Genomic DNA, 57,223 nt, shown 5'->3' on the forward strand with positions numbered 1-57,223 from the left:
CGGTGCAAGGCCAGGGCTTTGAGCAACTGCAACACCAAGGCTCGATGGCGTCGACCTGACGCTTGAGCCGCGCCAAGATCGATTTCGAGCTGTTTGAGCGCCAGCGCTGGGCTACCAAAATGAATTTCCCACCTGAGCCGTGCCAGGCGCAGGTAATGACTATCGTGGGCGAGCAGTCGCAGGCGGCACTCCCTTGCCCAGATGGCCGGATCATCCGCCCTGGCCAGCTCATTCCGAGAAGCATCGCCTCTGCCCTGGATCAGCAGGATCTTGGCCCGCTCCAGTTGCGCTGCCGCCACGGCTCGGGGGAGCCTGCGGCGGTGGCCCAGGTACTCGAGCTCGGTGAGCGCCTGCAGCGCGGTGTCGAGGTCGTGCTCGATGATAGCCGAGCGTGCCTTGAGCAAGTAGATGAGAATCAGGTGATCGGGAATGCCCACCTCTCGGGTCAGCGGCAGGTAGACGTTGATCAGGTGGCGGGTACCGAGTAGGTCGTTGGCCTCGTACACCGTAGCGGTGTACAGCACGCCGGCCCAGGCATTGCCGTGGGCGTGGCGGGTGCAGGTGGTGTGGGTCGCATCTACTGCCAGGCGAAAACGTGCCGAGGCATGTCGCAGGCGACCATGCAGCAGGTCGATCAAGCCTTCGGTGGTTTCTGAGTACATCCGATTGAAGTGACTCTCGCCCCCGTGCAACCGCCGTGCTGCATCCAGTATGCGTTGCGCATCACAGGCGTCGCCGATGATCAATGTCTGGTGGGCGATGGCGTTCAGCAGCGTGGCGCTGGCGAAGTTGTAACCAGGATCCATGGTGTCCAGCGCGAGTCGTCCGGCAGCTATCGCTTCCTCGCAGTGATCCTGCATGCCCAGCAAGGTCGGGTAGAGCGCTGCGCCATGGTTGCGTACGCCGGGCTCGGGGCTGTTGCGCCAGTCGAGGAGTTGCAAGCGCCGAAGGGCAGCATGGGCGCCTTCGGTGAGCGCCGTGGCCCAGATCGAGAGCATGTACAGCAGCGGATGGGCGAGCAGTAGCGCTTCGGGAAACGTCGTGAACCAGCGCCTGAGCAGACGCATCCGGCCTTGCTCAAGCAGCGCCTCGCTGTGCCGTTCAAGCAACTGGATCGCCTGGTGGTGGTGGCGCCCGAGCACGGCATGGTCGATGGCCAGTACTGGTTGGGCGTGAGCTGCGAACCATCGTGACGCTGCCAGGTGCAGGCTCGCGCACTGCTCGGGCTGTTCGCGGAGCAGTCGATCACGCAGGAACTCGGCGAAAAGACCATGGAAGCGCCAGTGCCCTGGCCTGGACTCGAGGGGCATGACCAACCCTTGCGTGTGAAGTTCTTCGATCATCGCCTGGGTATCGACGTCGTCATCCAATACTCTGCACAGGGAGGCGTCGAACGACTTGACCACCGAGACGCGCAACAGGAAGCGGCGGGCCTGTTCGGGCTGCTCGGCCAGCAGCACCTCGCTGAGGTACTGGGCGATCGTACCGGTAGAACCGGAAAACCGGGCGATGAAATCGACACCGGAAGCGGTTCTTTTCAGGGCAATGGAGGCCAGCCACAGCACCGCCGCCCAGCCTTCGGTCTTGTGATGCAGAGATTCGAGCGCTGGCAGTGGCAGGGTCCCTGTCGAAAGCTGGGCATCGAACAGCGCCTTGCTCTCTTCGAAGCCGAACCTGAGCTCATCGGTGCCGATTTCGGTCAATCGTCCGCTGACCCGCAGGCGGGATAGACCGATATTGGGATTCAACCGTGTTGCCGCTATGAGGTAGGCCTGACGGGGCAAGCGCTGGGCGATCTCGTGGAGCAGCTCGAGAACCGCGGCTTCATGGATGTGTTCCAGATTATCGACGAACAGTGCGAAACGGCCATTGCATTTGGCCATGCTGGCTACCGCATCGCTGCCGGGTTGCGCGATACCCAGATGCCTGACGAGTCTCTCCAGCCGGGTCAGGAAGTTTGGCAAGTCGTTGTCCGTGGGCCTTGCGCTCAACCAGGCAGTGGCGATGCCGGTACTCGAAAAATGCTCGAAGGCTTGTGCCATGGCCGTGGATTTGCCAAAGCCTGCTGGAGCGCTGAGCAGCGTCAAGGTGCCGCTCGACTGGGCAATGAGCGATACCAAATGGCTGCGGTGCACCAGTACCGGGGAGAGGGCCGGCCCGGCAAAGCTCGATTGCGGATCTGCGAATACGTCCGGCATGGTGCACAGCCTCCTGCGTTCGTCGGCAACCCGGATCGGGCGTTTCAGCGTGGGGCGAAGCCTTGGGTCAGTAGATCGACCATTTGTCCTGCGACTTCTTCCCGCGATTGCTTGCCTTCTGGCGAGAACCATCGCGCTGGCCAGTTGAGCGCACCGGCCAGGGTGAATGCCAGGAGCTTGGGGTCACAGGGGGCGATCGATTCGTCCTCTATCGCTTCTTCGATCAACCGGCGCATGGCCTGGTCGATCTGGCCCTTCAAAGCCCTGAACTTCGTTCGGCCTTCTTCCGAGAGTGCCTCGTCACCTGTGCGAATCACGCAACGCCCGAAATCGTCCATGTTGATTTCTGCGTATCGCCGCAGGTAGCTGCGCAGGCGATCGATGCCGCGGCCAGGCTCCTGCCGCGCGGACTCCGCAGCGTCGATCAGCTGTTCCAGACCGTGCACGACACAGTGCAGCAAGACCTGCTCCTTGTTGCCCAGGTAGTGGTAGATGGTCGGCTTGGAGATGCCCAGGCTCGTTGCCACGTCCTCCAGCAGCGTCGCGTGGAAGCCGCGTTCGTTGAAGATGCGTACGGCTGCGCGCAGCACGGCCTGGCGCTTGGCCTCGCGGTCGTTGTGCTTCTGCTGCGCCGTTTGGAAAGGGGAGTTGTCGGTCACGTTGATCGTTCCAGTCGGTATTCGGGGGCTGAAAAGGGACTCGACCCGCCAGCGGGATGTGGCACCGCCCACGCAGAACATGAGGGTTCATTCCACTGCTGTTTTCGTCAGGCAGCACCTTGACAGCGACACAGTTGGAATTCTAGCCTACTCGTGAGTAGGTGGTCTACCGATTGGTTTTTTGCCTGCCGCAATCAGAGACCGATCCGACAAAAACAAGCAGGGGATGTGCTCGATGAAGATCCAAGGCGTAGCTGCAGTGGTAACAGGAGGGGCGTCAGGCCTCGGTGGCGCGGTGGTGGCAAGATTGGCCGCAGCGGGGGCCCGGGTTGCGATCGTCGATCTCAACCAGGAACTTGGCGAAGCGCACGCTCGCGTCACCGGTAGCGTATTCATCAAGGCCGACGTCACTCAGGAGGACGCGATCGAACACGCCTTGGAAACGGCCGAAGGCGTACATGGCAAGGCACGCATCCTTGTCAACTGCGCGGGTATCGGGCCGCCGGCCAAGGCTATTGGTCGAGATGGCAGGGCGTTGCCACTCGCCGACTTCGCCAGGATCGTCAATATCAACCTCAACGGCAGTTTCAACGTATTGTCCAAGTTCGCCGCCCGCTTGCACGCCACGCAGGCCAGCGAGGAAGAGCGTGGGGTGATCATCAATACCGCCAGCGTTGCGGCATTCGATGGGCAGATCGGCCAGCCGGCCTATGCCGCCTCCAAGGCCGGTATCGTCGGCATGACCTTGCCCCTTGCCCGTGAGTTCGCCCGCTACGGGATCCGGGTGATGACCATCGCACCGGGGATCTTCCTGACTCCGCTGCTGGCCGCGTTGCCCGAGGAGGCGCAGCAATCACTCGGTCAGCAGGTTCCCTTTCCCAGCCGTCTGGGCCAACCGGATGAGTTCGCCCAGTTGGTGCAATCGATCGTCGAGAACCCGATGCTCAATGGCGAAGTCATCCGCCTGGATGGCGCGATCAGGATGGCTGCCCGATGAATGTCGACGACCTGCAACTGGCCGCCGGCATTGCCGAGCGCGTCGAGCGATTCGTACGGGAGGTGGTTGTTCCCTACGAACAGGATCCGCGCCGGGATCATCATGACTGTCCCGCCGACGAGCTTGTCTGGGAACTGCGGGGCAAGGCCCGCCAGGCGGGTGTGCTGACACCTCATATCCTGGCCGATGGCAGCCACCTGAGCCAGCGTGGGACAGCCGTGGTGCTGGCGCGCACCGGTTTGTCGCCTCTGGGGCCGTTGGCTTGCAACACCTGCGCGCCAGACGAGGGCAACATGTACCTGCTGGGCAAAGTGGGCAGCGATTACCTCAAGCAACGATTCCTCGAACCGTTAGTGGCAGGTACGGCACGCTCGGCCTTCTTCATGACCGAACCGGCAGAAGACGGCGGCGCTGGGTCGGACCCGTCGATGATGCGCACCACCTGTCGCCGCGAAGGCGAAGATTGGCTGATCAATGGCCGCAAGGCCTTTATCACCGGTGCCCAAGGAGCCCAGGTGGGGATCGTGATGGCCAAGGCCGAGGAGGGCGCCTGCATGTTCCTAGTGGAGCTCCCTGATCCTGCCATCCGTATCGAACGGGTGCCGCGCACCCTCGACAGCTCGATGCCGGGTGGCCACGCCGTCGTCACGCTGGACAATTTGCGGGTACCCGCCAGGCAGATGCTCGGCGAGGCTGGGGAAGGTTTTCGCTATGCCCAGGTTCGGCTTGCACCGGCCCGACTGTCCCACTGCATGCGCTGGTATGGCGCCTGTCTGCGGGCCAACGAGATCGCCACCGATTACGCCAATCGGCGGATGGCGTTCGGCAAGCTGCTGATCGATCACGAGGGAACGGGATTCAGCCTGGCTGAGAACCTGATCGACCTCAAGCAGGCCGAGCTGATGATCGATTGGTGCGCGGGTGTGCTCGACAGCGGTGCGGCGGGCGGCAGCGAAAGCTCGATGACCAAGGTGGCGGTCAGCGAAGCCCTGATGCGCGTGGCCGATCGCTGCGTCCAGGTAATGGGCGGCAGTGGCGTGGCCGGTGACACCATCGTCGAGCAAGTCTTCCGTGAGATCCGTGCGTTTCGGATCTATGACGGGCCGACGGAGGTGCACAAATGGTCACTGGCGAAAATGATCAAGCGTGACTGGGTGAGGGCCACGCAATGAATGCCGTCGAGCAGCAGGCGAATGCCGGAGCGGGTGCCGTCCGGGCGCAGATGGAAGTCGACCAGGAGGCCCTGGAACGCTGGATGCGCACCAATGTGGAAGGCTTCCGTGGCCCTCTGAGCCTCCTCCAGTTCAACGGTGGGCAATCGATACCCACCTACCAGGTCACGACGCCAGGCGGTCAGTATGTGCTGCGGCGCAAGCCTTCCGGAGTGTTGCTCAAGGGCGCCCACTCGGTCGAGCGCGAGGCCCAGGTGCAGCAAGCCCTGGCACGGGCGGGCTATTGCGTGCCACGGATATTCGGCCTGTGTACCGACACCTCGGTGATCGGCGCGCCGTTCTACCTGATGGAGCGCGTGGAAGGGCGGATTTTCTGGGATGCCACCTTCCCAGGTGTCAGTGCTGCAGAGCGGCCGCTGTACTTCCAGGCCATGAACAGCACGCTAGCCCGATTGCACGGCATTGCACCAGCATCGGTGGGCCTCGAGCAATACGGCAAGATCGGCAACTATTTTTCGCGCCAGATCAGCCGCTGGACGCGCCAGTATCTGGAGGATGAGGCGGCCGGGCGAAACGCTGACATGGATCTGCTGGTGAAATGGCTTCCCGAGCATATTCCCAGTGGCGACGAAACCCGGATCGTCCACGGCGACTTCCGCTGCGACAACATGATTTTCCATCCCGAGCAGCCCCGGGTGATTGCAGTGCTGGATTGGGAACTGTCCACCCTGGGCCACCCCCTCGCCGATTTCGCCAACCACGCGATGATGTACCGGATGCCGCCGGACATCGTCGCCGGGTTGGCCGGCGCGGATCTGCAGCAGTTGAACATCCCCAGCGAGTCGCAATACGTCGAAGCCTATTGCCAGAGCACCGGGCGCACCTCGATACCCGAATGGGAGTTCTACATCGCGTTCAACCTGTTCCGCATGGCGGCTATCTTCCACGGCATCAAGGGCCGTGTCCTGCGCGGTACGGCAGCGTCTGCCCATGCCCATGAGCGAGCGAGGAGTTTCCCGGTGCTGGCAAAGCTGGCGCGCACGGCCTTGGAGGCATGTCGATGAACGATTCGGTATTGCTTGTGATTCACGAAGGTATCGCGACTCTGACGCTGAACCGACCACAGCAAGGCAATGCAATCGACCTGCCGATGGCTCAGGCGCTGCTCAAGGCAGTCATTGCCTGTGACCAGGACAGCAACGTGCGCAGTGTGGTGCTGACGGGGAGCGGAAAGCTGTTCTGCGCCGGTGGCGACCTGGATGCGTTCGTTGCTGCCGGGGATGCGATTGGTGGTTACCTGAGTGAGTTGGCTGGCACCCTGCACTTGGCGGTGTCGAGGCTGATGCGCATGGGCAAGCCGCTGGTGGTGTTGGTCAACGGTCCGGCGGCAGGCGCGGGCATGAGCCTGTCACTGCTTGGGGACATCGTCGTCGCAGCAGAGCGTGCGTCGTTCACCCCGGCCTATGGATCGATCGGCCTAAGCCCCGATGGCGGCCTGAGCTGGCTGCTGCCGCGCCTGGTGGGCTTGCGCCGCGCCCAGGAAATCATTCTGCTCAACCAGCCACTGAGCGCACAGCAGGCGCTTGCCGATGGCCTGGTCACCCGGGTAGTCGATGGCGCGCGGGTGCAAATGGAGGGGCTGGAACTGGCCCACGGGCTTGCAGCCATGAACGTAGCCGCCCTTGGCCAGGTGCGCCGGCTGTTGCTCGAAACCCACGCGGCCAGCCTCGAAGCCCAACTCGAGCAAGAGGCCCGAAGCATCTCGACATTGGCCTCTGGCTCCTTTGTGCGGGAGAAGGTCGCAGCATTCGTTGAACAACGCATCCACAAGAACAACAAGGAGTCGAGTCATGGCTGATGCCTATATCGTCGCTGCGGTGCGTACCGCCGGCGGTCGTCGAAACGGGAAGCTTGCAGGTTGGCACCCGGCGGATCTGGGTGCCGAGGTGCTCAATGCCCTGGTGGACCGTGCGGGAATAGACCCCGCTGCCGTGGATGATGTGATCCTCGGCTGCGTCACCCAGGCGGGTGAACAGGCGTTCGCCTTTGCACGAAATGTGGTGCTGGCATCGGAGCTGCCCCAGAGCGTCCCGGCAGTGACCATCGATCGCCAATGCGGGAGCTCACAGCAGGCGGTGCAGTTCGCGGCCCAAGCAGTGATGTCGGGCATCCAGGATGTGGTGGTGGCGGCGGGGGTCGAAAGCATGAGCCGCGTGCCAATGTTCTCCAACCTGTCACTGCACGAGAAGGAAGGGATTGGCATCGGCCCATTCAGTGAACGGATCCAGCGACGTTTTGGGGTCAAGACCTTCAGTCAGTTCGCCGGCGCGCAAATGCTAGCGCAAAAGTATGGCTACGATCGGATGATGCTGGATCGGTTCGCCCTGGGTAGCCATCAGCGGGCCGCTCATGCCGCCCGCACTGGCGCCTTCGATCAGGAAATCATCGGCCTGGACGTGGGCGGCGAGCAGCACCGGGTAGACGAGGGCATTCGCTTCGATGCCTCGCTCGAAGCCATCGCTGCGGTCAATCCCTTGGTGCCAGATGGCGTGGTCACTGCAGCCAACGCCAGCCAGGTCTGCGACGGTGCCTCTGGCGTGCTCATCGTCAGCGAACGGGCGTTGAAAGCCCATGGGCTGACGCCGATTGCCCGGATCGTCGATATGACGGTGACGGCGGGCGACCCGGTAATCATGCTCGAAGAGCCGATCCATGCCACGCGCAAGGCGCTGAAGAAGGCCGGCATGAACATTGCGGATATCGACCTGTACGAGGTCAACGAAGCATTCGCACCTGTGCCACTGGCCTGGCTCGATGCACTCGAAGCCGATCCGCAGCGCTTGAACGTGAATGGCGGCGCCATCGCCCTGGGCCATCCGCTGGGTGCCTCGGGGACCAAGCTGATGACCACCCTGATACACGCGCTCAAGTCCCGGGGCAAACGCTATGGTCTGCAAACCATGTGCGAAGGCGGTGGCATTGCCAACGTCACCATCCTGGAGGTGTGCTGATGACTTTTCGCAACCGCGTGACGCAGCTGTTGGGAATCCGGCATCCCATCGTCCAGGGTGGGATGATGTGGGTAGGGCGGGCCGAACTGGCGGCTGCGGTTTCCAACGCCGGTGGCCTGGGAACCTTGACCGCGCTGACCCAGCCGACCCCGGACGATTTGCGGCGCGAGATCGAGCGCTGCCGGCGTATGACCGACAAGCCTTTCGCGGTGAACCTGACCATCCTGCCGTCGGTCAATCCGCCGCCCTACGCCGAGTACCGCCAGGCAATCATCGAATCGGGCGTACGTATCGTGGAAACTGCAGGCAACAAGCCCCAGGAGCACGTCGAGGCGTTCAAGGCCCACGGGCTTACCGTGATCCACAAGTGCACTGCCGTCCGCCATGCCCTGTCCGCGCAGCGCATGGGCGTGGATATCATCTCCATCGATGGTTTCGAGTGCGCCGGGCATCCTGGGGAGGATGACATCCCTGGGCTGGTGCTGATTCCCGCCACCGCCGACCAGGTCGACATTCCCATCATCGCCAGTGGGGGTATCGGTGATGGGCGAGGCCTGGCGGCGGCGATGGCCCTGGGGGCGGAAGGAGTGAACATGGGTACACGCTTTTGCGCCACTCGCGAGGCTCCCATCCACGATGCCATCAAGGCGTTCCTCGTAGAGAACGACGAGCGTGCCACCAACCTGATTTTCCGCCGATTCCACAACACTGGTCGCGTTGCGCGAAACAGCGTATCCGATACGGTGGTGAAGTTATCCAACGAGGTAGGTGCGACTTTCGAGGATATTCGTAGCTATGTGTCGGGTGCACGTGGCCGTGAGGCCCTGGAAACCGGAAACCTCGATGCCGGGCTCATCTGGGCAGGGCAGATCCAAGGCCTCATCCGGGATGTACCGACCTGCAAGGAACTGTTGGACCGCATGGTCGACGATGCTCGGCAAATCATTCGTGGGCGGCTGGCCGGCATGCTCGAACATCGCCAGGAGATCGCATGATGAATTATCAATACATCGACGTCCGCCACGAGGGGCGTCTGACCGTGATCACGTTGCAACGCCCCGAGGCGCATAACGCACTTAACTACGCAGCTCATGAAGAACTGCAACGTGCCTTCGACGATTTCGCCAGAGATGCCGAGCAGTGGGTAGCCATCGTCACTGGCAGTGGCAGCAAGGCGTTCTGCGCTGGGCACGATCTGAAGCAGCAAGCCGACAACGGCAGCCTGGGGACTCCGCCTGGGGGCTTTGGCGGTCTCACCTCGCGTTTCGACCTTAACAAACCCGTGATTGCCGCCGTCAACGGCGTGGCCATGGGCGGCGGGTTCGAGTTGGCCTTGGCCTGCGACATCATCGTTGCCTCGGAAGCCGCCGCGTTCGCCCTTCCGGAAGCCAGGGTCGGCCTGGCCGCATTGGCCGGCGGTATGCAACGCTTGCCCAGATTGATTGGCTTGAAGCGCAGCATGGGCATGCTGCTCACGGGCCGCCGGGTCTCGGCCAGCGAGGGGCTGCAGCTGGGCTTCGTCAACGAAGTCACGCAAGGAGATGTCATGCAGGCCGCGCGTCGCTGGGCAGACGATATCCTGGCGTGCAGCCCGTTGTCCGTGCGCGCCACCAAGGCAGCGGTCATGCGCGGCCTCGATGTGCCGTTGCCGCAAGCCTTGCATGAACAATGGGATGACCCTCAGGTGCAGGCGATGCTCAACTCGCAGGATGCCATCGAAGGGCCCAAGGCATTCGCGCAGAAGCGTTCTCCCCGATGGGTTGGGTATTGATCCATCAAAGTGTGCTAGCCAACAGAACAAGAAGAGGACAAGCCATGCACCCGTTCATCCATGCCAGTGAGCAACCTGATGCCGCAGCCTGCATCCTGGCGTCCACCCAGCAAGTGCTGACCTACGGCGAGCTGGACGCCCGCGCCAACCAAGGCGCTCATCTGCTGCGCAGCCTGGGCTTGCGACGCGGCGATACCGTTGCGGTGGTACTGGGCAACGATTTCGAGATGTTCGTTGCCGCCTGGGCCACGCAGCGTATCGGTCTCTACATGACCGCGGTTTCGACCAAGACCTCGGTTGATGATCTTGCCTATGTATTGGAAAATTCTGAAGCCAAGGTGTTGATCGCGGGGGCGGCATACTCGGAGCTAGCCGCCCTGGCGGCCAGCAAAGCCGGCTCCGATCGTTTGACCGTGTTCGGCCATGCCGCAGGCCAGGTGCCCTTCCAAGAAGCCAGCGAGGCGTTCCCAGTCCGCCTGGTGGACGACCCTAGCGCTGGCGCGGACATGCTCTACTCATCTGGGATGACCGGGCGACCCAAGGGTGTGAAGCCGCAGTTGCCCGAGGGGGCCATCGAGACCATTACGCCGCTGATGCAATTGGGCGAGCATTTGTACGGCATGGGCAAGACCAGCCGGTACCTCTCGACATCGCCGCTTTACCACGCGGCGCCGCTGCGCTGGGCGATGGTCATACAGCGCTTCGGTGGCACCGTGGTGATCATGGAGCGCTTCGATGCGCAGCAGTCGCTGGCGCTGATCGAACAGTATCGCATCACTCACGCGACGTTCGTGCCGACCCATTTCGTGCGCATGCTCAAGCTCGATGCGCAAACCCGCCAGCACTATGACCACACCTCACTGCAAGCTGTGATCCATGCCGCAGCTCCCTGCCCGGTCCCGGTCAAGCATGCGATGATCGATTGGTGGGGGCCGATCATCCATGAGTACTATTCCGGTACCGAAACCTGTGGAATCACCGCCCTGGACTCCGTCGAGTGGCTGGCCAGACCCGGTTCGGTCGGCCGCGCGGTTCTGGGTGTGGTGAAGATCGTCGGCGCAGACGGCCAGGAAGTACCAGCCGGCACGCAAGGGGACGTGTACTTTGCCGATGGTCCGAGGTTCGAGTATCACAACGACCCGGACAAGACCCGCCAGGCCTACAACGACAGAGGCTGGGCGACGCTCAGTGATATCGGCTGGGTCGACGAGCAAGGGTACTTGTTCCTGACCGATCGCAAGAGTTTCATGATCATCTCGGGCGGGGTGAATATCTATCCACAAGAGATCGAAAACCTCCTGATCACCCACCCGGAAATAGACGATGTGGCGGTGATCGGCGCACCGGACGATGAAATGGGCGAGCGGGTCGTCGCCATCGTGCAGTTGAAGGCGGGTATCGTGGCGAGTGACCCGTTGCGCGAGCGCCTCAGGCTGTTCGTGCGTGAAGCGTTGGGAGGCGTCAAATGCCCCCAGCAGTTCGACTTCCGAAGCGAGCTACCCCGCGAGCCCACGGGGAAACTGATGAAGCGATTGCTCAAGGCGGAGTACGAGGCCGCGCATCGATCAGCCACTACCACCTGCGCGGGATGAGGTGCTGACATGGACGTCGATATCTACGAGGACAAGCCCTGGTTATCGCGCTATGCAACTGGGCTGCCGAAAACCATCAGCCCTGAGCACGATAGCCTGCTGACTGCGTTGCAAGGCGCCGTGGCGAAAAGCCCTGAGCTGCCACTGATTCACTATTTCGACGGCACCATGACCCTGCGCCAGCTGGATGAGGCGTCGAGTCGTCTGGCGATGACGTTGATCGCGAACGGTTTCATGGCAGGCGACACGTTGGGCCTGTATCTGCAGAACGACCCTGCCTTCGTGATTGGCCAGCTGGCCTGCTGGAAAGCGGGTGGCGTGGCGGTGGCCATCAATCCCATGAACAAAGCGAGGGAGCTGGCTTTCATCCTGCAGGACTGCGGAGCTCGGGCATTGCTTTGCCTCGATGCCCTGTACAGCGAAGTGGCTGAGCAGGTGCTGGCGCAGGGAGCGGTACAGGTGTCATTGGTGGTGACCACTTCCATGCTCGATGGCCAGTCTACCCACGATGCCAGGGTCCTGGATGATCGGCAGCGACGCCCCGTCGCTGCTGGCGTGCTGGACTTGCAGGCGATCACCGACGCCCGCAGTAGCCTCGAGGGCTTCTTGCCCGCTCGGCCTGCTGCTCATGACGTGGCCATGCTTACCTACACTTCTGGGACCACCGGAAAGCCCAAGGGGGCGATGAACACCCATGGCAACTTGGTGTTCAACGCCCAGGCCTATCGTGACTGGGTTGGCCTGACCCCTGACGACAAGATCCTGGGCATCGCTCCGTTGTTTCATGTCACTGGCTCGGTGGTGCATGTGGCGCTGGCTTTGCTGACCTGTTGCCCTTTGATACTCACGCATCGCTTTCACCCAGGCGTGATCCTGGATGTGATCCGTCAACAGCGTCCCACGTTCACCATCGGCGCTATCACTGCGTTCCAGGCCCTGATGAATGCACCGGGTGCGAGCAGGGCCGACTTCGCGTGCTTTCGAGCCATCTTTACCGGTGGCGCACCCGTGTCGCCGGCCACGCTCAGTGCCTTCGAGGATTTTTCCGGTGTGTATCTGCACAACGCCTTCGGTATGACGGAAACCTGCTCGGCGACCCACCTGGTACCGTTCGGGCAAAGGGCACCGGTGGATCCGCGGTCTGGCGCCATCTCGATCGGCGTGCCCGTCTTCAACACCAGTGTGCGGATTGTCGACGACGAAGGGGCAGTCGTGCCTGTGGGGGAAGAGGGTGAGATCGTCGATTGCGGACCCCAGGTGATGAAAGGCTACTGGGGGCAGCCTGAAATAACTTCACAGGCGCTGGTCGCGGGATGGCTGCGAACCGGCGACGTCGGTTTCATGGACGCGCAGGGTTGGTTCTACCTGGTCGATCGCAAGAAAGACATGATCAATGTCAGCGGCTACAAGGTCTGGCCTCGTGAAGTGGAGGATGTGCTCTACGAGCACCCTGCGGTGTTCGAAGCCATCGTGGTGGGCATCAGCGATAGCTACCGAGGCGAAACCGTCAAAGCGATCGTATCGTTGCAGCAAGGGATGGGGGCCACGGAAGCTGCACTGATCGAACACTGCAAGGCGCGCCTGGCTGCCTACAAATACCCTCGACAGGTCGAGATCGTGGATAGCCTGCCAAAATCTGCCAGTGGAAAACTGCTCAGGCGTGCCTTCAGGTGACCGGAGCCATCCAACCTGGTGTCTGCTTCGGGGCGGTTCGCCACCCCGATGGTCCCCCCGTGCAAGGGGCTACTGGCCCTTGGCCAATTGCTGTGCTCGCTGGCCATTGCCCGCTGGCAACTGATCGAATTCGTGCAGCCCGTTCCTGGCATACGGGTCGCCGATCCAGCGAGGCATGGCCACGAACTGCTCGCCTACCAGGCTCTTGCTCGGCTCGAAGCCGTCATAGCTCAGCCCGGCCAGGTCGGAAAGGGTGTGGATCAGGTGCGAGCTGCTGTACGGCCGCTCGCTGGCTGCCTGCAAGTCGCGCGGGTGAGCCTGTTGCCAGCTTGGCGAAGTCCAGACCAGGAACGGGATGGTGTACATCGGTCGGGTCGGGGCGCCTTCGTTGCGGCCCAGGCGGTCGTGCTTGCCGCTGCTGTAGACCTCCTCGCCATGGTCGGACAGGTACACCAGGAAACCGTTGGGCGTAGTAGCGGCGTAGTGCTTGATCAGGTTGGACACCACCAGGTCGTTGTGCAACACGGCGTTGTCGTAGGCGTTGTAGGTGTCCACCTGGTCGTCGGACAGGCTCGGCGGCACGCCCTGGCGATCCTTGAACTGGGCCATCTGCTCGGGGTAACGGTAGCGGTAGTCCATGTGCGTGCCCAGCAGGTGGACGATGATCAGCTTCTTCGGCGCAGGGTCGGCCAGCACCTTGTCGAACGGCGCCAGCACCACGTCGTCGTACTGGCGCGCGTTCTGGTTGCGCTGGTTGTTCAGGTAGTACTGCTCGTCGGTCTGCTGCGAGAAGGTGGTGAGCATGGTGTTGCGCTTGGTCATGGTCTGCTGGTTGGTGATCCAGAAGGTCTTGTAGCCGGCCTGCTTCATCAGGTTGATCAGCGATGGCGAATCGAGGAAGCGATCGGGATGCTGTTGGTCGCCGAAGGTGAGGATCTGCTGCATCACCTCGATGGTGTAGGGCCGCGGCGAGACCACGTCCTGGAACACCGTGAGGTTGTGGTCGTTGGCGGCCAGGGCATCCAGGTTGGGCGTGGTCGGGCGACCGTAGCCATAAAAGTGCATGTGCTCGCGGGTGGTCGACTCACCGAGTACCAGCACCAGGGTGCGTGGATCCGAGCCGCTGCTGTCCTTGAGGTTGCTCAGCGGCGGCAGGGCGGCATTCTGGTCGAGCAGTTTCTGCATGTTGCCCAGTTGCTGGCGGTATTGCGCATAGCCGACCGCCAGTTGCCAGGGCACCGCCGGCTCCATGCGTTGTTGCACCTTGTCCAGGGCATCGGCGAAGTTGCGCTCCTGGCCGACCATCTGCTTGTAGAACGGATACACCAGATTGGCCGCCACCAGCAGCACCGCCAGCGCCACGCGCGGCAGGGCCGGCATGCGCAAGGGTCGTATACGGCGCCACAGCAGTACCGCGACCACGCTGTAGAGCAGCAGGGCCAGGCACAGGCTCAGGCTGAAGTACTGGCTGAAGTACTCCCCGGCTTCGGCGCTGTTCGATTCGAACATGACGAAGATGACGCTCTGCGAGAACTCTTGGTGATAGATGCCGAAGTAGCTCAGGCCGACCAGCGAGGCCGCCTACAGCACCAGGCCGGCCCAGTCCACCTTGCGGCGGGAAGGGGAGGAAGTCGACACGTTTAACCCATATCCAGAGGGCCGCCAGGGTGCGCATGGGCGCGTGCGGCCGAGGTGGGCAAACTAGCAATCGAATTGTGATGAAACTGTCAAAAATGCGTGCAGGGATCGTCTGCCCCGGGCTCTTCAGAGCCGCCCGGCCTGGCGCTCCAGCACCAATGCCCGCAGGGTTAGGCGGGTTTGCCCGAGCAGCACCTCGCGCACCGTTTCCATGCGCTGGCGGTCGATGTTGTCCCAGCCCAGCACCCCCAGCACCTGGCGGCGCAGCACACGAAACACCATGCCCTGGCTGTTGATGGCGAAGGTGCGGATCAGCGTGCGTTGATCGTCTGCAGGCAGCCCGGTGAGCCGCCCGACGATGGCCGTGGTGACGCTGCCGATGCGCCGGTGCAGGCGTTCGTCCATCAACTCGGCGGTGCCGGGTGGGCCCAGGCCGGCCTGCTCGCGTGCCATGAACAAGCGCCAGTCGCGGGCCGAAGGGCTGTCGTGGATGAACCCGATGAAGCAGCCGATCAGCGCGAGGTAGATGTCGATCAACTGCTCGTCGGTGCTGACTGGTTGCGCCAGCACCTGTTCGGCTTGCTCGATGGGCGGGGTCAACTGCTCCCAGACGCGGTCGATGATGTGCTCGACGCAGGCCAGGTACACGCCTTCCTTGTTGTCGAAGTAATACTGCAACGCCGGCGCGTTGACCCCCGCGTCGGTGGCGATCTCTCGGGTCGAGGCACCGTCGAAGCCGCGTTCGCCGAACAGGCGCAAGGCACTGTCGATGATACGCGCACGGGTCTCTTCGCCGCGTTGGTAGCCGCCTTCGGCAGTGGGTTTGTGTCGGGCCATGCGAGCACCTGCTGAACAGAATGTCGGAAAATATACCACTTGACATAAAACTCGGGGAGATACATTTTTTTACAACTGGAATAATTTGGAATCCCGCCGGCATGTCCTCCGAACACCCCCTCGGTCAACACGATCGCCTTCAGCCCGTCCCGGCGCCGCAAACGCCCACCGAAAAATCCCGTAGCCCCAAGCGGGTACTGGCCGGGCTCGGCATTCTCGCCGGGGTGGCCGCGCTGGTGTGGGGTGGCCATTGGTATCTGGTCGGCCAATACATCGAAACCACCGACGATGCCTACCTGCAAGCCGACAGCATGACCGTCGCGCCCAAGGTCGGTGGCTACATCGCCGAGGTGCTGGTGGCCGACAACCAGCAGGTCGAGGCCGGGCAGGCGCTGGCGCGCCTGGACTATGGCAACTACCAGGCGGCGGCCGACCAGTCGAGCGCCACCGTGCAGGCCCGCCGGGCCGATGTCGCCCGCGCCGAGGCCGAGTTGGCCCAGCAGGACGCCAGCATCGCCCAGGCCCAGGCCGAGCTCGCTGGCGCCGAAGCCGATCTGCGCCATGCCCGCAGCCAGGTGCAGCGCTATGCGCCGCTGGCCCGCTCCGGGGCCGAGACCGAAGAGCGCCTCGACACCCTGACCAACGAGCAGTCCCGCGCCACTGCCACCCTGACTGCCAAGCAGGCGGCCCTGCGTTCCGCCCAGGTGCGCATCGGTACGCTCAAGGCCAGCCTGCAGCAGGCCCAGGCGCAACTGGCCGTTTCCCAGGCCAGTGCCCGGCAGTCGGACATCGACCTGCAAGACACGGTGTTGACCAGCCCGATCGCCGGCCGCGTCGCCGACCGCAGCGTGCGGGTCGGCCAGTTCGCCCAGCCCGGCACGCGGCTGATGACCATCGTCCCGGTGCATTCGCTGTACCTCACCGCCAACTTCAAGGAAACCCAGATCGGCGCCATGCGCCCCGGGCAGACGGTCAGCGTGCACATCGATGCACTGCCAGGGCAGACCTTGACCGGGCATGTGGACAGCATCTCGCCCGGCACCGGTGCGCAGTTCGCCCTGCTGCCGCCGTCCAACGCCACCGGCAACTTCACCAAGATCGTCCAGCGGGTGCCAGTGCGCATCGTCCTGGACATTCCCGAGGCCGTGCGCCCGGCGCTGGTGCCCGGGCTGTCGGTGACCGTCGACGTCGATACCCGCACCGGCCCGGACGCCCAGCATGGCTGAGGCGACGCTCACCGCAGGCGACACCCCGGGACGTACCGCCAACGCCTCGCTGACGGATTGGATCGCCGTGGCGGCCGGTTCGCTCGGCGCCTTGCTGGCGACCCTGGACATTTCCATCACCAACTCGGCGCTGCCGCAGATCCAGGGCCAGATCGGCGCCACCGGCACCGAAGGGACCTGGATCAGTACCGGCTACCTGATGTCGGAGATCGTCATGATCCCGCTCGCCGCCTGGTTGACGCGGGTGTTCGGCCTGCGCCGCTTCCTGATGAGCATGGCGCTGCTGTTCACCCTGTTCTCCATGTACTGCGGCATGTCCGACAGCCTCGCCGGCATGATCGCCGGGCGCATCGGCCAGGGCTTTGCCGGTGGTGCCATGATTCCGACCGCGCAGACCATCATCCGCACCCGCCTGCCGCAGCATCAGTTGCCCATCGGCATGAGCGTGTTCGGCCTGACCGTGTTGCTGGGGCCGCTGATGGGCCCGGTGGTAGGCGGCTGGCTGACCGAGAACGCGAGCTGGCGCTGGTGCTTCTTCCTCAACCTGCCGGTGAGCATCGCTCTGGTGACCCTGCTGTGGACGGGGCTGAAGTCCGACAAACTCGATCTGGAGCGCTTCTTCAAGGCCGACTGGCTGGGCATCGTCGGCCTCACCGTGGGCCTGAGTTCGTTGACCGTGGTGCTGGAGGAGGGCCAGCGCGAGCGCTGGTTCGAATCGCACATGATCATCTGGCTGACCGTGTTGATCGTGATCGGCTTCGTGCTCATCACCCTCGGCCAGTTGACCGCCAGGCAGCCGATCATGCGCCTGAGCCTGATGCGCAACGCCAACTACGCCAGCGTGATCCTGATCGTCTCGGTGGTGGGGGCTGGCCTGTATGGCATTTCCTACCTGCTGCCGCAGTTTCTCGGCAACGTCTCGGGCTATAACGCCCAGCAGGCCGGCTCGATCATGCTGCTCTCGGGGGTGCCGGCTTTCCTGTTGATGCCAGTGTTGCCCAAGTTGCTGGCCCGCTATGAAGCGCGTTGGCTGGTGAGCATCGGCCTGGCGCTGTTCTGCGCCAGTTGCCTGCTCGATGTGGCGCTGACCGCCGACAGTGTCGGCCATGACTTCTGGGCTTCGCAGATTCTCCGTGGCTTCGCCCAGATGCTGGCGATGATGCCGCTCAACCAGGCGTCGATGTCCGCGGTGAAAACCGAAGAAGCCGGCGACGCCGCCGGGCTCTACAACATGGCGCGCAACCTGGGCGGCTCGATCGGCCTGGCGTTGATCGGCGTGCTGGTCGACCGCCGCGAGCACTACCACGACGCCATACTGCGCGAATCGGTCAATGCCAACAGCACCTTGGTGCAGGACCAGATGGCCACCCGTACCGCCGGCTTCCTGGCCCAGAGCGGCGATATCGCCCACGCCCAGATGCAGTCGCTCGAACAACTGGCCCAGACCATCGCCCGCGAGGCGCTGGTGATGACCTATGGCGAGGCCTTCCTGTTGCTGGGCCTGGCCCTGCTGGCGTGCATCCCCCTGGCATTGCTGCTCAAGACCCGTAAATTGCAAGGTGCTGCTCGATGATTCAGAAGACATTGCTAGCCACGTTGATCGTGGCTGCGATCACCGGCTGCACGGTCGGCCCCGATTACCAGGGTGCGCCCGAGGTGGCCGACAAGACCCTGGCCGCCGGGCGCCTGCCCCATGATGCCCGTGCCGAGCCTGCGGCCCCGCCGGTGGCCCAGTGGTGGCACGGCCTGGGCGATACCCAACTCGACGCCCTGGTGAGCCAGGCGCTTGCCCATAGCCCGACGCTGGCCGAGGCCGAGGCGCGGCTGCGCCAATCCCGTGCGGGCCTTGCCAGCGAGCAGGCCGCCGGGCGTCCGAAAATGTCGGCCAACGCGACGATGCTGCGCATGCGTTCGCCAGACGTATCGCAGTTCACCGGCGGTGAAGGCGGTGGTGGCGGGCGCGGCCCATTGAGCCTGTACCTGGCCGACTTCGATGCCAGTTGGGAGGTCGACCTGTTCGGCGGTACCCGCCGCGCCATCGAGGCCGCCGATGCCAGTGCTGGCGCCAGCGCCGCGCAACTGGCCGATGCCCAGGTGCAGTTGGCGGCCGAAGTGGTGCAGGCCTACGTCGACCTGCGTGACCGCCAGCAGCGCCTGGCGTTGGTGGATGCCTCCAGCGAACTGGAACAGCAGGTGCTGGAGCTGACCCGTCAGCGCCGCAGCCGTGGCGTGGCCAGCGAGTTGCAACTGGAGCAGGTGATCACCCAGGCCGATACCACCCGTTCGCAGCGCTTGCCATTGCAAGCGCAGATCGTCGAGTCGCTCGACCAGTTGGCCATGCTCTGCGGCCTTGAGCCAGGCGAGCTGGATACCCGTCTGAAATCACCCGAGTCGCTGCCGAATGTGCCGGCCCAGGTGCCCCTGGCAGACCCGTCGGCGTTGCTCAAGGCCCGCCCGGACATCCGCGCCGCCGAACGCCAACTGGCCTCGGCCAATGCCCAGATCGGCGAGAAGACCGCCGACTGGTTCCCCAAGCTCAGCCTGTATGGCGACCTGGGGTTCAGCGCCGGCGACCCCGGCCACCTGGCACGCAAGGACAACGCCACCTGGCTGGCCGTACCGCGCCTGACCTGGAACGCGCTGGATTTCGGTCGGGTCAAGGCATCGGTCGAAGGCGCCGAGGCCGGCCGCGACATTGCCCTGGCGCAGTATCGCGGCACCGTGCTCGACGCCTTGCGCGATGCCGACAGCGCCTTGGCCCGTTATGGCCACCAGCGCGAGAACGTGGTGCTGTTGCGCGGCATCCAGGCCAGCGCCGAACGCGCGGCAGAGCTGACCCGCCAGCGCTACCGGGCAGGGACGGCCAGTACCCTGGATTGGTTGGATGCGGAGCGTACGCGGTTCGATGCGCAGCAGAACCGGGTGTCGGGGGATGCGCAGCTGTTGAAGGATTTTGCGGCGTTGCACAAGTCGCTGGGGTTGGGGTGGGAGGGGTAGAGTCGAGCTTTCATATTTTGAAACTTAATAAAAGGTCACTCGAGCGAAATAAACAAAATTCTTCGAAGGGAAGGTAGTTCAAACGATCCTACAGACTGTTAAGAAAAGTCATAAGTGATCTTCAGGTTACAACCAGGAGCTAAGCTCGAGCCCGCAAAATTTCCTAGGACGCATCTTACATCGTTAGCTGGCAGATAAACGACTCGGGATGGCTTGGATATCTGCACGGTTTAACTTCGATTGACTTCATCTTGGCTCAGGCCTACACCTGTCAAAGCGCCCCGCTGACAGGGGCGAACATTGACTGGATAGGATTGCCATCCTTGATGGGGCACTATCGAAAGGGGGTGGATGTTTATGAAGGGTATAAGAACTTATAATTACGAAATACTAAATTTTGAAATTGATCCAGTTGCGCTCGCCACTGCAGATTTATCGATGGTTGCCAGGAATCAATTGAGCGTTGCGCTGCGGCGGATAAAGAAATGCAGTGTGCAGTATCTTGGGCAGGATGAGATTCAGAATATATTGGTCGCCGAAGGTCTCGAGCCTGAGAGAGCTTATCGAGTTCGCTTATTGCTTTTCAGACCGTAGGTGTCAGCGGGCCGCCTGCGCAACGCAGCACCAGAAATCGGGGGGCGCAGGGGTGGGTTGGGCGGCCCTCTTCGCGGGTAAACCCGCTCCTACAGATATCGCGCTGCTCAGAAGTCGGCGTGGTACCTGTAGGAGCGGGTTTATCGATGCGTCGAACCGCCGCGAACAGGCCGGCTCAGGCAGACCTCAACTCCCCGGATAAGCCTGCGCCTCCTCGAAGAAATAGTCCTTCCACGATCCCGCCTGGTTCTTCAGTACCCCCAGCTCATGCAGTTTCTCGGCATAGATATAGGTGCGCTGCGGCGAAACCGTGAAGTCGTTCTCCGGGTCGTCGATGATCTTCTTGACGAACGCCAGCGGCAGCTTGGAGTTCTCCACCCGGATATACGTCTCGGCCGCCTTGGTGCTGTCGGCCTTGACGATCTGCTCGGCCTCGCGCAATGCCTCGTAGAAGGCCTTGTAGGTCTTGGGGTTCTGGTCGTGGAACTTCTGCGTGGCGTACAGCACGTTGAAGGTGCTCTGCCCACCGAGAATGTCATAGCTGCTGATCAGCTTGTGCACCTTGGGGTTTTCCAGCGCCTGGTACTGGAAGGGCGGACTGGAGAAATGCGCGGTGATCTCCGAGCCGCCGCTGATCAGCGCTGCGGTGGCATCCGGGTGCGGCAGGCTGACGGAAATCTTGTCGAAGTGCTGGAAGTCGGCGTTGCCGTAGAGCTTGGCGGTTTCGATCTGCAAGGTGCGCGACTGGAAGCCGACGCCCGCTGCTGGCACGGCGATCCGGTCACGTTCGGTCAGGTCTTGCAGGGTCTTCACTTCGGCGCGATTGCTCAGCAGGTAGTTGGGCAATGAGCCCAGCGAGGCCACGGCCTTGACGTTCTGCTTGCCCAGGCTGCGGTCCCACACGGTGAGCATCGGTGGCACACCTGCCGAGACCACGTCGATCGCGCCGGCCAGCAACGCTTCGTTCATCGCCGTGGCGCCGGAGATGGTGCGCCATTCCACCTCGATGTCATCCAGGCCCTCGGCCTTGGCGTGCTTCTCGATCAGGTGCTGGTCCTTGACCACATGCAGCAGCAGGTAGCCGATGCCGAATTGCTGGGCGATGCTGATCTTACCCTCGGCCAGGGCCGCGGAGGAGGTCGCCAGGCCGCAGAGCAGGGCGATGGCAGTGGCGAGGCGACGGGGTTTTGCTGGGATGCCTGGTTGGGCGTTGGGACGTGGCATGAGAGGATTCCTGCGGATTCGAAGATCAGGCGCGTTGTACCGGGAAGCCGGGGTGAGCCGGATGGGTGAATGCGGCGCGCTGATTGGTCAGCAGGTACGCGAGGCGAACACTAACAATCTTAAAAATCTAATTTAAATATCGTTTTGGAATACTGATATGGCCATTTGCCCCATCGCCGCAAAGCGGGCGATGGGGCTAGCCTGAGCATCAGCCTTTCTTCAGCACCAATGTCAGGATGTCGTAGCTGGCCACGATCTCACCCAACTGGTTGGTCACCTCCACATCCCAGGCCACCACGCCCTGGGGTTGGCCGAGCGGGCTGGTCTTGCCCTGGTCGATCTTGCGCTTGCAGGTCAGGCGTGCCTGGATGGTGTCGCCGATGCCCACCGGGTTGATGAAGCGCAGGGTATCCAGCCCGTAGTTGGCCAGCACCGGCCCAGCACCCGGCGACACGAACAGCCCGGCGGCCGCCGACAATACGAAGTAGCCATGGGCGATACGCTTGCCGAACTGCGACTCCTTGGCTGCGATCTCGTCGAAGTGCATGTAGAAGTGGTCGCCCGACAGGCAGCCGAAGTTGACCAGGTCGGCCTCGGTCACGGTACGGCGGTGGGTCAGCAGCGACTCACCGATGCGCAGTTCCTCGAAGTAGCGGCGGAATGGATGCACCTCGGTCTCGATCACCTCGGCGCCACGCACGTACTCGCCGGTCACGGCGCTGAGCATGCTCGGCGAACCCTGTACCGCCGCACGTTGCAGGTAATGCTTGACCGCGCGCAGGCCGCCCAGCTCTTCACCACCACCGGCACGCCCAGGGCCGCCGTGCTTGAGTTGTGGCAGCGGCGAGCCGTGGCCGGTGGACTCCTTCGCTGCTTCGCTGTCGAGCACCAGCAGGCGGCCGTGCCAGGCGGCAGCCGCGGGGATCGCCTTGGCAGCCACGGCGCGGTCGGCGGTCACCAGGGTCGCCACCAGGCTGCCCTTGCCGCGTGCTGCCAGGGCCAGGGCTTCATCCAGATCGTCGTAGGCCATCAGTGTGCTGACCGGGCCGAACGCCTCGATATCGTGGGCGCCACCCTCGGCATGCGGGTCGCGGGCCTGGAGCAGGGTCGGGGCGAAGAACGCGCCTTCGGCCACGCCCTCGCCACGTGGGGTGAAGCCATCGCTGGCTCCGAACAGCTGGTCGCAGCTTTGCAGCAGGCTGCGTACCCGCTCGCCGACGTCGCGCTGCTGGTCATGGGAGGCCAAGGCGCCCATGCGCACGCCCTCGACCGACGGGTCGCCGACCACCACCTTGCTCAGGCGCTCGCGCAGGCGGGTGGCCACGGCGTCGATATGCTTGGCCGGGACGATGGCGCGGCGAATGACAGTACATTTCTGCCCGGCCTTGGTGGTCATTTCACGCACCACCTCCTTGATGTACAGGTCGAACTCTTCGCTGTCCGGGGTCACGTCCGGGCCGAGGATGGCGCAGTTGAGCGAGTCGGCTTCGGCGGTGAACGGCACCGAATGCTGGATCAGGTTGGGGGTGACGCGCAGTTTCGCGGCGGTGTCGGCGGAGCCGGTGAAGGTCACCACGTCTTGGCCTTGCAGGCGGTCGAGCAGGTCGCCGGTGCTGCCGATCACCAGTTGCAGGCTGCCGGCCGGCAGCAGCCCGGACTCGTGCATCAGGCGTACCACCGCTTCGGTCAGGTAGCTGGTGGATGTGGCCGGTTTGACGATGCACGGCATGCCGGCGAGGAAGGTCGGGGCGAACTTTTCCAGCATGCCCCAGATCGGGAAGTTGAAGGCATTGATGTGCACCGCGACACCCGCGCGTGGCACCAGGATGTGGCTACCGGCGAAATGGCCCTGCTTGCCCAGGGGGATGGCCGGGCCTTCGTGGACCAGGTTGCCCGAGGGCAGTTCGCGGCTGCCGATGCCGGCATAGGCGAACAGCGTGGCGTTGCCGCCCTCGATGTCGATCCAGCTGTCGGCGCGGGTGGCGCCACTGTGATGGGACAGGGCGTAGAGTTGTTCCTTGCGCTCGGCCAGGTACAGCGCCAGGGCCTTGAGGCGGGCGGCACGTTGCTGGAAGTCCAGGGCCATGAGCTCGGTCAGGCCGCGGGCGCGGGCGAAGTCCACGGCTTCGGCGAAGTCCGGGCGCTCTTCGTGGCTGTAGGCCAGGACATGGCCGTCCAGGGCGCTGCGCAGGGCCTGGGCGCCATGTTGGCCGAGCCAGCGGCCGGCGATGAAGCTCTGCAGGGTTGGGGCGGAAGGCATGGGTATTCTCCTCTTGTAGGCGCCGTTACCACAGCGCCAGGGTGTAGCCGATGATCAGGCGGTTCTCGTCCACGGCGTGGGTCAGGCCATCGCCGGAACGGAAGGTGACGTTGCGCCAGCGCAGGCGGCTGTTCTGCCAAGGCCCGCTCTGCGCTGCCCTCAAGCTTGGCGCCGTGCCTGTAGGAGCGGGTTTACCCGCGAAGCAGGCGACTCGGTATCAGAGCTGATCGAAGTCGAGCACCACCTTGTCGCTCACCGGATAGGTCTGGCACGACAGCACGTAACCGGCGGCCACTTCGTAGTCTTCCAGGGCATGGTTGCTGTCCATCTCCACCTCGCCTTCGATCACCCGGCACTTGCAGGTCGAGCACACGCCGGCCTTGCACGAATAGGGCAGCTCGGCGCCGATGGCGTTGCCGGCATCGAGCACGTTCTGGCTGTTGCGCGGCAGGTCGAAGCTGAGCGCGCGGCCATCGCTGATCACGGTGATGTGGCTCAGCGCCGAGTCCACCTGGCGCGCCGCTTCGCGGGCCTCGCGGCGGGCGCTGTTGTCGGCGGCGGCGAACAGCTCGAAGTGGATGCGCTCCTTGGCCATGCCGTTGGCCTGCAGGCTGTCGCGCACGGTTTCGGTCATGGCCTGCGGGCCGCAGATGAACGCGGCATCGAGGCCGGGCACGTCGAGCCAGCGGGAGAACAGCTGGCCGCACTTGTCGGCATCGATACGGCCGTTGTACAGGTCGACGTCCTGCTGCTCGCGGCTGAACACGAAGATCAGGTTGAGGCGGTCGAGGTAGCGGTTCTTCAGGTCTTCGAGCTTGTCGCGAAACAGCGCGCCGGAGCTGGAACGGTTGCCGTACAGCAGGGTGAAGCGGCTGTTCGGCTCGCTGGCCAGGGTGGTGGCGATGATAGAAAGGATCGGGGTGATGCCGCTACCGGCCGCCACGCCCAGGTAGTTGCCCTGGCGCGTCGGGTCGAGCGGCACGAAGAAGCTGCCCGAAGGTGGCATGACTTCCAGTCGCTGGCCGGCCTTGAGCACTTCGTTAGCGAAGGCCGAGAACCGCCCGCCCGGTACGCGTTTGACCGCCACGCGCAGCTCGCCGTCCTGCACTGCGCTGCAGATGGAGTAGGAGCGGCGCACTTCCTCGTCGTCCAGTTGAGTGCGCATCACCAGGTACTGGCCCTGGGTGAAGCGGAAGGTGTCGTGCAGGTGGGTGGGCACCTCGAAGGCGATCGACACGGCGTCGCGGGTCTCGGTGCGCACTTGCTTGATGGTCAGGCTGTGAAACTGGCTCATGGTGGTCTCCACGGCTCAAATGCATTTGAAATAGTCGAACGGCTCCAGGCACTCGCGACAGCGGTACAGCGCCTTGCAGGCCGTGGAGCCGAACTGGCTGAGCAGTTCGGTGTGCGCGCTGCCGCATTGTGGGCAGCACACCTCGGCGGCTTCGCCGAGCAGGCTGCGCTTGCTGGCGCTGCCTTGTGGCGGGGCGATGCCATAGGCGCGCAGGCGTTCACGGCCCTGGGCGCTGATCCAGTCGGTGCTCCAGGCCGGGGTCAGCCGGCGCTCCAGGTCAGGGGCGGCGAAGCCGGCCTGTTCCAGCGCCTGGCGAATGTCACCCTCGATCACCTCGGTGGCCGGGCAGCCGGAGTAGGTCGGCGTGACCACTAGATGCAGGTGGCCGGCGCGCCAGTCCAGGCCACGCACGATCCCCAGGTCGACCACGCTGACCACCGGCACTTCCGGGTCCATGACCTGGCCCAGCACCTCCCAGGCCCGGGCCAGGTCGTCGCCGCGAGCCGCACGGGCGCCGCGGTCACCGGCGATCAGTTCACCAGGTTGCATCGGGGTAGGCCCTTGGCAGGAACTGCATCTCGGCCAGCAACAGGCCCAGGTGCTCGGTGTGCAGGCCTTGGCGGCCGCTCAGGTAGAAGTGGCTGGCGGCCTTGGGCAGCGGCAGTTCGACCGACTCGAAGGTCGCCATCACCTGTTGCAGCCAGGCCGCACCGACGCTGGCGGGGTCGGCGGCGATGCCAGCTGCTGCCAGGTTGGTCTCCTTATCGCTGCCGGCGGTGAGCTCGACGGTGAAGCGCCACAGCGCTGGAATGGCCGCGAGCATGCGTCGGCGGCTCTCGTCGGTGCCGCCACCCAGGCGTTGTACCCACTCGCTGGAGCGACGCAGGTGGTAGGTGACTTCCTTCAAGGCCTTGGCGGCGATGCCGGCGATGCGCTCGTCGCTGGAGCCGGCCAGGCCCTGGAGCACGGCGAAATGCCAGGCGTCGTAGAAGAACTGCTTGGTCATGGTCACGGCGAAATCGCCATTCGGTTGCTCGACCAGCAGCAGGTTGCGAAACGCCCGCTCGTCACGGCGGAAGGCCAGGGCGTCGGCGTCGCGGCCGTCATCGAGCAGCTCGGCCGCATATTCCAGCCAGTTGCGTGCCTGGCCGACCAGATCGAGGCCGACGTTCATCAAGGCCAGTTCTTCTTCCAGCGCCGGCGCGTGGCCGCACCACTCGCACAGGCGCTGGCCCTGGATCAGGGCGCTGTCGCCGAGCAGCAGCAGGTAGGGGATGAGATCGTGCTTGTGCATGGCCAACCTCACATGTGCCCGACTTCGTCGGGCAGTTCATAGAAGCTGGCGTGGCGGTAGACCTTGTCGTCCGAGGGTGCGAACAGCGGGTCTTTCTCGTCGGGCGAGGAGGCGGTGATCAGTGCCGAGGGCACCACCCACAGGCTCACGCCTTCGCTGCGGCGGGTGTACAGCTCGCGGGCGTTCTCGATGGCCATCGCGGCGTCGGCGGCGTGCACGCTGCCGACGTGCTTGTGGTTGAGGCCGTGCTTGCTGCGCACGAACACTTCGTAGAGGGTCCAGGTTGACATATTCGATCTCCGCATCAGTCGCCGTTCAGGCGGCGTTCTTGTTCTGTTGCTTGCGTGCATAGGCCACGGCCGCCTCGCGTACCCAGGCACCATCCTCGATGGCCTGGCGCCGGGTGGCGACGCGCTCCTGGTTGCACGGGCCGTTGCCCTTGATGACTTCGTAGAACTCGTCCCACTGGATCTCGCCGAAGTCGTAGTGGCCGCGTTCGGCGTTCCACTTCAGCTCAGGGTCGGGCGCGGTGCAGCCCAGCAGCTCCAGCTGCGGCACGGTCTGGTCGATGAAGCGCTGGCGCAGTTCGTCGTTGGTCTGGCGCTTGATCTTCCAGGCCATCGACTGGGCGCTGTTGGGGGAATGTTCGTCGCTGGGGCCGAACATCATCAGCGACGGCCACCACAGGCGGTTGATGGCGTCCTGAACCATGTCGCGCTGCGCCTGGGTGCCGTGGCGCATCATGGTCAGGAGGAGTTCGTAGCCCTGGCGCTGGTGGAAGCTCTCTTCCTTGCAGATGCGGATCATGGCGCGGGCGTAGGGGCCGTACGAGGTGCGCTGGAGTACCACCTGGTTGACGATGGCAGCGCCATCGACCAGCCAGCCCACCGCGCCCATGTCGGCCCAGCTCAGGGTCGGGTAGTTGAAGATGCTCGAATACTTGGCTTTGCCGCTGTGCAGCTTGGCGACTTCTTCGTCGCGGTCGGCGCCGAGGGTTTCCATGGCGCTGTACAGGTACAGGCCATGGCCGGCTTCGTCCTGGATCTTGGCCATCAGTTGCAGCTTGCGCTTGAGGCTCGGGGCGCGGGTGACCCAGTTGCCTTCGGGCAGCATGCCGACGATTTCCGAGTGGGCGTGCTGGGAGATCTGCCGGATCAGGGTCTGGCGGTAGGCCTCGGGCATCCAGTTCTTGGCTTCGATCTTGATTTCGGCGTCGATCTTTTCCTGGAAGTTGCGCTCTTCGGGCGACATCTCTTCCAGCGACTTGACGCGCTTGACTCCGGTTTCCACTAGCTGTGCGTACATGGCTCGACTCCTGCGAAAGCATGAGTCATTTGTAAGCGATACAAAATTAAACGTCAAACTGTTTCATGTGTATCAGATATAATTTGTGTATCGCTTTGCTGGCCTCTTCGCGGGTAAACCCGCTCCTACAGGGGGCAAGGAAACGTGTAGGAGCGGGTTTACCCGCGAAGAGGCCGGCAGAAAAAATGCAAAAAAAAGCCCCGGACCATGCCGGGGCTGAAGGTGTGCAGCTGTATCAGCCAGCCAAGCGCTTGTCGAACACGTGGCAAGCCTTGCCCTCGGAGCGCTTCAGCGTGCCGCAGGGCTGCAGGCGCACCTGGGTGCTGATGCCGATGTAGGTCTTGATCTGCTTGGTCAGTTCCCCCATCAGCAGCTTGCGCTGCGCCTCATCCAGTCCCTGGCATTCGGCGCGCAACTCCACGTGCACCTCGACGCTGTCCAAGTTTCCATTGCGATACAGATGAATCTCATAAAGCTCTGAAAGCTGTTTTATTTTCAGTACCTGCTCCTCGATCTGCGTCGGGAACACGTTCACCCCACGAATGATCAGCATGTCGTCGCTGCGCCCGGTGATCTTGCCGATCCGCCGCATCGGCCGTGCGCTGCCCGGCAGCAGGCGAGTCAGGTCGCGGGTGCGGTAGCGCACCATCGGCAGCGCCTCCTTGCTCAGTGAGGTGAACACCAGCTCGCCCAGTTGCCCGTCGGGCAGCACCGCGCCGGTCACCGGGTCGATGATCTCGGGGTAGAAGTGGTCTTCCCAGATGGTCGGGCCATCTTTGGTCTCGATGCACTCCATGGCCACGCCAGGCCCCATGATTTCCGACAGGCCATAGATGTCCAGGGCATCGATGCCTAGGCGTTGTTCGATGGAGCGGCGCAGCTCGTCGGTCCATGGCTCGGCACCGAAGATGCCCAGGCGCAGCTTGAGGTCTTGCGGGGCGATGCCTTGACGTTCGATTTCGTCGGCCAGGTTGAGCATGTAGGACGGCGTGACCATGATGATGTCGGGCTGGAAGTCGCGAATCAGCTGGACCTGCTTCTCGGTCTGGCCGCCTGACATCGGGATCACCGTGCAGCCGAGGCGCTCGGCGCCATAGTGGGCGCCCAGGCCGCCGGTGAACAGGCCATAACCATACGACACATGCACCTTGTCGCCCTTGCGGCCACCGGCGGCGCGGATAGAGCGGGCGACCACGTTGGCCCAGGTGTCGATGTCGTTCTGGGTGTAGCCGACCACCGTCGGCTTGCCGGTGGTGCCGCTGGAGGCGTGCAGGCGCACCACCTCCTGCTGGGGCACGGCGAACATGCCGTAGGGGTAGTTGTCGCGCAGGTCGTTCTTGCCGGTGAAGGGGAACTTCGCCAGGTCTTCCAGGCACTTCAAGTCGTCGGGGTGAGCGCCGCTGGCGTCGAAGCGCTGGCGGTACAGCGGCACATTGTCGTAGGCGTGTTTCAGGCTCCAGCGCAGGCGCTCGAGCTGGTGCTGGCGCAGGGCATCGACACTGGCGGTTTCCATCGGGTCCAGCAGGGCACGATCGGCATCAAGGTACATGTTCATGGCTTCACTCGGATTGTTCTTGTACGTCGGCCGCCAGGGCGCAGCGGCTTACCGTGAGTGTCATGGACGCAGCATAACCGGCGGCGTCGCGTTCAGTAACAGGCCATTGGTCAGAGGCGCTCGATGACCATGGCGATGCCTTGGCCGACGCCGATGCACATGGTGCACAGGGCATAGCGGCCGGCGTTTTCTTCCAGCTCATGCAGCGCGGTGGTGACCAGGCGCGCGCCGCTCATGCCCAGCGGGTGGCCCAGGGCGATGGCGCCGCCGTTGGGGTTGACCCGTGGGTCGTCGTCGGCCAGACCCAGCTCGCGCAGTACGGCCAGGCCCTGGGCGGCGAACGCCTCATTGAGCTCGATGACGTCCATGTCGGCCAGCGACAGGTTGGTCAGCTCCAGCACCTTGCGCGTCGCCGGCACCGGGCCGATGCCCATGATGCGCGGCTCGACCCCGGCCACCGCCATGCCGACGATGCGCCCGCGGGCCTTGAGGCCGTGGCGGCGGGCGGCTTCGCTGCTGGCCAGGAGCACGGCGCAGGCACCGTCATTGACGCCCGATGCGTTTCCGGCGGTCACGCTGCCGCCACTGCGGAACGGCGTGCCGAGTCTGGCCAGTTGCTCGAGGGTGGTGTCGCCACGTGGGTGTTCGTCGTGCTCCACGCGCAGGGCCGGGCCTTTGCGCTGGGGGATTTCCACCGCGACGATCTCTTGCGCCAGGCGCCCACGGGCCTGGGCTGCTGCTGCCTTGTGCTGGCTGCGCAGGGCGAAGGCGTCCTGGTCAGCGCGCGAGATGCCGAACTGCTCGGCAACGTTCTCGGCAGTTTCCGGCATCGAATCGATGCCATATTCGTTCTGCATCAGGGTGTTGACGAAACGCCAGCCAATGGTCGTGTCGAACAGCTCGGCGCTGCGGCCAAAGGCCTGTTCCGACTTGCCCATGACGAACGGCGCGCGCGACATCGATTCGACGCCGCCGGCCAGCATCAGCCCGGCCTCGCCGCAGCGCAAGGCACGAGCCGCGCTGCCGATGGCATCCAGGCCCGAACCGCACAGGCGGTTGAGGGTGGTGCCGGGCACGCTGGTCGGCAACCCGGCCAGCAGGCTGGCCATGCGCGCGACGTTGCGGTTGTCTTCGCCGGCCTGGTTGGCGCAGCCGAGGATCACATCGTCGATGGCCTGCCAGTCCAGGTTCGGGTGGCGCTCGACCAGCGCCTTGATCGGCACGGCCGCCAGGTCGTCGGGGCGCACCCGGCTCAAGGCGCCGGCGTAGCGGCCGATCGGGGTGCGCACGGCATCGATGATCAGGGCGTCGAAGGGTTTGTAGTCAGTCATCTTGGGTCTCCTGCGCCAGCACCGTGCCGCGCACTTGATAGGATTTGCCGCGGAACAGGGCGATCAGCTCGCCGCGCTGGTTTTCGATGCGCACGTCATAAACGCCGGTGCGGCCTTTGCGGCTTTGTTCGAGGGCCGTGGCGCGCAACAGATCGTCGTGCAGCGCCGGAGCGATGTAGTCGATGCAGCAACCCTGGGCCACGGTGGCCTTGTCCTGGCTGTTGCAGGCGAAGGCGAAGGCCGAGTCGGCCAGGGCGAACAGGAAGCCGCCGTGGCAGGTGCCGTGGCCCTGGAGCATGTCGGCGCGCACGCGCATGCCGAGGCTGGCCTGGCCGGGGCTGACTTCGAGCAGTTCGATGCCCAGGGCCTGGGTGGCGGTGTCGCGGGCGTACAGGGTCTCGGCGCAGGCTTTGGCCAAGGCTTCCGGTGAGCGGTAGGGGGCGGTCATACAGGCGAACTCCCAGTGAGCAGGGTGGCGCCCTCGGCCTGGCTGCGGCGCAGCAGCAGCGACGGGCGGTAGCGGCTTTCGCCATAGCTGCGTTGCAGGTGGTCGAGCACCTTCAGGGTGTAGCCAACGCCGATCTGTTCGGCCCAGGCCAGCGGGCCGCGTGGGTAGTTGACCCCGGCGCACATGGCCAGGTCGATGTCGGCGCCGCTGCCGACCCCTTGCAGCACTGCGTCGGCGGCTTCGTTGGCGAGCATGGCCACGGTGCGCAGTACCACCAGGCCAGGCAGGTCGGCGATACCGGTGACCTTCAGGCCGGCGCGCTGCAGCAGCGCCACTGCCTGGTCGCGGGCTTCGGCACTGGTGTCGGCCGACCAGCTGATGGCGATGCGCGAGGCGGCCTGGTAGTCCAAGGCCAGGTCGAGCAGCACCAGGTTGCGCAGGCCGTCGTCACGGGCGCGCTCGCTGGCCAGGCGGCCATCGGAGAGGGCCAGCGTGGCGTCGCCGACGCGGATCAGGCCAGTGCCTGCGCGCTCGGTAATGCCCACGCCGCTGTCACGTAGGCGCTGCAGCAGAGGTTGCATCACCCCCAACTGGCCTTCGACCACGCAGGTTTCAGCGTGAGCCTGGCTATGCAGCTCGGCGGCAGCTGGGCGTTCGGCATCATCGGCGTAGCGATAGAAGCCCTGGCCACTCTTGCGCCCCAGCCGCCCGGCGTCGACCAGTTCCTTTTGCACCAGCGAAGGCTGGAAGCGGAAATCGCCGTAGAAGGCTTCGAACACCGAACAGGTGACGGCGTAATTGACGTCATGGCCGATCAGGTCGGTGAGTTCGAAGGCGCCCATGCGAAAACCGCCGGCATCGCGCAGCAGGGCGTCGAGGGTCGCGCAGTCGGCGGCGCCTTCCTGCAGCAGCCGCAGGCTTTCGGCGTAGAAGGGCCGGGCCACGCGGTTGACGATGAAGCCCGGCGTCGAGCGGGCGTGAACCGGTTTCTTGCCCCAGGCCTTGGCCGTTTCGTAGAGCAGGGCGGCAATCGCCGGGTCGCTGGCCAGGCCCGAGACGATCTCGACCAGCGCCATCAACGGCGCAGGGTTGAAGAAGTGCATGCCCACGACCTGCTGTGGTCGTTGCAGGCCGGCGGCCAGACTGGTGATCGACAACGATGAGGTGTTGCTGGCGAGGATGCAGTCCGACCCGCACAGGCCTTCGAGTTGGCGCAGCAGGTCTTGCTTGACCTGCAGGTTCTCGACGATGGCCTCGATCACCAGCCGGGCGTCGGCCAGGCCCTCAATCGCCTCCACCGGTTGCAGGCGGGCGCTGATGGCCTCGCGTGCGGCGCCTTGCAGCTTGCCTTTCTCCACCAGGCGGCCGAGCTGGCGGTCGATGCCGGTTATCGCTTGCGCGGCGGCGCCGGGGCGGTTGTCGTAGAGCTTCACCGGGTGGCCGGCCTGCGCCGCCACCTGGGCGATACCGGCGCCCATGGCGCCAGCCCCGATCACCGCGACCAGGGCATTGCTGTCGAGTGCGCTCATGCTCAGCGCCCCTTGAACGCAGGTGTGCGTTTGTTCATGAAAGCGCTGACGCCTTCGCGGTAGTCCTCGCTGCGCCCGGCCAGGCGTTGCAGGTCGCGTTCCAGCTCCAGCTGCTGGTCGAAACCGTTGTCGAAGCTGGCGTTGAGGCTGCGCTTGATCAGGGCCAGGCCGTAGGTGGGCTGGCTGGCCAGGTGGCGGGCCAGCGCCAGGGCCTGGTCACGCAACTCGGCGTCGTCGACCACCTGATGGATCAACCCCCAGCGCTCGGCTTGCTCGGCGCTCAGGCGTTCTCCGAGCATGGCCAGGGCCTTGGCTCGGGCCATGCCGACCAGGCGCGGCAGCAGCCAGGTGCCGCCGGAGTCCGGGACCAGGCCGATCTTGCAGAACGCCTGGATGAAGTTGGCCGAGCGGGCGGCCAGCACCAGGTCGCAGGCCAGCGGAATGTTCGCCCCGGCGCCAGCGGCAACGCCGTTGACGGCGCAGATGACTGGCAGTGGCAGGTCGCGCAGGGTGCGCACCAGCGGGTTGTAGAACTGCTCGATGGACACGCCCAGGTCCGGCATCTCGGCGCCCGGGGCCACGTTACGGTCGGACAGGTCCTGACCGGCGCAAAAGCCGCGACCTTCGCCGGTCAGCAGTAACACACGAACGTCCTTGCTCTGGCGCACCTGCTTGAGCGCTTCACGCACCTCCAGGTGCATCTGCGTGTTGAAGCTGTTCAGTTGCTCGGGGCGGTTCAGCGAGAGGAGGGCGACACCGTCCTCGATGGAAAACAGAATGTGTTCGAAAGTCATGGCGTGCTCGCTCGGTCAATCGATGGGAGGGGCTCAGCAACCTTTGAAGTGCGCCGGGCGTTTTTCCTGGAAGGCGCGGATGCCTTCAGCGCGGTCGGCGGTACCGGCCAGCAGGGTGAAGGCGTGGCGCTCGAAGCGCAGGCCGCTGGCCAGGTCCAGGTCGCCAGCCTTGAGCACGGCTTCCTTGGCCAGGCGTACCGCGAGCGGCGCCTTGGCGGCGATGCCACGGGCGACCTGCAGGGCGCGTTCGACGGTCAGTTCGGGCTGGGTGATTTCGCTGATCAGGCCGGCTTGCAAGGCATGCCGGGCAGTGATGGCTTCGCCGCCGAGCACCATCTGCATGGCAAGAGGCTTGCCCACGGCGCGCAGCAGGCGCTGGGTGCCTCCGGCGCCAGGGATGATGCCGAGGTTGATCTCTGGCTGGCCGAAGCGGGCGTCGTCGCCGGCGATCACGATGTCGGCGCACATCACCAGTTCGCAGCCGCCGCCCAGGGCGTAGCCGTTGACCGCGGCGATCAATGGTTTGGCGAATGCGGCGATGCGCTGCCAGTGGGCAACGCGGGGGTCGTCGAGGATGCCGACCAGGTCGCGTTCGGCCATTTCACGGATGTCTGCCCCGGCGGCGAAAGCCTTGCGGCTGCCGGTGATGACCACGGCGCGGGTGTGCTCGTCGGCGTCGGCAGCGGCCAGTTCGGCAGCGAGTTCGGCGAGCAGTTCGGTGCACAGGGCGTTGAGCGCTTCGGGCCGTTGCAGGGTGATCAGGCGAACGCCGTTTTCAGGCGCCTGAATTGCGATGAAACGAGGCATGTCGTGGTCCTCAGGCTGCTCGCACGGCACATCGGGTGGCCGGCATTTCTTGGAATTGTCTGCAGGGGCGGCGAGGTGCGCCCAGGTGGAGCCAGTATAAGCATTATGCGATACGTAAAAGCAAACAAAATAAGATAATGCGTATCCTATCGTATGAAGGTGTGATCGTGTGCTTCGCTGTTAATTAGATGAATAAAGGGCTGAAAGGGCGTTGACTCGAAACCAAATTGCGATACAGGATCTAAATAAATTCTGAATAATTTCGGAGAAATGGTATGCCTTGCTTCCGCCTCGACGGCCTGACCCCCGTGGTCGACCCCACCGCCTATGTGCACCCGAGCGCTGTGCTGATCGGCGATGTGATCGTGGGCCCGCGCTGCTACGTTGGTCCGTTGGCATCGCTGCGCGGGGACTTCGGGCGCATCGTCCTGGAAGAAGGAGCGAACTTGCAGGATACCTGCGTGATGCATGGTTTCCCGGGTGGCGACACGGTGATCGAGCGCAACGGCCACGTCGGGCACGGTGCGGTGCTGCACGGTTGCCGGGTCGGCGAGGACGCCCTGATCGGTATGAATGCCGTGGTCATGGATGGCGCCCACATCGCGCCGCGCTGCATCGTCGGTGCCACGGCGTTCGTCAAGGCCGGCTTCGAATGCCCCGAACGCAGCCTGGTGATGGGTTCCCCTGCCCAGGTCAAGCGGCCGTTGACCGAGCAGGAGATTGCCTGGAAGCAGCGTGGTACCACCGAGTACCAGCGCCTGAGCGAGCGCTGCATGGCCAGCCTGGTCGAGTGCCCGCCGCTGACCGAAGCCGAGCCGCAGCGCCCGCGCATGGGTGACAACGGCTTCCGGCCCAAGGGCGAGGCGGGCGCATGAACCTGCCTGCGTCACGGCATGGCCAGGCGACCCGCCGCACAGGTATAGTCGGGGCTTTCTCCGCGCACAGTTCCTCCATGAGCAACCTCGCCCCGCTGAATACCCTGATCACCCGCTTCCAGGAGCAGACCCCGATCCGCGCCAGTTCGTTGATCATCACCCTTTATGGGGATGCCATCGAACCCCATGGTGGCACGGTGTGGCTGGGCAGCCTGATCAACCTGCTGGAGCCGATCGGCATCAACGAGCGCCTGATCCGCACCTCGATCTTCCGTCTGACCAAGGAAGGCTGGCTGACGGCCGACAAGGTTGGCCGGCGCAGTTACTACAGCCTCACCGGCACCGGTCGGCGACGCTTCGAAAAGGCCTTCAAGCGGGTCTACAGCCCCAGCCAGCCGGCCTGGGATGGCGCCTGGACCCTGGTGCTGCTGTCGCAGCTGGACGCCGCCAAGCGCAAGGCCGTGCGCGAAGAGCTGGAATGGCAGGGCTTCGGTGCCATGGCGCCGAACCTGCTGGGTAGCCCACGCGCCGATCGCAGCGACCTGGCGGCGACCCTGCGCGAGTTGGAGGCGAGTGACGACAGTATCGTGTTCGAAACGCATACCCAGGAAGTGCTGGCCTCCAAGGCCATGCGTGCGCAGGTGCGGGAAAGCTGGCGCATCGACGAGCTGGGGCAGCAGTACAGCGAGTTCATCCAGCTGTTCCGGCCGCTGTGGCAGGGCTTGAAGGAGCAGGCCGAACTCGATGCCCAGGACTGCTTCCTGGCGCGTACCTTGCTGATCCATGAGTACCGCCGGTTGCTGCTGCGCGACCCACAGTTGCCCGAAGAGCTGTTGCCGGGGGATTGGGAGGGGCGTGCCGCGCGGCAGTTGTGCCGGAATTTGTATCGCTTGGTCTGGGCCAAGGCCGAGGCCTACCTGGGCGGTGCGCTGGAGACGGCCGATGGGCCGCTGCCGGATGTGAGCGAGAGTTTCTATCGGCGGTTTGGTGGGTTGAGGATGGATTGAGGGCCCCCGGATCTGCTCGGCGCCTGCACGGGCCTCTTCGCGGGTAAACCCGCTCCTACACGCGGTCCTGTAGGAGCGGGTTTACCCGCGAAGAGGCCCGCTCAGACTTACGCCGATCCAAGCAACCCCAGCTCCTCCTTGGAGAACTCCAGCCGCTCCAGCGCCCGCAGGTTCTCCAGCAACTGCTCGCGGCTGCTGACCCCGACCAGCACCGAGGTCACCCGCGCATCGCGCAACGCCCACGCCAGCGCCAGTTGCGAAAGCGATTGCCCACGCGCCCGCGCCACCGCCTCGAACCCTGCAATGCGCGCCTGCAGCGCCGGGTTCAATGCGCTGGCCGGCAGGTACTTGCTGCCCCGCCCAATCCGCGAATCCGTCGGCACGCCCTGGGCATATTTCCCCGACAACAACCCTTGCGCCAACGGCGAATAGGTCACCACCCCCGCACCGCGTTCGGCTGCCCCGGCCAGCACGCCGTTGCTCTCGATATCCCGCGCCAGCAGGTTGTACACCGGCTGCTGCACGGTCAGTTGTACCTGCCTGGCCTGCAGCAGCTCGGCGATCTGCGCGGCCTGCGCCGCGCTGTACGAGGATATTCCCACATACAGCGCCTTGCCCTGGCGCACGATGCTGGCCAGCGCGTCGGCGGTTTCCTCCAGCGGTGTGTCGGGGTCGAAACGGTGCGAGTAGAAGATATCCACGTAGTCCACGCCGAGTCGTCGCAGGCTCTGGTCCAGGCTCGCCAGCAGGTGCTTGCGCGAACTGCCGCCCTGGCCATACGGGCCTGGCCACATGTCCCAGCCGGCCTTGGTGGAGATGATCAGTTCGTCGCGATGGGCAGCAAAGTCCTGATGCAGCAACTGCCCCAGATTGCGCTCTGCGCTGCCGTAAGGCACCCCATAGTTGTTGGCCAGGTCGAAATGGGTGATGCCGTGGTCGAAGGCGCTGCGCAGAATCTCGCGCTGGCGTGACAGCGGCGTGTCGTCACCAAAGTTGTGCCACAGGCCCAGCGACAGCGGTGGCAAGGTCAGCCCGCTGTTGCCGGCGCGTCGGTAGTGACGGCCAGCGTAGCGCTCGGCAGCGGGCGAGTAGGGGAGCAGGGGTTGGCTCATGGGGCGGTGCTCCAACGGTAGTGATCGGTGGCTTGCCAGGCGTCGCTCAAACCGGCTTGCCCGAGCGCTTGCCGGAGGATGTCCGGCGCAGCCCATTGGTCGACGTCGAAGGTGGTGCGTATCAGACGCGCGTCGTGGGCCAGCTTGACGTCCTTGCGCAGCGTGCCCAGGTAGTAGCTGTCGAGCAGCGGCGAGTAGACGAAGCGCAGGTCGGCGCCGCGCAGGCTGTCGCTGAGAACCTTGGCGGGGTAGGCCGATTGCTCGGCGCTGAGGTCGATCTGCGCCTTGCGGTTCTGTTCGTGTGACAGCCAGTCCAGCGCCTTGGCGACGGTTGCCGCAGCATCCACCACCGCCTGCGGGTGCGCATCGATGAACGCCTGGGTGAACAGCAGTCCGCCTTGGCCCGCGCCTTTGCCTTGCAACTGTTGGCTGCCCAGCGGGATCTGGATCACGCCCTTGTCACGCAGGGCGAACAGCCGCGAGGGCGCCCAGCTGGCATCGATCTGCCCGGCCGCGAGGGCGGCGTTGACGGCGTTGAAATCCAGGTTGATGACCCGCACGTCACGTTCGCTGAGGCCTGCGGTGGCCAGCACGTCGATCAATGCCAGATGGTCGGCGGTGCCGCGCAGCATGCCGATGCGCTTGCCCTTGAGGTCGGCGACGGTCTTGATGCCGGAGCTGGGCGTTACGCCCAGATAGCCGTTGATGCCGCGACCGGTGGCCATTACCAGGCGAGTCTGCACGCCGCTGGCACGACCGATGATCGAGGCCAGGTCGCCGAGGAAGGCGGCATCGAGCTGCCCATTGGACATCGCCTCGTTGATCAGCGGGCCGGCGCCCTTGAAGAAGTACCATTTCACCGCAACGCCCTGCTTGGCCAAGGCCTGTTCCAGCAGTTGGCGGCTATGCAGCACGTCCACCAGCGGCCCTGCACTGGGCTTGGGCCCGGCGCTGAGGTCAGGGGCGGCGATGCGCAAGGTGACGTCGGCGGCTTGGGCAGTGACGGCCAGCAGGGCCGCGGGCAACGCCAGCAGCAGTTTGCGCAAACGAGATCTCATACCGGTCTTGCCTCTTCGAGTACGGCGGCGCGGCGCACGCGGCGACGGTTGGGGAAATAGTCGGCCACGGCCAGGTGCTGGGTGCTGCGGTTGTCCCAGATCGCCACGGTGTTGGTCTTCCAGGCCCAGCGCATCTGGAACTCGGGGATCTGCAGGTGCTGCAGCAGCAACGCCAGCAGATGTTCGGACTCGACCCGCGAGACGTCGCAGATGTGCGAGGTGAAAGCGCGGTTGATGTAGATCGATTTGCGCCCGGACACCGGGTGGGTGCGTATCACCGGGTGTCGGGTCGGGCGTGGCATCACACTGCGCGAGCGCTCCAGTCGCTCAATGCCGGCGTCGTCATCGGGATTGAACGAGTTGTGGAAGGTGTGCACCGCGCTGAGCTGTTCCAGCGTCTGCTTGAGGGGCGCGGAAAGTGCCTGCCAGGCAGCCTCGGTGTCTACCCATAGAGTATCGCCACCCAGGGGTGGGATCTCCTCGGCGAACAGGATGCCGTATTTCAGCGGGCGTTCGGCGAAGGTGACGTCGGCATGCCAGGTGTCGTTGGCACCCTTGCGCTTGTCGTCGTACGCGAACACCACCAGCTCACGCACGGCGGGGTCGGCCTCGAACGTCGGGTGCACATGCAGTTCGCCGAGGCGCTCGGCGAAGTGCTTCTGTTGGGCGGCGCTCCAGTGCTGGTCTTCGAAAAACACCACCTTGTGCTCGACGATCGCGGCTTCGATCCGGGCGAGGGTGGCGTCGTCCGCGTTGGCCAGGTCGACGCCGCTGATACGGGCACCGAGCAGCGGGTGCACGGGTTGGACTTGCAGGGTCATGGGAAGCTCCAGGCGAAAGGGCGCCCGATGGCGGGCGCCATGGGGTCAGAAATCCTTGCGCAGCTGCACGCCGAAATAGCGGCCATCGTCGCGTGGGACGATGCGGCTGGTGCTGGCACCGGCCGAAAGTGACGGCGAATAGGACTTGTCGGTGAGGTTCTTGGCCAGCAGCGCGACGCGCCAGCCCTGGTTGTAGTCGGCCAGCGCCACGCTGGCGTTCCAGATGCCGTAGGCGCCCTGGCGGGTGGTCGGATTCTGGTCGAGGCTGTACTGCACCTCGCTTTGCCAGGTGTAGTCGGTGCCCAGCTCGACATCCCAGCCGTTGTCCAGCGGGATGCTGTAGTCGGCGCGCAGGTAGCTCTTCCAGTCCGGGGTGAAGGGCAGTGGCTTGCCGTTGATGTTGCAGCTGGCCACCGCACCGGGCGGGCAGGCGAACTCGTCGATGCGTGCGCGGGTGTAGGCCAGCGCACCGGACAGCTTGAGCTGGCGGGTGGCCTGCAGCGCCCAGTCCAGTTCCGCGCCCTGGCTGATCACGCTGCCGGCGTTGATCAGGCGCGTCACCACCGAGGTGCCCACCACGTCGTAGGCATTGGCCTGGTAGTTGTCGTACTTGGAGTGGAACAGCGCCAGGTTGGCGGTCAGACGGTTGTCCCAGGCCGTGCTCTTGAGGCCGATCTCGTAGGTGTCGGAGGTTTCCGGGTCGAGCGGCTCGACGTCGATGGCCTGCATGTTGAAGTAGACGTTGTAGGCCGGCCCCTTGTAGCCGCGCGAGTAGGTGGCGTAGGTGGTGAGGCTGTCGTTGATGTCGTATTGCAGGCCCAGGCGCCCGGATACCCCCGAGTCCTGGTGCGAGCCGCTGCTGGCGAACGCCGGGCGGATCGAGTTGACCGCCGTGGCCGAGGTGGAGACGCGGCGGTGGTCGTATTCGATCTGGTCGAGGGTCCAGCGCAGGCCGAAGATGGCGCGCAGGTCGTTGCGCAGGTTGAAGGTGCTTTCACCGAAGACCGCGTAGCTGTCATTGGTAGCGCTGTAGTCGGCGCGGCCGGTGGTCGGCACCGAGTCGTTCACGCTCAGGCGACGATACGTCTCCTCGGACTTGCCATGGAACAGGTAGGTGCCGAGAACATACTCCGCGAACTGGCCCTTGGGCGAGGCCAGGCGGAACTCCTGGCTGTACTGGTCGAAATCGACCAGACCCTTGTCGTGCACGGCGGTCACCGGCAGCGCCGAGAGGCTGTCGTTGTCCTGGTACTGGGTATTGTTCCAGCCACGCCAGGCGCTGATCGAGGTCAGGGTGTAGTCGGCAAGGGTCCAGTCGGCCTGCAGCGACAGGCCGCGGTTGGTGTCCTCGACATAGGTGCGGTAGTCGCTGTCGAGCTTGCGGTTGTGCTTGCTCGGGTTGACCGGGCCGAGGGCCGCGGCTACCGCGGCGCTGGGGATGACCAGGGTCGAGGCGGTTTCATCCTCGCCGTCGCTGTAGTCGCCGATCAGCGTCAGTTTCAACGTGTCGCTGGGGTCGAACTGCAACTTGCCGCGCACGCCCTTGCGGTTGTAGCCGTTGACGTCGTGGCCGTTGGCGACGTTCTCGACGTTGCCGTCGTAGTCCCCCCACGAGGTGGTCAGCGAGCCCTTGAGGGTGTCGGTCAGGCGGCCACCGATGCCGAAGCGCAGGCGGTTCTCGTTGCCGCCGCCGTAGTGTGAATAATCGACGAAACCATGGGTGGCCTCGTCGATGCCACGGGTGACGATGTTCAGTACCCCGGCCGAGGCGTTCTTGCCGAACAGCGTGCCCTGGGGCCCGCGCAGCACTTCGATGCGGTCGACGTCGAGCAGGTCCAGGGTCGATTGGCCGGGGCGGGCGAAGACCACGCCGTCGACCACTGTGGCGACGCTGGGCTCGACGCCGGGCGAGGTGGAGATGGTGCCGATGCCGCGCACGAACAGCGAGCTGTCCTTGTTCGAGGCGCTGGCGCGGTAGTTCAGAGTGGGGATTTCCTGGACGATGGTCGAGATATTCGCGCGGCCATCGCGCTCGAGTTGCTCACCGTCTACCACAGTCACCGCCACGGGCACTTTCTGCAGTGATTCCTCGCGGCGGGTCGCGGTCACGGTGATCTTCTTCAGCGCCGGTGCCGGTTGGCTGGCGGTGTCGTTGCTGGTGTCGGGCTCAGCCGCGTGTGCGGCGGGCAGGTAGAGCAGGCCCAGTACGGCCCCAAGGCCGAGGGCATTGGTCACAGATTTCATCGATCCGATCCTGTTTCAGGTTGGCAGTTGCAACACGCCGGTGATCCGGCTGTTCTGGCCTTCCCGTGATCGGGTCAGTGCAAGGCAGCACCCGTTGCGGGGTGCCGGTGCAGTTTTAGCAATGCGCGCTGCGGCCTGTAAAAGGCGAAAAGCGCATGTATTTCATGCGCGCGGCGTCTGGTGGGAATTGGTGATATGGTTATAAAAATAAAATATAAATATCAAAAAGTTATTAATGTAGCCTTGGACGCTGGACGGCCATGAAGCCGGGAGGCTTCGGGCCTTGTGATATGCATCGTCTGCATCCCTTTTATTCACTGCGGGACTGGCTGTGGATCTACATCAACTGCGCCACTTCGTCGCGTTGGCCGAGCACGGCAGCTTCACCCGCGCCGCCGAGGCGTCGTTCATCACCCAATCGGCTTTCAGCCGCAGCATCCAGGGGTTGGAGCACCACCTGGGGTGCGTGCTGGTCGAGCGCGGGGCTGGGGGGCGCGGTATCAGTCTCACCGCGCGCGGGCAGGCCATGCACCAGCGGGCGCGAGCCATCATCGAGGGGGTGTCGAGCCTGCGCGAGGATATCGTCGGCCTGGATCAGGCGGCATCGCCAATCCTGGCTTTCGGTTGCGGGCCGCTTCCGGCCTCGAGGTTGGTGCCCGTTGCCCTCGGCCGGTTTCTCGATCGACACGTCGACACCCAGGTCGACCTCAAGGTGGCGCCGCCGGATGAGTTGAAGCAGCTTCTGGACAACGGCGACATCGAGTTCGTGGTGGCCGACTTGCGCCACATCGAAACCAGCAAGGGCTATGTGTCCCAGGCCTTGAGGCCGCGGCGTTTCCAGGTGTTCTGCCGAGTTGGGCATCCATTGCTCGCTAAGCCGGTCGCATTCGCGCGCCTGGCCGAGCACCCCATGGGCTGCACGGCGTTGCCGGCGGAGCTGCGCGTGTTGCTGGCCGAGCGTGCCGGGCGGCGGGCCTTGCCGGTGAATGTCGAGTGCCGGCACAACGATGTGCTGGTGCAGATGGTGACGACTTCGAACCTGGTGGGCATCGCGCCGGAGGATGTGGTCGGGGACCTGGTGCGCCGGGGCGAAGTCGCGGCGTTGGTGTTCAGTGATGCGCCCGAGGGGCTGGCCATCGGCGGCACCTGTTTTGGCGTGGTCTACCGTGCCGGCCACAGCCTGAGTGCGGGGGCCCAGGCGATGATTGCCGAGATCGGTGAAGTGGATGCCGGTCCTCAGTTGAACTGAACGGTGATCGGGGGCAGTGGCTCTGAGCTAGATCAGAGGAGGAAATGCCATGCTGACCACTCACTCGTAGATCTTCCCGCAGTACAGAAAAGCGGCGAACTGGCCCCAGGGATTGGCTGCGCACATTCCCTGGCCCACTCCGAACCCGCTGTCTTCTGTCCAGGCGACGGCCCCCTCCAGAAAGTCTTCGATCGTCGTATTCTGCCAATCGTCATTCGCGCCTCTGTCTGCAGCCAGGGCGCGGGCGAACGCCAGGAAGGATTCGGCGTCGTTGACCTGATCCAACTGTTCATGAAGCTCCACGTGTTCCTCCGGGCAATGGTGTGGGAAGAGAGTTCGCTGATGTGAACCAAGGTGCAGCGGAATCGACGTACGTATGTTTCTGCTTTAGCGGCTGGAACGCAGTATCGAGCGTGCCCAGCGCGATCGAGATCCAGTCGGCAAACTCACCTTCGTTTCGTGACCAGAACAAGGTCGAGCCGCATTCGCCGCAGAACTCGCGCACTACGGTTTGGGACGAGGCATAGCCCTTGATGCTCTCGGCACCGCACAATATCCGAAGCATGCTACGCGGTACGCTGCCGTACGAAGCGAATGCAGCTCCGTGACCTTTACGGCATTGGCCGCAATGGCAATGGCTCACAGCTTTTGGCGGGGTGATTAGTTCATAGCCGACTGCTTTGCACAGGCAGCTTCCCTGGTATGTCTCTGGCATCCATGTCTCCGTTCATTGAAATTCAGCAAGGGGCTGCAACCAGCGCTAGTGTTCAGGCCCGAGGAGTCTAGTGCGCTATCATCCCCACGAACAGGACTCAGAAGGGCAGGGCGAGCGAATGGATTCATCAGCCAATAGCGTTATGGGCAGGGTATTGAGCATCGATCCAGGGGCTGAGCGGGTCGACGGTCATTGCGCCACTTGCGGGCACGAAACCCGGACATTCCGGGGTTTCGTCAACGACCAACAGGGAGCGTATGCGGTTTATCTGGGTACCTACACTGCCTCGCACCCGGAGTTGGGCGTCGAGATGGCCGTGAGCATTGGCGGTTGGGGGGTAGGCAATGATCCTGCCCTCAAGCAATGCGTGGCGCTGGAGTTTCGTGCCAGTGACACCGGGGCGGGATGGCGGGTGCGCGATGCCGGGGACTCTTGCTGGGCCACCATCGATATGCTTGGCCAGATGCTCCCGAGGGCGCAGGTCATGGAATCCGGCATAGCCTCGGAGGCTTTTGCCATCATCGACGCGGTCTGGCTGGGCGACCCACGCTTGGCCGCGGCAGCGGGCGATTGCTCACTGCTGGTTCAAATGCCGGTAGCTGGCTGCAGCTGACTCTGAAGCGAATACAGTCCAGCGCGCGATTCCTGTAGGAGCGGGTTTACCCGCGAACTATGCGACGCGGTATCTGGCACCGGTTGCACCGGTGTTCGCGGGTGAACCCGCTCCTACAGTTCTTTCGCGGGGCAAGGCCACTGAGTTGTCGCCGCAAAAGTGGATAATTAGTCCGGGCAAACCCTAGGCTCTGCACGAAAAAAGATGCCTCAATCCCGGGCCAGGGTGAGCCAGGTCTGAATCAGGAACGCTTGCGCTTGAACAGCTTGGCAAAGAAGCCGGCGATGGCTACAAAGCCCAGGATGATGAACTTCTTGAACGCCAGCAAGGCAACACCGATCTTGGCGAACAGGCCCGCCTTGGCGGCGATGCCACCGGCGACCAGGGCGGCCAGTCCGTATGGCGCCAGCTTGTCGGTCTTGGCGTCGTAGTCGGCGTAGCGGTTGCCGTCGGTGAAGTTGGTGAAGGCGAGGATCTTCGGCGTTTCCTGCTTGATTGTCTGCAGGTCGGCCATCGCCGCCACGGCGTTGAGTTCCAGCACGCCTTCGCGGCCAAGCACGCGGATGCTGTAGTTCAGAGTGGTCTGGTCGGCGTCTTCTGCCTTCAACTCTCGTGCCCAGTACATCTTGTGGGTAGCCTGATCGTAGCTCGGTGGTTCGGCCCAGCCCAACAGTGTCAGGCCGGCATAGCCTTGCTTGCGACGCTCCTTGTTGTCTTCCTCGTCATCGGCCTTCATCTGCTCGAGCAGGTCGGCGTAGTCGATCTTGGCTGCGTCATCGTCGGAAATGTGGCCGTCGTTCTTGTAGCTGATGATCACGCCCCAGCCGTTTTCCGCCAGTGGATTGACGGCGGTCGGGATGATCATGCCGAGGGTCTTGAAGCCTGGTGGGTTGCCCCAGCCTTCGGTCAGCAGACGCTCGGTGTCGTCCGGCGACAGGTAGTAGAACTCGTTGTTGAGTTGCAGGCTGGCGATGCCGCCGGGCAGGGTGATGTTGCCGTGCTGTTGCTTGAGCGTGGCCAGCCACTGTTCGGCGGTCTGGTGCGGTTGTTCGCTGGCGGTTGGCGCAGACGCGGGGGTGCTGGCGGCAATGGCGGGCAAAGTGGTTGCGCAGAGCAACACTGCCGCCAACAACTGGCGCAGGTGTTTCATCGTAGTCCCTTACAATTTGAAATAATTTGGCCGCGCAGGATAACTGAAAGAGCTGGCCAATCGCCAGGATCCCCTGTCCTTGTCTACATAGCGTCGATGCTCCAAGGCGATGAGGCCCATGAGTGTTTTTACACACCCTGGCCCCATCGCGGACATCAGAACCGCGACCTTGGCGCCGCCGGTCCACAAGCCTGAGGCAACTTCAATTTTGCAAAGCAGGCTCAGCTCGCCTTTCAATATTCCCAACGCAACGTGCCGGTCACGCTACGTGGCTCCCCATAAAGGTCACTATAGACACTGGTACTGGCGTAGTACTTCCTGTCGAACAGATTGTTGACATTGACGGTACCGGTGAAGTGATCGTCGAAGCGGTAGCGGGCCAGCAAGTCGACCAGCGCATAGCTGCCTTGCTTGGCCTCCAGGGTCGTGCCCGGAATCACCTCGGTATTGCCGTAGCTGGTGGCGCTCTCCCAGCGAACACCGCCGCCCAGGGTCAGGCGATTGAGGTCCCCGGTCAGGTCATAGGTGGTGAACAGCTTGACGGAGTTTTTCGGGAAGCCGACGTTGACGTCGACGCCGTCCGGATAATAGGTATTCACATGGCTGTATGAAGCCTGCATCTGCCAGCCGGGAAGCAGTTCACCCGCTACCTCCAGTTCCAGGCCCTTGATTTTCACATCGGCCGGCTGCACCAGTGTCGCGAACGAGTTGGGGTCGGTCAGCCCTGAATCAACGGGGTAATTGCTGACCTTCGATTCGAACAAGGCGGCTGTGAGGTTCAGCCTGCCCCCATAGTATTCGCCCTTGGCACCGACTTCGTAGCTGTCTCCTTCGGTCGGGTCCATGAAAGTACCCTGCACCGTCTTGCTCGATTGCGGCTTGAAGATGCTGGTGTAGCTGGCATAGAGCGAGTGGTGGTCATCCAGGTCATACACGACGCCGGCGTAGGGGGTCACCTCACCGTTCTCGCGTTTCTTGCCATCACCGGGCGCATAGTCGATGGGGTCGCCGTAGTAGGTCACGGACTGGTCCAGTTTGAAATAGCTCAGCCGTGCGCCGAGGATGACCGACAACGCATCGGTAGGTTTGAGCCGGACAGTGCTGTAGGCGGCGTACTGGCGCTGGCTGTACTCGACGTCGCCCACGCGGCCAAAGGGTGGTTTGTCGATATCACCACGCCACTCGAACACGTTGGGGATGGTCGGGTCCCAGCCACTGCCACTGCGATCTACCCAGAGCGGATAGGCGCCGGTGTTGCTGCGATAGCGCATGGCGCTGACGCCAACCACCAGTTCATGTTCGCGGCCAAGCAGGCTGAAGGGCCCTGTGACATAGGCATCCAGCGAGTTCTGTTCGGGCTTGCTCGGCCACTTGGCTATGTACAGCGACGTGCCTGCGCCAGTTTGTTGGTTGGGATAGCCATAGCTGCTGAACCAACCATACTCGATGTCGTTATCGTCACGCATGTTGGTGATGGCGACCTTGGCCAGCCAGTCGTTGTCGAAACGGTGCTCATAGGTTGCGAAGATCGAGGTGCGCTGACGGTCGGCATGGCTCCAGTCTGCCGCAGAGTTGAATGAGCGCTTGAAGTCGGTGCGTTGGCCATTGCTGTAGAAAGCGGGAAAACCAAAGTAACCGCACGCATCGCAGTTGCGCACCTGGTAGTCGATGCCGAAGCTAACGGTGTCTTGCTCGCTCAGGTCCGCCTCGATGATGCCGTATGCGACCTGGCGTTCGGTGCTGAGGCGGTCGGTGAATGAGTTCGCCGTCTGGTACGCACCAACCAGGCGCCCGCGCACCGTACCGTTCTCCACCAGCGGGCCGGAGACGTCGACCTCGGTGCGGTAGTTGTCCCAGGAACCGACACTGCCTTGAACGGAGGCGGCGAACTCCCGTGTGGGCCGCTTGCGTATCATGTTGATGGTCGCCGAGGGTTGGCCGCTGCCGCTGAGCAGCCCCGTCGAACCACGCACGATTTCGACCCGGTCGTAGACCGCCATGTCATTCGACTGGCTGCTCATGGAGGGTTCGAACACCGTGGGAATGCCGTCGACCTGGAAGGTTTCGATCTTCATACCGCGTGAGAAGATGCCGACTTCATCGTCCGAGGCGTTGCTCTTTTTCTTGTAGAGCACGCCGGGCGCCTGGGTCAGCACATCCTCAAGACTGACCATTTTCTGATCACGCATGCGCTGGCTGGTAACCACGCTGACCGACTGGGGTGTCTCGCGTATCGACAATGGCAGTTTGATCGCCGTCCGAGTCGCTCCGGTGGTGTAGGATCCCGTGCCTTCCGTGGTTTCACCCAGGCCGCTTGCATTCACATTGGTGGCTCCCAGTTGCATGGCCGCGTCGGCTGCACTCCTGGTGGTCAACAGGTAGTTCTCACCAGACCTGAGCACCTCCAGCCCGCTGCCCTGAAGCAGCACTGCAAAGCCTTGTTCCACGCTATAACGACCCTGCAGGCCGGTGGTTTGGCGACCGTCGGTCAAAGCGGTCTGGAACGACAGGACCACCCCCGCATCACGTGCAAACTGATTCAATGCGACGCCCAGAGGGCCAGGCGCGATTCGGTAGGTTTGCAGCGATTGTTCCGCACGGGCCTGGCTGGCACTGTCGGTGAGCGGCTGGATGAGGCCCGCCTGGACGAGGACTGCGGCCCCGAGCAACAAGCGGGGCAGCGTTCGCTGTGGGGAATCAGGGGTTCGACTCAGGCGTGGCATGGCAGCTCCTTCAAGATCCATTGATTGGTGAATTGAAGGAAGAGCACGGACGAGAGATGAAAACCGACAATGGCTATTCAACTTTTTTAAGCGGTTTGCGAAAAGCGCACCCAGAAACGGGTACGCGTTTGCAGGTTCAGCTTCAGTGCCTGGGCGATGACCAGCAAGGTCCGGTCGGTATCGTCAAGCGGGAACACCCCGGAAACCCGCATGCCTGCTACATCATCACTGCATTGCAGGAAACCTCTGCGATAACGCCCGAGCTCGTCCAAGGTACGGTCCAGCCGCCAACCGTCGATCACCAGCAAGCCACGGCTCCATTCGCTCAGGCCCAGGTCGGCAGGGCGCGGCACGGCGACTGTGTCTGCGGCGATGTCGAGCATCATGCCGGCCTCTACGATCACTGGCTCCATCGTGCGCGCATTGCTAACAGCCACTGCATGCTCCAGTACCGTCAGCCGGGTGTGATCGGGATACAAGCGGACATTGAAGCGCGTGCCGAGGGCCAGCATGTCGCCGTGTGGGCTGCGTACGCTCAGGGGGCGTGAGTCGGCAGCGGTCTGTACCAGGATTTCGCCTGCATGCACCACGATCAAGCGATGGTTCGCACCGTAGCGGATGTCAACTGCAGTCCCTGTGTTGAGGGAGAGCCGGGTACCATCTGCCAGCGTCACATCACGCCGCTCACCCACGCCGGTGCGCAGGTCGGCAAACCACTCGGGCGAATGGAAGTAACCGGTACCGACGAGGCCGGCCATTCCCAAGCCAAGCACGCCCCCTTTCAATAGCGTCCGCCGTCCGACGAGCACGGCATCTTCACCAATCGTCTGCCGAGCCAACGCACCCGGGATACCCTGCAGATTGGTCTGGAGCCGCTCCACTCTTGCCCATGCCCACTGGTGCAGCGGGTCGAGCACAAGCCAGGCCTGTAGCTGGCTCAGCGTCTGCGAGCATTGCGGCGCAGCGCCCAATCGAGCGTGCCACTGCGCTGCCTCGCGCAACGCCAGGTGTCGATCGGACAATCTCATGCTTGCGAGTCCAGCTCGAAGAACAGGCAGCGCTCGGTAGCCTTGGCCATGTATTTGGTGACTGAGCTGACCGAGACATTCAGACGCGTCGCGACCTCTGCGTAGCTGAGGCCGTCCAGTTGGACCCAGAAAAATGCTTGCCGGACATTGCTACCCAGGCCGTCGAGCATCGCATCCAGCTGCATCAATGTTTCCACGATGATCAAACGATGTTCGGGGGAACACGCTTGAGCCTCCGGTTCGTTGGCCAGGTATTGCAGATACGTCTGCTCCACCTGGCGACGACGCAGTTGATCGATCATCAGTCGCTTGGCGACCGTCGCGAGATAACTCCGGGGTTCTTGGGGGATGCGGGTCAACGCGCTGCTGATCAGACGCACGAAGGTATCTTGAGTGATATCCGCCGCGCGCTCTCTGTCGCCCAGGCGCCTGCGTATCCAGCTCGACAACCATTGGCTGTGATCACGGTAGAGGCAGTGCATGTCGTCGCCAACCGATGCATTGAATCGCGATCCATCAGACATCCGTGACTCCTGGCGAATGACAATGCGGATAAGAATTGATCGCGATTGTAATCGTGCCGTGAAGCTTTTGGAACATGGCATCGAACGCCGTGCAGGCGGCACTCGATGTCAAAACCATCACAGGGCCATGGTGCGGCCAGACACGGTCAGTTTTCGTAGCGCAGCGTGACGGCGAAGTTACGCGGCTCGCCGTAGTAATTGCCCAGGTTCGAGTTGTAGATGGCGGAATAATACTGCTTGTCGAATACGTTGTTCAGGTTCAGTTGCGCGCTCAGGTTCTGGTTGATCTGGTAGTTGGCGTTCAGATCAACCAGGTTGTAGGCACCTTGCGCCACGCTGTCCCGATAGACCTTGCTCTGATGATAGAGGCTGCCGCCCACGCGCCAATCGCTCAACTCACCGGGCAACCGGTAGTTGCTGGCCAGTTTGAACAACCGGCGTGGCGAGGTCTCGCTGGCGTAGTCGGTACCTTTGCGGGTTCCGCCGACGTATTCAGGGTGACTGTAGGTGTAGCCGAGCACGGCGTTCCAGCCGGGGAGAATCTCGCCAGAGGCCTCCACTTCAAACCCTCGGTTGCGCACCTTGCCGCCTTCCTCATAGCACGTCGAAGTCTGCCCTGGCCCGCAAATACGCGGGGCGCCGGCGACGGCTTGAGGCATATGACTCTGGTCGACCTGGAATACCGCGATCGAGGTATTGAGCAGCCCGTCGTAGAATTCGTTCTTCAGGCCGATTTCGTAATTGCTGCCGGTGATGGGGTCGAGCAGCTTGTTGTCGATGTCGTAGTTGCTCTGAACCTGGTAGATCTCGGTGTAGCTGGCGTAGACCGAGGCATTGTCAGTCAGGTCATACACGACGCCTGCATACGGGATGACTTTGCCGTTTTCCTTGAAACGGTCGTCATAGTCAGCAGACGCGTAGTCGACCCAGCTGAACCGGCTGCCCAGGATCACATGCAGGTCGTCGCTGGGGTTCAACCGGGTGGCAGCATAGAGCCCCTTGTCCTTGCGTACGTTGCGGTACTGGATTCGCTCGTAGCTATAGGTGGGCGTGGCCACTTGTGAAGGGGAGAAACCCAGGATATCGACGACGCTTGGGTTGTTGTTGTAGCGCGACTCGTTGATGAACCGGTCTTTGCGCGCGTTAGCGCCGAACACCAGTTCGTGGCGCTGGCCGAGCAGGTAGAAAGCGCCGTTCAGTGCGGCATCCAGGCTGATCTGTTCGTCGTCGTATTTCGTGTCGTTGGTAGACAGGCGGAACTGGTCATTACCGATGTTGTTGCCGTAGAGCCCAAGAAAATCGGCATTCGACCACATCAGGTTGGTGTTGACGGTCAGCCTCCAGTCATCGTTGAACGCATGCTTGATATCCGCGAAGAGCGTGCGATTGATTTTGTTCAGATGTGCCCAGCTTGGCGCAAACGACGCCGAGCGCGACAGAGGATAGAAGCTGCCATCGAGTTGCGTAGGCAAGCCGCCCCAGTCATAACCACCGTGATAGTCTTTTTGAAATACGGTGCCGAGGCTAACGGTGGTCTGGTCGCTCAAGTCGGCTTCGCCGATCGCATAGAACAGCCGGTTCTCTTTGTCGGCGCGGTCTACGAAACTATTGCCAGCATTGTAGAGCAGCACGGCCCTGGCCCGCAGAGTACCCTGATCGTTCAAAGGCCCGCCGACGTCGATCTGGCTGTGGTAGTTATCCCAGGAGCCGCCGCCGATTTCGGCCTTGAGCTTGTAGCTGTCGGTTGGGCGCTTGCGTATCAGGTTGATGGCAGCCGACGGACTTCCCGCCCCCTGCATCAGGCCGTTTGCACCGCGAACGAACTCTACGCGGTCGTAGATGGCCATGTTGTTAACCGAGGTCACGTCCATCGAGTAGCTTTCGGAGATGCTGGTCGGGACGCCGTCGTATTGAAGGTCGTTGACCTGGAAACCGCGGGAGAAATAACGTGATCGCTCGGTACCGAAATCCTTGGCCGTGTTGATACCCGTCGCAGCCCTGGCAACGTCCTCGAGGGACTGCATGTTCTGATCGTCCATCTGCTGGCGCGTGACGACGCTGACCGACTGCGGCGTTTCTCGCACCGAGAGATTCAGCCGCGTCGCCGTGCTGGTGCTACCTGTCGTGTAGGACTTCGACCCTTCGGTAATGGCACCCAGCCCCGAACCTGTCACGGTGGTCACGCCAAGTTGCAACGAGCCCGACGGTGAAGCCGGTAGTACCACATAGCTGCTGTCCCCGCCGGCAACCGCCTGCAACCCAGACCCACTCAGCACGACAGCAAAGCCCTCATCTATGCTGTAGCGGCCGTTGATGCCCTGGCTCGGTTTGCCTGCTGTCAGCGCGTTGTCGAATGACAGGACAACACCCGCTTGCGTGGCGAAGCGATTCAACACGGTGGCAAGAGATCCTGCTTCGATCGCATAGTCTTGCTGGAGCAGCGTGCCGGTCTTCACCGGGTTTTCCGCCGCGTTGGTCGGAGCTGGGGTGGCAATCAACAGTGCTACGCCAAACAGTGCAAGGCGTAGCGCGTTTTGGCCGTTCAACGGGGCGGCGCAGAAGCCTGGAAGGGGATGCTGCATGCTTTCTCCTGATGCGGTTAGCGACATTTTATGAGGTGTCTGCAAGAGGAGTCGCGTTACCCAGCGCAAAGTGACAATGCGTTGTGAACTTTTTTTCTCCGGTTGTTTTGAGAGCAAAAAGTGGATTGCCGTCTGGTCGCTGTTTCACTATATTGCGATTAATTCTTATTCTCTACCTGGCCCCGACATGCCGTCTGGCAACCCACTCGCGACGCTCTACCAAGACCATCAACCCTGGCTGATCAACTGGCTGCGCAAGCGTACCGGGTGCTCCCATGCGGCTGCTGACTTTGCCCAGGACACTTTTCTTCGCGTTCTGCTCGCCGAGCGCCGCGCACCTGTAACGGCAACGCTGGATGAGCCCCGTCATTTTCTGGTCACCATCGCCAAGCGGGTAATGATCGATAGCTTCCGCCGCCAGTCGGTAGAGCGGGCGTATCTCGAAGTGCTCGCCCAGCAGCCCGAGTCTTTCGAGATCTCTGCCGAGGAGCAGCTGTCGCTACTGCAGACACTTCTAGAGCTGGACCGGATGCTCGATGGTCTCGGCGTGAAGGCGAAAACGGCGTTTCTGATGTCGCAGATCCAGGGGCTGACGTACGCTCAGATCGCTGAACAACTGCGGGTGTCGGCCAGCTCGGTGACCAAGTACATGGCCCGCGCCACTGAACGCTGCCTCTTGTACATCGTGGACAATCCACTGTGACCTCTGACGCTCAGCGCCAAGCGCTGCGCCGCGCTGCCGAGTGGTTCGCGCACCTGTCGGCGAAACCTGACGACCCGGCTCTGCACGCGCGCTGGCAGCACTGGCACAGCCGGAGTGCCGAGCATGAATGGGCATGGCAGCAGCTGAGCGAATTGCAGGCGCGCATTGGCAAGATGCCGCAGCGTTTGGCTTGGGAGGTCATGGAAAAGTCCACGCTGCGCGAAACTGGCCCGAACCGCCGTACCCTTCTCAAAGGTTTGCTGTTGGGGGCCGGGGCAAGTTCATTGGCATGGCAGGGATACAGCGTTGCGCCGAAATGGATGGCCGACATCAAGACGCGTATCGGCGAGCAGCGCCAAGAGGTTCTCGCAGACGGCACCCTGCTGGTCCTGGATACCGATACAGCGCTGGATGTGCGCTTCGATGCCAGCACGCGCTTGCTGATACTTCGGGCTGGGGAAATTCATGTCACCACCGGCAAGGACCCCCGTCCGTTTCTGGTGGCGAGTGCCCAAGGTCAGCTGCGTGCACTGGGCACCCGTTTCGCAGTGCGCCAACTCGACGGCCAGACGAGGCTCAGCGTCTACCAGCATGCCGTTGGGGTACGCCCTGGCCAGGCTGAGCATGAGGCCGTGATCGAGCAAGGGCAATCGGTGACGTTCGATCGTCAGAGCCTTATGGCCACGCAACCGTTGAAAAGCGACGAAGAGGCCTGGGCCCAAGGGCGGCTGGTGGTGGAAGGCTGGAGGCTGGACAGATTGGTCGCTGAGTTGCAGCGCTATTGCCCCGGCTATCTCGGCTGCGCCCCTGAGGTCGGCCATTTGCGGGTGTCGGGCTCTTACTCGCTGGGCAACATCGAGCTTACATTGAATACCATCGCCCGCTCGTTACCCATCCGAATCCAGCATCGTACGCGTTACTGGACGCGCATCCTGCCGGTTTGAGGCAGACGTAAGGATATCGGGTCAAGTCCGCCCCCTGTAGGAGCGGGTTTACCCGCGAAGCAGGCGCCGCGATGGCACTGGCTGTGCCGGTGTTCGCGGCGGTTCGGCGCCCCGATAAACCCGCTCCTACAAAATGGACTTCCCCCGAAAAGATGGACAGTTTCGCTGCTTACCAGTCATAGGTAAGGTTTGCGGTCACCGTCCGGCCCTGGCCGTAAGTGCATTCCCAAACACCGGAACAGCGGCTGACGTAACGCTTATCGTCGATATTTTCCACATTGGCCTGCACACGCACGCCTTTAACTGCCAGCGGTGAGCGCTCCAAGTCGTAGGAAATCATGGCGTCATACACGCTGTAGGAAGGCACATCGAACGCCCTGTACGACGTGCTGGTGCCTGGGCTGCTACGCACGTAGCGCACACCGACACCAAAGCCAAGGCCACGCAGGGCGCTGTCATCCGGCATCTTGTAGTCCAGCCAGGTGGAGGCGGTCAGGGGGGAAATGCCGATCGGGTGACGGCCTTTCATTCCGTCATTGTCCTTGGTGTACTCAGCGTCCACACGCGATACGGAGGCAATCAAATTCAGCTGTTTGGTCAATGCTGCTTTACCTTCGACCTCCAGCCCGGTGGAGCGCAGTTCACCGGACTGGTTACTGAAGCCTGGATTGTCCAGGTCGCTGGTGAGTACGTTCTTGCGGTCGATCTGATAGGCCGATATCTGCACGAAGCTGTTCGAACCTGGAGGTTGGTACTTGATGCCCACTTCGTACTGCTTGCCGGTGGAGGCGTCGAAGGTGTTGCCGGAAACGTCGGTGCCGGTGTTCGGCTGGAACGACTCGGAATAGCTGAAGTAAGGCGTTACACCGTTGTCGAACAGGTAACCAAAGCCTACCCGGCCAGAAAACTTTTCATCCTTGATGCTGTTGTCGACGTTGTACAACGGCTGATTGTTTTCGGTGGTGGCCCAGTCGTAACGCCCGCCAAGGGTCAGGAACCAGCGGTCCCACTTGATCTGGTCCTGCAGGTACAAGCCAGTTTGGCGGATGGTGTTGTCCCAGGTGTTGACCGCCGCCTGGCTGAAGTCGATCGGGTTGCCATATACCGGGTTGTAGAGATCAATACCGGGCGGCGCGTACTGGTAGCGCCCGAGGAATTGCGAGTTGAAATGGTAGTAGTCGACGCCCAGCAGCAGCGTGTGCTCGACTTCGCCGGTTTTGAACACGGCCTGTGCCATGTTGTCGATGCCATACACCTTGTTGGTTTGCGACCAGTCGATGGCGTAACGGCCGATGGCGCTCTGGTTGTTCAACCCCGTGGTCGGACTGATGATGAATTCATAGCCGTGTAGCACCGAGACGAACCGATCATCGACGTAGGCGTAGCGGGCGTTCTGCTTGAGGCTCCAGACGTCGTTGAGGGTGTGGGACAGCTCGTAGCCCACGCTGAATTGGTCGCGATCGTACGAGGCGTAATTCGGTTCGCCAATGAATCGATTACGCGAAATATGGCCGTTGGGGTTACCCAGCACCGTACCCCAAACCGGGAGGCCTTGTGGTTCTGGAGTGTCATTGTCTTTCTGAAAGTGGCCGTAGAAGGTCAAGGTAGTACTGTCGTTGACATTCCAGGTCAAGCTCGGCGCCAAGGTCATGCGTTTCTGATCGGCGTAGTCCACTTCCGAGTTGGTGTCGTTGACTACCCCGGTCAGGCGGTACAGGAACGTGCCCTGGTCATCGAGCGGGCCGCCGAGGTCGAAGGCGCCGTACTTACGGTCGTAGCTGCCGGTGCCGAGGGTGATGGAGTGCAGCGAGTCGCGAGTCGGGCGCTTGGATACCATGTTGACGATACCGCCAGGTTGGTTTTGGCCGTACAACACCGAAGCCGGCCCCTTGAGCACTTCTACCCGTTCTAGCAGGTACGGATCGATTTGCAGGGCGCCGCCAGTGCTGCCGCCGCCATAAGGCAGGTGCAGGCCGTCAAGATACATGGGGGTGGCGTTGAAGCCGCGCGAGGTGGGCTCGTCGAACGCCTTGACTCGCGCCGTGAAACCATCCACTTGCACGCCAGGGGTGTAGCGCAACGCGTCGCTGACCGACATCGACCCACGCGCCTTGATTTCATCCTGAGTGACGATGTTGATGGTCTGCGGCGTTTCCAGCACCGAGGTGTCGGTCTTGGTAGCGGTGGCGGTGCGTTTGGCCACGTAGCCTTCGACCGGGCCGTAGGCTGACTCGCCGTTGGCGTTAATCGAGGTCGCCCCCAGTTCCAGTGCGTTGCCGTTGTCGGTGGCGGGTACCAGCAAGTAATTGCCGCCGTCGCTTCTGAGCACGTTCAGCCCCGTGCCTGCCAGCAACTGCGCGAAACCTTGCTCGACACTGAGATTGCCATGCACCCCCTGGCTGGATTTGCCGGCGGTCAGGCTGGCGTTGATCGACAGCGGGATGCGTGCTTGCCGGCCGAACTGGCTCAGTACCTGATCGAGAGGCCCGGCCGGGATGTCGAAGTTCTGGGCAATGGCCGTAGCGCTGGCCGGATCCTGTGCTTGCGCGTTGTAGGTCGCGAACAGGGCGCCGAAACCAAGGCCGGTCGCCAATACCAGGTGAATGGCGCGCGCCAGCGGGGTAATACGATGCTTCATGGCAAACTTCCGAAAGAGGGCAGGGTTACCGCGTCGTTCGCGGGGTTTGCCTTGAAGCCAAGCGACTTGGAAAAAACTGCGGCTGTTGTGAAAATATTTTCAATCGGCCGCCAGCGGTAGCACCGTGACCCAGTAGGCGGTGCGGCGTTCGATCCTCACCGGCAGGCTGTTTTCGAGCAGCCCAAGAATGCGTTCGTTGTCATTGAGCGGGTACGAGCCAGTTACCCGCAGGCCGGCGACCCTGGGGTCGCAGCGCAACATGCCGGGGCGATAGCGGTTGAGTTGGCGCACTAGGTCGCCAAGGCGCATGGCCTTGGCGATGACGAAACCATCGACCCAGGCATCGTCCGCGGCGCTGGCCTGGCTGATCACGATGCGACCGCCTGCAAGCCGGGCCCGCTCACCTGCTTCTACGACTTGCGCAGCGAGGCTCGGCAGCAAGGTGGCAGCGACGCGGCCACTACTGACCGACAATCCTGTGCCGGCGTTGTCGTCATCGCAACATACTGTGAAGCGCGTACCGAGCGGGCACAGTTCGGCATTGCTGGTTTGTACCACCAGCGGTCGCCCGGCTGGATCCTGCGCGGTGGCCACGTTGATTTCGCCGTAGCGAAGCTGGATGCGCCGTTCGTTGCGGGTAAACACCACATCCACCGCGGTGTCGGTGTTAAGCCACAGCTGCGAGCCATCAGCGAGCAGTTCGCGGCGGCGTTCGCCGGTCGCGGTTCGCAGGTCGGCCAGGCTGCCCTGCACCCAGTGGCTGTCGCGGCTCTGCCAGCCGACCGCGCCGAGCAGGCTGGCGCTTACCAGCAGCTTGAGTATCCGGCGGCGGTCGCTGTCGGCGTAGCGGGTCTGTTGCAGCGTGGTTCTGGCGACCGGGTCACGCAACAGACTCGCGTTGTCGTGGATCAGCGCAGGCAACCCGGCCATGCGTTGCCAAGCACGTTCATGCTCACTGTCGGCCTGGCGCCAAAGCTGTAATTGCAGGATTTCGGCGGCGCTGATGTCCCCCGACTGAGTCAGCGAGTAC

General features: G+C 63.3%; 46 protein-coding genes and 3 pseudogenes (2 of these 49 only partly in view). 18 read left to right on the top strand and 31 right to left on the bottom strand.

Annotation, left to right across the window (positions count from 1 at the left end; translation table 11 throughout):
* Window positions 1-2,198: the 5' portion of a LuxR C-terminal-related transcriptional regulator gene (locus IAE37_RS09905; protein WP_201172832.1), read on the bottom strand. Its footprint begins 445 nt before the window's first position; only the first 2,198 of its 2,643 coding nucleotides appear in the window; its start codon is at window positions 2,196-2,198; the stop codon falls past the left edge of the window.
* A 44-nt stretch (window positions 2,199-2,242) separates the two neighbouring features.
* Complete coding sequence (locus IAE37_RS09910) at window positions 2,243-2,857, bottom strand: TetR/AcrR family transcriptional regulator (RefSeq protein WP_201172834.1); 615 nt, start codon at window positions 2,855-2,857, stop codon at window positions 2,243-2,245.
* Between the two features lie 235 nt (window positions 2,858-3,092).
* On the opposite strand from IAE37_RS09910, the gene IAE37_RS09915 reads away from it, so the two are divergent.
* From IAE37_RS09915 to IAE37_RS09955, 9 genes are read left to right on the top strand one after another with little or no spacing between them, the layout of a single operon-like run.
* Entirely contained in the window at window positions 3,093-3,854 is a 762-nt protein-coding gene (locus tag IAE37_RS09915; RefSeq protein ID WP_201172836.1) for an SDR family NAD(P)-dependent oxidoreductase, read from the top strand.
* The gene (locus IAE37_RS09920) at window positions 3,851-5,026 is read left to right on the top strand and encodes an acyl-CoA dehydrogenase family protein (protein WP_201172838.1); all 1,176 of its coding nucleotides are present in this window, start codon (window positions 3,851-3,853) and stop codon (window positions 5,024-5,026) included. The genes IAE37_RS09915 and IAE37_RS09920 overlap by 4 nt, the downstream gene beginning before the upstream one ends.
* Window positions 5,023-6,090, top strand: coding sequence for a phosphotransferase (locus IAE37_RS09925; protein ID WP_201172840.1), 1,068 nt, complete (start codon window positions 5,023-5,025; stop codon window positions 6,088-6,090). The genes IAE37_RS09920 and IAE37_RS09925 overlap by 4 nt, the downstream gene beginning before the upstream one ends.
* Window positions 6,087-6,884 (top strand): enoyl-CoA hydratase/isomerase family protein, encoded by a 798-nt coding sequence (locus tag IAE37_RS09930; RefSeq protein WP_201172841.1) that lies wholly within the window; start codon window positions 6,087-6,089, stop codon window positions 6,882-6,884. The genes IAE37_RS09925 and IAE37_RS09930 overlap by 4 nt, the downstream gene beginning before the upstream one ends.
* Window positions 6,877-8,037 (top strand): acetyl-CoA C-acetyltransferase, encoded by a 1,161-nt coding sequence (locus IAE37_RS09935; RefSeq protein ID WP_201172842.1) that lies wholly within the window; start codon window positions 6,877-6,879, stop codon window positions 8,035-8,037. Before IAE37_RS09930 ends, IAE37_RS09935 begins: the two co-directional genes overlap by 8 nt.
* Window positions 8,034-9,032, top strand: a complete 999-nt coding sequence (locus IAE37_RS09940) for an NAD(P)H-dependent flavin oxidoreductase (RefSeq protein WP_236409892.1) — start codon at window positions 8,034-8,036, stop codon at window positions 9,030-9,032. The genes IAE37_RS09935 and IAE37_RS09940 overlap by 4 nt, the downstream gene beginning before the upstream one ends.
* Window positions 9,029-9,808: an enoyl-CoA hydratase-related protein gene (locus IAE37_RS09945; protein ID WP_236409887.1), complete on the top strand. Its 780-nt coding sequence runs from the start codon at window positions 9,029-9,031 to the stop codon at window positions 9,806-9,808. Before IAE37_RS09940 ends, IAE37_RS09945 begins: the two co-directional genes overlap by 4 nt.
* A 44-nt stretch (window positions 9,809-9,852) precedes the next feature.
* Window positions 9,853-11,400, top strand: a complete 1,548-nt coding sequence (locus tag IAE37_RS09950; protein ID WP_201172848.1) for an acyl-CoA synthetase — start codon at window positions 9,853-9,855, stop codon at window positions 11,398-11,400.
* 9 nt (window positions 11,401-11,409) lie between these two features.
* Window positions 11,410-13,074: a class I adenylate-forming enzyme family protein gene (locus IAE37_RS09955; RefSeq protein ID WP_201172851.1), complete on the top strand. Its 1,665-nt coding sequence runs from the start codon at window positions 11,410-11,412 to the stop codon at window positions 13,072-13,074.
* Window positions 13,075-13,143: 69 nt separating this feature from the next.
* On the opposite strand, the pseudogene cptA reads toward IAE37_RS09955, so the two are convergent.
* Window positions 13,144-14,655 (bottom strand): annotated as a pseudogene (gene cptA / locus IAE37_RS09960) (phosphoethanolamine transferase CptA); the annotation flags it as partial.
* 183 nt (window positions 14,656-14,838) lie between these two features.
* On the bottom strand, window positions 14,839-15,549 hold the full coding sequence (locus IAE37_RS09965) for a CerR family C-terminal domain-containing protein (RefSeq protein ID WP_201172854.1): 711 nt from the start codon (window positions 15,547-15,549) through the stop codon (window positions 14,839-14,841).
* Between the two features lie 101 nt (window positions 15,550-15,650).
* On the opposite strand from IAE37_RS09965, the gene IAE37_RS09970 reads away from it, so the two are divergent.
* Genes IAE37_RS09970 through IAE37_RS09980 form a run of 3 tightly spaced genes read left to right on the top strand, consistent with a single transcriptional unit; the run spans window position 15,651 to window position 19,772 of the window.
* Complete coding sequence (locus IAE37_RS09970; RefSeq protein ID WP_201172857.1) at window positions 15,651-16,775, top strand: HlyD family secretion protein; 1,125 nt, start codon at window positions 15,651-15,653, stop codon at window positions 16,773-16,775.
* Entirely contained in the window at window positions 16,768-18,348 is a 1,581-nt protein-coding gene (locus IAE37_RS09975; RefSeq protein WP_201172859.1) for a DHA2 family efflux MFS transporter permease subunit, read from the top strand. The genes IAE37_RS09970 and IAE37_RS09975 overlap by 8 nt, the downstream gene beginning before the upstream one ends.
* The gene (locus IAE37_RS09980; protein WP_201172861.1) at window positions 18,345-19,772 is read left to right on the top strand and encodes an efflux transporter outer membrane subunit; all 1,428 of its coding nucleotides are present in this window, start codon (window positions 18,345-18,347) and stop codon (window positions 19,770-19,772) included. The genes IAE37_RS09975 and IAE37_RS09980 overlap by 4 nt, the downstream gene beginning before the upstream one ends.
* Before the next feature lie 780 nt (window positions 19,773-20,552).
* Here IAE37_RS09980 and IAE37_RS09985 read toward each other — a convergent pair.
* The 14 genes and pseudogenes from IAE37_RS09985 to paaF all read right to left on the bottom strand — a co-directional run bounded on the left by IAE37_RS09985 (window position 20,553) and on the right by paaF (window position 34,207).
* The gene (locus IAE37_RS09985) at window positions 20,553-21,590 is read right to left on the bottom strand and encodes an ABC transporter substrate-binding protein (protein ID WP_201172863.1); all 1,038 of its coding nucleotides are present in this window, start codon (window positions 21,588-21,590) and stop codon (window positions 20,553-20,555) included.
* 208 nt (window positions 21,591-21,798) lie between these two features.
* Entirely contained in the window at window positions 21,799-23,850 is a 2,052-nt protein-coding gene (gene paaZ / locus IAE37_RS09990) for a phenylacetic acid degradation bifunctional protein PaaZ (protein ID WP_201172865.1), read from the bottom strand.
* Window positions 23,851-23,875: 25 nt separating this feature from the next.
* A pseudogene (locus tag IAE37_RS09995) lies at window positions 23,876-24,001 on the bottom strand (OprD family outer membrane porin); the annotation flags it as partial.
* Window positions 24,002-24,067: 66 nt separating this feature from the next.
* Entirely contained in the window at window positions 24,068-25,144 is a 1,077-nt protein-coding gene (gene paaE / locus IAE37_RS10000) for a 1,2-phenylacetyl-CoA epoxidase subunit PaaE (RefSeq protein WP_201172866.1), read from the bottom strand.
* Window positions 25,145-25,159: 15 nt separating this feature from the next.
* Entirely contained in the window at window positions 25,160-25,693 is a 534-nt protein-coding gene (gene paaD, locus IAE37_RS10005; RefSeq protein WP_201172868.1) for a 1,2-phenylacetyl-CoA epoxidase subunit PaaD, read from the bottom strand.
* Entirely contained in the window at window positions 25,680-26,438 is a 759-nt protein-coding gene (paaC, locus tag IAE37_RS10010) for a 1,2-phenylacetyl-CoA epoxidase subunit PaaC (protein ID WP_201172871.1), read from the bottom strand. Before paaC ends, paaD begins: the two co-directional genes overlap by 14 nt.
* An 8-nt stretch (window positions 26,439-26,446) precedes the next feature.
* Window positions 26,447-26,728, bottom strand: coding sequence for a 1,2-phenylacetyl-CoA epoxidase subunit PaaB (paaB, locus tag IAE37_RS10015; protein WP_133331592.1), 282 nt, complete (start codon window positions 26,726-26,728; stop codon window positions 26,447-26,449).
* A gap of 25 nt (window positions 26,729-26,753) precedes the next feature.
* Window positions 26,754-27,743, bottom strand: a complete 990-nt coding sequence (gene paaA / locus IAE37_RS10020) for a 1,2-phenylacetyl-CoA epoxidase subunit PaaA (protein ID WP_201172874.1) — start codon at window positions 27,741-27,743, stop codon at window positions 26,754-26,756.
* Between the two features lie 235 nt (window positions 27,744-27,978).
* Window positions 27,979-29,298 (bottom strand): phenylacetate--CoA ligase PaaK, encoded by a 1,320-nt coding sequence (paaK, locus tag IAE37_RS10025; RefSeq protein WP_201172877.1) that lies wholly within the window; start codon window positions 29,296-29,298, stop codon window positions 27,979-27,981.
* A 110-nt stretch (window positions 29,299-29,408) separates the two neighbouring features.
* Window positions 29,409-30,629 carry a 3-oxoadipyl-CoA thiolase gene (gene pcaF / locus IAE37_RS10030; protein WP_201172879.1) on the bottom strand — a complete coding sequence of 407 codons (1,221 nt, stop codon included), beginning with the start codon at window positions 30,627-30,629 and terminating at the stop codon, window positions 29,409-29,411.
* On the bottom strand, window positions 30,622-31,077 hold the full coding sequence (paaI, locus tag IAE37_RS10035) for a hydroxyphenylacetyl-CoA thioesterase PaaI (protein ID WP_201172882.1): 456 nt from the start codon (window positions 31,075-31,077) through the stop codon (window positions 30,622-30,624). The genes pcaF and paaI overlap by 8 nt, the downstream gene beginning before the upstream one ends.
* Window positions 31,074-32,606, bottom strand: coding sequence for a 3-hydroxyacyl-CoA dehydrogenase PaaH (gene paaH, locus IAE37_RS10040; protein WP_201172896.1), 1,533 nt, complete (start codon window positions 32,604-32,606; stop codon window positions 31,074-31,076). Before paaH ends, paaI begins: the two co-directional genes overlap by 4 nt.
* Before the next feature lie 2 nt (window positions 32,607-32,608).
* The gene (paaG, locus tag IAE37_RS10045) at window positions 32,609-33,400 is read right to left on the bottom strand and encodes a 2-(1,2-epoxy-1,2-dihydrophenyl)acetyl-CoA isomerase PaaG (RefSeq protein ID WP_201172899.1); all 792 of its coding nucleotides are present in this window, start codon (window positions 33,398-33,400) and stop codon (window positions 32,609-32,611) included.
* A 33-nt stretch (window positions 33,401-33,433) separates the two neighbouring features.
* Window positions 33,434-34,207 carry a 2,3-dehydroadipyl-CoA hydratase PaaF gene (gene paaF / locus IAE37_RS10050; RefSeq protein WP_201172901.1) on the bottom strand — a complete coding sequence of 258 codons (774 nt, stop codon included), beginning with the start codon at window positions 34,205-34,207 and terminating at the stop codon, window positions 33,434-33,436.
* Between the two features lie 275 nt (window positions 34,208-34,482).
* Between paaF and paaY the strand changes: the two genes are divergently transcribed.
* Both paaY and paaX read left to right on the top strand, forming a co-directional pair.
* Window positions 34,483-35,082, top strand: coding sequence for a phenylacetic acid degradation protein PaaY (gene paaY / locus IAE37_RS10055; protein ID WP_201172909.1), 600 nt, complete (start codon window positions 34,483-34,485; stop codon window positions 35,080-35,082).
* Between the two features lie 77 nt (window positions 35,083-35,159).
* A complete protein-coding gene (gene paaX / locus IAE37_RS10060; protein ID WP_201172921.1) occupies window positions 35,160-36,089 on the top strand; it encodes a phenylacetic acid degradation operon negative regulatory protein PaaX in 930 nt (309 codons plus the stop codon).
* Window positions 36,090-36,217: 128 nt separating this feature from the next.
* On the opposite strand, the pseudogene IAE37_RS10065 reads toward paaX, so the two are convergent.
* The 4 genes and pseudogenes from IAE37_RS10065 to IAE37_RS10080 all read right to left on the bottom strand — a co-directional run.
* Window positions 36,218-37,201 (bottom strand): annotated as a pseudogene (locus IAE37_RS10065) (aldo/keto reductase); the annotation flags it as partial.
* Window positions 37,198-38,259, bottom strand: a complete 1,062-nt coding sequence (locus IAE37_RS10070; protein WP_201172928.1) for an ABC transporter substrate-binding protein — start codon at window positions 38,257-38,259, stop codon at window positions 37,198-37,200. The gene IAE37_RS10070 and the pseudogene IAE37_RS10065, both read right to left, overlap by 4 nt.
* Entirely contained in the window at window positions 38,256-39,080 is an 825-nt protein-coding gene (locus tag IAE37_RS10075; protein WP_201172931.1) for a TauD/TfdA dioxygenase family protein, read from the bottom strand. Before IAE37_RS10075 ends, IAE37_RS10070 begins: the two co-directional genes overlap by 4 nt.
* 45 nt (window positions 39,081-39,125) lie before the next feature.
* Window positions 39,126-41,324, bottom strand: a complete 2,199-nt coding sequence (locus IAE37_RS10080; protein WP_201172933.1) for a TonB-dependent receptor — start codon at window positions 41,322-41,324, stop codon at window positions 39,126-39,128.
* A 331-nt stretch (window positions 41,325-41,655) separates the two neighbouring features.
* Here IAE37_RS10080 and IAE37_RS10085 point away from each other — a divergent pair, with 331 nt between their 5' ends.
* The gene (locus IAE37_RS10085; RefSeq protein WP_201172935.1) at window positions 41,656-42,573 is read left to right on the top strand and encodes a LysR family transcriptional regulator; all 918 of its coding nucleotides are present in this window, start codon (window positions 41,656-41,658) and stop codon (window positions 42,571-42,573) included.
* 60 nt (window positions 42,574-42,633) lie between these two features.
* Here the strand turns inward: IAE37_RS10085 and IAE37_RS10090 are convergent, their stop codons facing one another.
* Both IAE37_RS10090 and IAE37_RS10095 read right to left on the bottom strand, forming a co-directional pair.
* A complete protein-coding gene (locus IAE37_RS10090; RefSeq protein ID WP_201172938.1) occupies window positions 42,634-42,876 on the bottom strand; it encodes a DUF7660 family protein in 243 nt (80 codons plus the stop codon).
* On the bottom strand, window positions 42,863-43,288 hold the full coding sequence (locus IAE37_RS10095) for a GFA family protein (protein WP_201172941.1): 426 nt from the start codon (window positions 43,286-43,288) through the stop codon (window positions 42,863-42,865). The genes IAE37_RS10090 and IAE37_RS10095 overlap by 14 nt, the downstream gene beginning before the upstream one ends.
* Window positions 43,289-43,406: 118 nt before the next feature.
* Here IAE37_RS10095 and IAE37_RS10100 point away from each other — a divergent pair, with 118 nt between their 5' ends.
* Window positions 43,407-43,901, top strand: coding sequence for a hypothetical protein (locus IAE37_RS10100; RefSeq protein ID WP_236409888.1), 495 nt, complete (start codon window positions 43,407-43,409; stop codon window positions 43,899-43,901).
* Between the two features lie 241 nt (window positions 43,902-44,142).
* Here IAE37_RS10100 and IAE37_RS10105 read toward each other — a convergent pair whose 3' ends face one another.
* The 5 genes from IAE37_RS10105 to IAE37_RS10125 form a co-directional block, all read right to left on the bottom strand.
* A complete protein-coding gene (locus tag IAE37_RS10105) occupies window positions 44,143-45,051 on the bottom strand; it encodes a DUF2167 domain-containing protein (protein WP_201172943.1) in 909 nt (302 codons plus the stop codon).
* Between the two features lie 233 nt (window positions 45,052-45,284).
* A complete protein-coding gene (locus tag IAE37_RS10110) occupies window positions 45,285-47,774 on the bottom strand; it encodes a TonB-dependent siderophore receptor (protein ID WP_201172945.1) in 2,490 nt (829 codons plus the stop codon).
* An 86-nt stretch (window positions 47,775-47,860) separates the two neighbouring features.
* A complete protein-coding gene (locus tag IAE37_RS10115) occupies window positions 47,861-48,802 on the bottom strand; it encodes a FecR domain-containing protein (RefSeq protein WP_201172946.1) in 942 nt (313 codons plus the stop codon).
* Window positions 48,799-49,326 (bottom strand): sigma-70 family RNA polymerase sigma factor, encoded by a 528-nt coding sequence (locus tag IAE37_RS10120; protein WP_201172947.1) that lies wholly within the window; start codon window positions 49,324-49,326, stop codon window positions 48,799-48,801. The genes IAE37_RS10115 and IAE37_RS10120 overlap by 4 nt, the downstream gene beginning before the upstream one ends.
* Before the next feature lie 146 nt (window positions 49,327-49,472).
* Window positions 49,473-51,908 carry a TonB-dependent siderophore receptor gene (locus IAE37_RS10125; RefSeq protein ID WP_201172948.1) on the bottom strand — a complete coding sequence of 812 codons (2,436 nt, stop codon included), beginning with the start codon at window positions 51,906-51,908 and terminating at the stop codon, window positions 49,473-49,475.
* 187 nt (window positions 51,909-52,095) lie between these two features.
* Here IAE37_RS10125 and IAE37_RS10130 point away from each other — a divergent pair, with 187 nt between their 5' ends.
* Window positions 52,096-52,611, top strand: coding sequence for a sigma-70 family RNA polymerase sigma factor (locus IAE37_RS10130; protein WP_201173068.1), 516 nt, complete (start codon window positions 52,096-52,098; stop codon window positions 52,609-52,611).
* Window positions 52,608-53,555, top strand: coding sequence for a FecR domain-containing protein (locus IAE37_RS10135; RefSeq protein ID WP_201172950.1), 948 nt, complete (start codon window positions 52,608-52,610; stop codon window positions 53,553-53,555). The genes IAE37_RS10130 and IAE37_RS10135 overlap by 4 nt, the downstream gene beginning before the upstream one ends.
* 169 nt (window positions 53,556-53,724) lie before the next feature.
* On the opposite strand, the gene IAE37_RS10140 is transcribed toward IAE37_RS10135, so the two are convergent.
* Both IAE37_RS10140 and IAE37_RS10145 read right to left on the bottom strand, forming a co-directional pair.
* Complete coding sequence (locus tag IAE37_RS10140; RefSeq protein WP_201172952.1) at window positions 53,725-56,193, bottom strand: TonB-dependent siderophore receptor; 2,469 nt, start codon at window positions 56,191-56,193, stop codon at window positions 53,725-53,727.
* A gap of 99 nt (window positions 56,194-56,292) precedes the next feature.
* Window positions 56,293-57,223: the 3' portion of a FecR domain-containing protein gene (locus IAE37_RS10145; RefSeq protein WP_236409889.1), read on the bottom strand. Its footprint extends 65 nt past the window's final position; 931 of the gene's 996 nt are visible here — the last part of the coding sequence; the start codon falls outside the window, past its right edge — the gene reads right to left on this strand; it ends in the stop codon at window positions 56,293-56,295.

The sequence above is a fragment of the Pseudomonas sp. S31 genome, assembly GCF_016648105.1.
Classification (GTDB): Bacteria; Pseudomonadota; Gammaproteobacteria; order Pseudomonadales; family Pseudomonadaceae; genus Aquipseudomonas.

Excerpts from the sequence above, each read along its gene's own strand:
- IAE37_RS10080 (WP_201172933.1), bottom strand. The coding sequence starts at position 41,324 with ATGAAATCTGTGACCAATGCCCTCGGCCTTGGGGCCGTACTGGGCCTG.
- paaC (WP_201172871.1), bottom strand. The coding sequence starts at position 26,438 with ATGCACAAGCACGATCTCATCCCCTACCTGCTGCTGCTCGGCGACAGC.
- IAE37_RS09930 (WP_201172841.1), top strand. The coding sequence starts at position 6,087 with ATGAACGATTCGGTATTGCTTGTGATTCACGAAGGTATCGCGACTCTG.
- paaX (WP_201172921.1), top strand. The coding sequence starts at position 35,160 with ATGAGCAACCTCGCCCCGCTGAATACCCTGATCACCCGCTTCCAGGAG.
- IAE37_RS09935 (WP_201172842.1), top strand. The coding sequence starts at position 6,877 with ATGGCTGATGCCTATATCGTCGCTGCGGTGCGTACCGCCGGCGGTCGT.
- paaH (WP_201172896.1), bottom strand. The coding sequence starts at position 32,606 with ATGAGCGCACTCGACAGCAATGCCCTGGTCGCGGTGATCGGGGCTGGC.
- IAE37_RS09950 (WP_201172848.1), top strand. The coding sequence starts at position 9,853 with ATGCACCCGTTCATCCATGCCAGTGAGCAACCTGATGCCGCAGCCTGC.
- IAE37_RS09980 (WP_201172861.1), top strand. The coding sequence starts at position 18,345 with ATGATTCAGAAGACATTGCTAGCCACGTTGATCGTGGCTGCGATCACC.
- paaF (WP_201172901.1), bottom strand. The coding sequence starts at position 34,207 with ATGCCTCGTTTCATCGCAATTCAGGCGCCTGAAAACGGCGTTCGCCTG.
- IAE37_RS10075 (WP_201172931.1), bottom strand. The coding sequence starts at position 39,080 with ATGACCCTGCAAGTCCAACCCGTGCACCCGCTGCTCGGTGCCCGTATC.
- IAE37_RS10095 (WP_201172941.1), bottom strand. The coding sequence starts at position 43,288 with ATGCCAGAGACATACCAGGGAAGCTGCCTGTGCAAAGCAGTCGGCTAT.
- IAE37_RS10105 (WP_201172943.1), bottom strand. The coding sequence starts at position 45,051 with ATGAAACACCTGCGCCAGTTGTTGGCGGCAGTGTTGCTCTGCGCAACC.
- paaD (WP_201172868.1), bottom strand. The coding sequence starts at position 25,693 with ATGCAACCTGGTGAACTGATCGCCGGTGACCGCGGCGCCCGTGCGGCT.
- paaZ (WP_201172865.1), bottom strand. The coding sequence starts at position 23,850 with ATGCCTTCCGCCCCAACCCTGCAGAGCTTCATCGCCGGCCGCTGGCTC.
- paaE (WP_201172866.1), bottom strand. The coding sequence starts at position 25,144 with ATGAGCCAGTTTCACAGCCTGACCATCAAGCAAGTGCGCACCGAGACC.
- paaY (WP_201172909.1), top strand. The coding sequence starts at position 34,483 with ATGCCTTGCTTCCGCCTCGACGGCCTGACCCCCGTGGTCGACCCCACC.
- IAE37_RS09920 (WP_201172838.1), top strand. The coding sequence starts at position 3,851 with ATGAATGTCGACGACCTGCAACTGGCCGCCGGCATTGCCGAGCGCGTC.
- paaB (WP_133331592.1), bottom strand. The coding sequence starts at position 26,728 with ATGTCAACCTGGACCCTCTACGAAGTGTTCGTGCGCAGCAAGCACGGC.
- IAE37_RS10140 (WP_201172952.1), bottom strand. The coding sequence starts at position 56,193 with ATGAAGCATCGTATTACCCCGCTGGCGCGCGCCATTCACCTGGTATTG.
- IAE37_RS09965 (WP_201172854.1), bottom strand. The coding sequence starts at position 15,549 with ATGGCCCGACACAAACCCACTGCCGAAGGCGGCTACCAACGCGGCGAA.
- pcaF (WP_201172879.1), bottom strand. The coding sequence starts at position 30,629 with ATGACTGACTACAAACCCTTCGACGCCCTGATCATCGATGCCGTGCGC.
- paaK (WP_201172877.1), bottom strand. The coding sequence starts at position 29,298 with ATGAACATGTACCTTGATGCCGATCGTGCCCTGCTGGACCCGATGGAA.
- IAE37_RS09970 (WP_201172857.1), top strand. The coding sequence starts at position 15,651 with ATGTCCTCCGAACACCCCCTCGGTCAACACGATCGCCTTCAGCCCGTC.
- IAE37_RS09915 (WP_201172836.1), top strand. The coding sequence starts at position 3,093 with ATGAAGATCCAAGGCGTAGCTGCAGTGGTAACAGGAGGGGCGTCAGGC.
- IAE37_RS09955 (WP_201172851.1), top strand. The coding sequence starts at position 11,410 with ATGGACGTCGATATCTACGAGGACAAGCCCTGGTTATCGCGCTATGCA.
- IAE37_RS09925 (WP_201172840.1), top strand. The coding sequence starts at position 5,023 with ATGAATGCCGTCGAGCAGCAGGCGAATGCCGGAGCGGGTGCCGTCCGG.
- IAE37_RS10115 (WP_201172946.1), bottom strand. The coding sequence starts at position 48,802 with ATGAGATTGTCCGATCGACACCTGGCGTTGCGCGAGGCAGCGCAGTGG.
- IAE37_RS10070 (WP_201172928.1), bottom strand. The coding sequence starts at position 38,259 with ATGAGATCTCGTTTGCGCAAACTGCTGCTGGCGTTGCCCGCGGCCCTG.
- IAE37_RS09975 (WP_201172859.1), top strand. The coding sequence starts at position 16,768 with ATGGCTGAGGCGACGCTCACCGCAGGCGACACCCCGGGACGTACCGCC.
- paaI (WP_201172882.1), bottom strand. The coding sequence starts at position 31,077 with ATGACCGCCCCCTACCGCTCACCGGAAGCCTTGGCCAAAGCCTGCGCC.
- IAE37_RS10125 (WP_201172948.1), bottom strand. The coding sequence starts at position 51,908 with ATGCAGCATCCCCTTCCAGGCTTCTGCGCCGCCCCGTTGAACGGCCAA.
- IAE37_RS09945 (WP_236409887.1), top strand. The coding sequence starts at position 9,029 with ATGATGAATTATCAATACATCGACGTCCGCCACGAGGGGCGTCTGACC.
- IAE37_RS10110 (WP_201172945.1), bottom strand. The coding sequence starts at position 47,774 with ATGCCACGCCTGAGTCGAACCCCTGATTCCCCACAGCGAACGCTGCCC.
- IAE37_RS10130 (WP_201173068.1), top strand. The coding sequence starts at position 52,096 with ATGCCGTCTGGCAACCCACTCGCGACGCTCTACCAAGACCATCAACCC.
- IAE37_RS10120 (WP_201172947.1), bottom strand. The coding sequence starts at position 49,326 with ATGTCTGATGGATCGCGATTCAATGCATCGGTTGGCGACGACATGCAC.
- paaA (WP_201172874.1), bottom strand. The coding sequence starts at position 27,743 with ATGTACGCACAGCTAGTGGAAACCGGAGTCAAGCGCGTCAAGTCGCTG.
- IAE37_RS09985 (WP_201172863.1), bottom strand. The coding sequence starts at position 21,590 with ATGCCACGTCCCAACGCCCAACCAGGCATCCCAGCAAAACCCCGTCGC.
- paaG (WP_201172899.1), bottom strand. The coding sequence starts at position 33,400 with ATGACTTTCGAACACATTCTGTTTTCCATCGAGGACGGTGTCGCCCTC.
- IAE37_RS10100 (WP_236409888.1), top strand. The coding sequence starts at position 43,407 with ATGGATTCATCAGCCAATAGCGTTATGGGCAGGGTATTGAGCATCGAT.